We start from the raw sequence: 56,389 nt of genomic DNA on the forward strand, positions 1-56,389 counted from the left end.
CCGGGCACCCCCGTCGGGGCGAAGCTGCCCGGTGAGCAGATCGTCGGGCTGGCCAACTGGGCGGCGGAGGTGGGACTCGGTGACGACATCGAGACCGAGCCGCCCGCCGCCGAGGAACCGGTGAGCCGCCCCCGCTACGCCCCGCCCGCGCCCGACCCGGCGCGCCCGATCGTGATGCAGAAGGCGGTCGCCCCCAGCCAGCTCGCGTACTACCTGGAGCGGGGCTACGACCGGGTCTCCGGCTTCGTGCACCGGGCCGGCGAGCTGGCCCACCTGAACACCCCGGCGCAGCTGCACGACGCGCTCGGCCTGGGCTACCCGGATTCCCCCTTCGCCCGGGACGCCGGCGAGATCTACGTGCTGCGCTGGCCCGCGCACCGGCCGAGCCTCTACCGGATCCCGTACGGCGGGCAGAACGAGGCCGCCATGCGGGCCATGGAGGGCTGGGTCATCGAGCGCCCGCCGTTCCGGGGCAACGGGTTCGCGCCGGGCGAGAGCAGCGACGTGGTGGCCGAATTCAAGGTGGACAGCGCCCGGCTGCCGCACGGCGCGCAGCTGTGGCGGATCGGCGCGGACGGCACCGAACGGGTGGTCGCCATCCTCGACACGGACGCGCTGCGGTGGCGACAGGTCGGTGAGCAGTGATGCGCGACGGCTACGTGGCCCGCTGGAAGGGCCGGGAATACCTGGCGAGCCCGGACGGCGACGACGTCCGGCTCTACCAGCCGGAGCCGGGCGAGGGCTTCGAGGAGATCCGCCCCGGCCGCTACGTCCGGGTGCTGCCGGCCACCGAGCTCGACGACCTGGCGTACGTGCGGACCACCTGCACCTGGCAGGGACAGCCGTTCATCGTCCTCGGCGAGCACGACGGCTGGCTGCGGGTGGAGTACACGGGCGGACGCTGGCCGGTGGCCCGGGCGATGGGGCTGGAGGTCTTCGACTTCGGCGTCTACCAGGGCTGGGCGCCCGCCGCGGAGGTCGCCGACCTGCGCGAGCAGCGGGTCTGACTCAGGACTTCGCCCAGCGCAGGACCTCGCCCAGCACCAGGTCGCCGGCCTCCACGTGCGGGAAGTGCCCGATGTCGTCCAGGAGCCGCCACTCGTAGGGCGCTACCACGTACCGGCCGGAGCCCTGGGCGGTACGCGGCAGGGAGGCCTCGTCGAGCGCGCCGTGCAGCTGGAGGGTCGGCGTGATCAGCGGCTTCTGCATCAGCCGGACGAAGCGGTAGCCGTGCAGGCGGAGCACCGAGCGGAACGCCCAGCGGTAGCCCTCCAGGGCGCAGAACGCCGCCTGCGGGATGCGCATGGCCTCCCGGCACCGCTGGGCGTACGCCTCGAAGCCCGGCCCGTCGACCCAGCGTGGCCCGCCCCAGCGGCGCAGCATCTCCTCGACGGCCGCCGCGTCGTCGCGGGTCAGCACGTGCTCGTAGCGGGGCAGCTGGAACTTCAGGGTGGGCGTGGCGGCGGCGAACTGCCCGCGCGGATCGGCGAAGATCGCGGCCCGCAACCGCAGCGGGTGGGGGGCGCCGAGCACCACCAGCCGGCGGACTAGCGACGGGTGGAACGAGGCCACCGTCCACGCGATCATGCCGCCGACGCCGGTGCCGACCACGGTGGCGGAGCGCTCGCCGAGGGCCCGGATCAGACCGGCGACGTCGGCCGCGAGGGTGTAGCCGTCGTACCCCCGGGGCGGCTTGTCGCTGGCGCCGTAGCCGCGCAGGTCGACCGCGACGGCCCGGAAGCCGGCGTCGGCGACGGCCGGCAGCATCTCGTGCCAGGCCCACCAGTGCTCGGGGAAACCGTGCAGGAAGAGCACCATCGGGCCGGTGCCGGCCTCCACGACGTGGAAGCGACTGCCGTTGGCGCCGACGAACCGGTGCGTCCACGGCCCCTCGGTGAGGACGCAGGACTCGTCGACGGGCCCGCCGCGCTGCTCGGTCATGGGGACAGCCTAGGACCCCGCCGCCGGTCCGTTCCGGCGCCGACCCACGGGGTGGCCGGGACCGCTCGCCGGCCCGCCCCGCCCGGCGTCCGCAAGCGGAAAGGGCGATGCCCGGGCAGGTGACCTGCCCGGGCATCGCGTGGTGCTGGTGGTACGGGATCAGCGATCAGGAGATGCGGATCTTGGTGTTGAGGCCGTCCTTCTCCAGGACCTTGATCTTGGTGCCGGTGGCCGGGAGCTTGACGCCGTGGTTCGGCAGCTCCGGGAACCAGTACTGCTTGGTGTCGTCGAACAGCGGCTGCGCGGCCTGGCCACGGATGTACTGCGGCTGGCTGTTGAGGTGCAGCGTGAACGAGTCGGCCTTCTTCAGGCTGAACGGCGCGTCGTAGACCTGGACGCGGGACCGCCAGGGCTGGCCGGTCAGGTTGTAGATCGGCCGCGGGTGCGCGTCGATGATCAGGTTGCGACCCTCACCCGGGTGCGCGAACGTGTCGTTGTCCGCCCAGCGGGTGTTCCAGTAGGAGATCAGCAGACCCTCCTGGTACGCGTAGTGGTCCACGTAGTCCGGGCGGGTGTTCTGGTAGCCGAAGAAGTACGGGCCGGTCTTCAGGTACTTGTCGTACGAGATGTACTGCCGGGTGCCTGCGATGTAGTAGTTGTCGTAGGCCTTGGTGTAGCTCTCCTCGGCGGTCTCGAAGCCACCGGCGAGCGTCCAGCCCGCGGCACCGGTCTCGGCGCCGTCGGAGAGGACGGTCTGGCCGTCGGCCGTCACGGTGATCGCGTCACCGTAGAAGCCACCCTCGGAGACGCCGCCGTCGGTCTGGTAGCGCAGCCGGAACTGCGCGACCTTGCCCGCCGCCACGTCCATGGGGATGACGACGTCGACCCACTCGCCGTTGCTGCTGCCGTCGAGCGCGTAGCGACCGGCGGAGATCTCCTTGAGCGGCTGGCCGTTGGCCGTGCCGGGCAGGGTCACCCAGGTCTGGCCGCCGTCCAGCGACGCCTCGAAGAACAGGTAGTCGTAGTCGGCCTCGATGTTGTAGCGGCCCTTCATCGACAGCGACGCCGACGACTTCCCGGTGAAGTCCAGGGTCCGGGTCATCGTGCTGTTGAGGTCGTCCCGGTTGCCCGAGAAGAACTGCTTGGAGCCCTCGAACGGGGCGCCGTGCTCGAACGTGTACTCCCGCTGCGGGAGCACCACGACGACGCCCTGCGCCTCGTCGCTGTTGTACTCCTGCGGGCCGAGGGTCATGGTCCGCTTCTGCCCCGCGACGACCACCTCGTAGTCGAGCCAGCCGAGCTGGAGCTTGTTCCAGGCGCCGAGGTCGCCGCCCCGGTCACCGATGCCGGCGTCGTTCTTGGCGCCGAGCCGGCTCTGGGCCATCAGGGTCCAGTGCTCGTTGTTGTTGTCCCCACCACTGGTGACGTTGTAGTCGTCCGGCAGACCGAGGTCGTGCGCGTACTCGTGGTAGAAGACGCTCCGGCCACCGTTCTCGGGCTGGATGGTGTAGTCGCCGATCCAGAAGCCGGTGTTGCCGATCTGGGTGCCGCCGGCCGGGAAGTTGACCGGGCCGGTCGAGCCCTGGTCGGACGCGAAGGCGTACCAGCGGTGGCTCCAGATGGCGTCCTCGCCCTGGTACGGGTCACCGTCCGCCTCGTCGCCGCCCGAGTGGACGATCTGGAAGTGGTCGATGTAGCCGTCCGGCTCGTTGAAGTTGCCGTCCGAGTCGTGGTCGTACCGGTCCCACTGGTCCATCGCCTTGAGGTCGGCGGTGATCTGGGCGTCGGTGCGGCCGGCGGCCTTCTGGTCGGCGACCCACTGGTTGGCGGCGTCGCGGACCAGCGCCCAGGTGTTGGTGCAGACGTTGGAGGCGCACGGGTAGCCGCCGGAGCGGCCGTAGCGGGCCTCGTTGTACTTCACCTTCACCCAGTCGGTGACGGTGCCGTCCACGCTGTAGCGGCCCGAGGACTGTGCCTCGAAGTACTGCTTCACCGACTCGTCACCGGGGTTGGTGCCGAAGTAGAGCTTGCGGTAGTAGTCGGCGTTGTAGTCCGCCTGCCACACCGTGGAGTTGTCCACCGCCCGGTTGGGCTGGGGGATCTCGTTGTGCAGCGGCCCGTCGAACCGGGTCGGACCCGCGGTGTCCGGGTCGGTGTCCTGGTCCGGGTAGCTCGGGTGCCGCTCGTTGCCGAACTCGGCGAGGATGACGAAGATCCGGTCCGTCTTCTCCCGGGAGAGCTCGACGTACTGGTCCTCCGTCTGGGTGGCGGCGTTGGCCCGGGTCGAGCGGGCGTTGGCCCCCTCGGCCTGGGTCTTGCCGACCTTGACGACCGTGCTGCCGTTGACCTTCTGCGGCTTGATCCGGCCGGAGAGGACGTCGCTCAGACCCTCCTGGCGCAGGGCGCGACGCTTGTCCTCCAGCGGGTTCGGCAGGTCGTGGTCGACATGGGCTGGCTCGGCGACCGACGGAGCGGCCGTCGGCAACTTCGGCTGCGGCGCGGCGGTGGCGGACGAACCGAACGCCAGTCCTGTCGCCGTCAGCGAAAGCCCGAGCAGACCCACTGCGACTTTGCGCACGTGGTACCTCCGGTTTGAGGGAACCGGCCCAACGGGGGTACGGGCCGGTGCTACCGATCCCACTAGTGGGACCAATGGTGAACATAGACACTCGTGTGACCGGTGGGAAGATGTGTGCGTCGATTTGTTGCAAAGTTTTGTTGGGAATGCTTTTCACCGTCACATCCCGGCCGTTCACCAACACGGTGAGCAGGGCGAACGGCCCCACCTGGGGACAAAGAGACGGTTTTCGATAAGCGTGATCGCGTAACGGAAATGCGGGGCGGCGGCGGGCCCGTCGGCCGTCCCACGGGTGGTCCGTCGGGCCTTTACGACCGTCGGCGACGTGTACAGGCGGCGGGGCCCGCCCGGGGAGCACGGGTGCTCTCCGGACGGGCCCCGCCCGTTCTTCCGCTCGGCCTACCCTCGGTCAGTTCCTCGCGGGGGTGACGTACACCGTGGCGTACGAGTTGTCCCGGGCGGTGCGCTTGATGGTGATGGTCACGCCGTAGGACACCCCCTGGTCACCGGGGTTCCCGGTGCCCAGCACGATGGCGCCGCCACCCAGGGTGACCCCGTAGTAGGACGTCGCCGGCGTACCGTCCGGGTTGGTGACCCGGGTCGTGTACGGCGCGTTGCCCTTCGACGGGATGACCACGGAGGCGTCGTTGTCCCGCGCGTACGGCGAGCCGTCACGCATCTCGATGCCCGGGTACCAGGTCTTCGCGTCGGTGAAGCCCTTCACCGGCGCCTGCGGACCGAAGCTCGTGCAGTACTCGCTGTACGGCTCGTCCGCCGCCTCCAGGCACTCCTTGAACGGGTACGTGGGCTTCAGCGAGAAGGCCGCGTTCGCGGACTGCGGGCGGCTGGGCAGGTTGTCCAGCACCGACGGGTCCTTCACGGCCGCCTCGCCCGTGCGGCGGTACGGGTCGAAGTGCGAGTCGACGATCAGCAGACCGCCCTTGGCGCCGTAGCTGGGCAGCGCGGTCATCTGCGCCGTGGTGTGGTTGACGTCGCCCCGCTCCGTGTCCCGGTACCAGACCAGCATGCCCGGGGCGTTGTAGGAGACCCGGTCGACCTTCCACGCGTCGCGCGAGTAGATCGTGTCGTAGGTGTACTTGAGGCCCTTGTCGAAGCCGGCGAAGTTGCGCCACTCGGCCAGGTAGTAGTGCGCCTGGGTCGAGGTGCCGGTGTCGATGTGCCAGCCCTGGCCGGTGGTGTCGACGAAGCTGCCGCCCGTCGCCGTCCAGCCGTTGGCCCCGCCCTCGACGTCGTCGCTCCACGTGGTGGCGCCGCCGCCGGTCACCGAGAAGTCGTCGGCGAACCAGCCGCGCTCCGCGAACGCCTCGTCCGTGGCGTAGCGGAGCCGGACCTGCACGGTCTGCCCGGCGTACGCCGACAGGTCGACGTAGTCGTGCCGCCAGCCGTGCGTGTCACCGGTCAGGCCGTACTTCTTGTTGCCGAAGTCCACCATCCGACCGTTCGGGTCGGCGTAGCCGTCGTTCGTGGTGACGAGGTTGCCGGCCGCGTCGTAGACCTTCTGCTCGGTCCAGGTGGCGCCGCCGTCGGTGGAGAGCTCGACGAAACCGAAGTCCCAGTCGGCCTCGATGACGAAGTTGTTCCACATCCAGAACTTCGCGTCGGCCGCCGCCGGCACGGCCACCTGGCGGCTGATCTTGACGTCCGCCCAGTCCTGGTCGGCGCCCGAGTACCACATGTTCGCGCCGCTGTGCGGCGTCGCCAGCGTGATCACCTTGTCCGGCAGGTCGACCTTGATGCCGTCCTCGGTGCCGCGCGGGGTCCGCGAGGTCTGGCCGAGCTGGACGGCACGCGGGTTCGAGCCGGGCGCGAGAGTCAGCGGGTCGGCCCAGCCGAGCACCCACTTGTCCCACAGGCCCATGTGCGTCGGCAGCGCCTGGAAGATCTCGCCCGAGTGCGAGCCCGAGGCCATCAGGTCCCAGAAGTCGACGTCGGAGTCGGCGTTGCCGGAGGTGTCGTAGAGGTCCGGCAGGCCCAGGTCGTGGCCGAACTCGTGGGCGAAGACGCCGACGCCGGCGTCCTCCGGCTGCACGATGTAGTTCGAGACCTGGAGGTTGGTGCCGGGGATGGTGTAGCCGCCGGTCACCGTCGACGAGTGCGCCCAGACGGCGTACGTACCCTCGGCACCGCCGCCGCGGGACTTGCCCTGCCCGGCGTGCACCAGCACCAGGTGGTCGATCACGCCGTCCGGCTCGAAGAGGTTGCCGTCACCGTCGCGGTCGCCCTGGTCCTCGATGTCGTAGTCGGCCCACGGGAAGTTCGGGTCCGCCTGCGCGAGGGCGCCGATCGCGTCGGTGGCGAGCCGGCCCGCGCCCTGCGGGTTGTCCGGGTGGCCGTTCATCGACTGCTGGCGGCCGGGGACCCAGTTGCCGTTCTCGTCCTGGAAGCAGCGCGAGGCCGCGTACCAGCCCTCGGAGTGCGGCACGGTGATCCACGGGCTGGCCTGCCCGTCGACCGTGTACGCGCCCTTGGACATCTCCAGGTACATGTTGTGCATCGTGCGGCCGGTCAGGTCGATGCCCTGCCTGCCGTCGGGGCCCTTCAGGTCCTTGCGGACCCGCTCGGTGATGCCCTTCTTGGAATAGAGCATCTTGTCGTAGTGGGTGGGCGAGAAGTCCGGCACCCACATCGAGTTGTTGTCCTCGTGGGGCAGGTTCGCCGGGTTCGGGATCTTGTTGTGCTTCGGCCCGTTCTGCACGGTGCCGGGGACGCAGGTCCGGTCCTCGAAGACCGTCCTGGGGACCATGACGCCGGTGAAGTCGTCGTTGGCCTGGTCGTTGAACTCCACCAGCAGGGTCAGCAGCTTGGCGGTCTGGGTGCTCGGGGCCTTCTTGATCTGGCGCGGGCTCTTGCCCGTCATGATCGACTTGGCCTCGTGCCTCGCGAGCTGCCCGGCGGCGACCGGGTTGCCGCGGGCGTACTTGCGGTCGTAGGCGCGCGCCTCTTCGACCGCCGGGGCGTAGACGCCGCCCTTGCCCTTGACCTCGCGGCCGCTGCTGTCCGGCTGGACGGCGGGCTCGGCGTAGTTGATGTAGTGCTCGTCCGCCCCGATCGTGGCTCGGGCGGGGCCGGGCTCCGCCGCCGCCGCGCCACCGGTCACGGTCAGTGACGAGGCGGCGAGGGCGATGGCGGGCAGCGCGACGAGCAGGCGTCGACGCGACCCGGATTGCGGATTTCTGTTCATGCCGCTCCGTTTCTCGGGCATGGGGAGGAGGGAGCCGGTCGGTCTCCATCGATGCGACATCCATCGAACCGACCCGACGAGCGTGAACCTAGAACAGAAAACAGGGGAACGACAGGGGTCGACCTCTCCCTGTGACCGTTCAGCTTCACTCGGCTCACCCGACCGACCGATGTGACAGCGCGCATCCGGCCGGTCGCACACCCGTAAGAAACGACGATGGGTGACGGTCCGCGAGGGACCGCCACCCATCGGGGCGTACGCCTGCGTCAGTCCTCGTCGGACTTGCCGCCGCCCATGCCGGACGAGATCAGGTCCATCACGGACGAGTCCTGGAGCGTGGTGACGTCGCCGAGCGAACGGTTCTCCGCCACGTCGCGCAGCAGCCGGCGCATGATCTTGCCGGAGCGGGTCTTCGGCAGCTCCGGCACCAGCATGATCTGCCGGGGCTTGGCGATCGGGCCGAGCGTCTTCGCCACGTGGTTGCGCAGCTCGGCGATGAGCTTCTCGCCGGCCTCGCCCGCCGTGTCCGTGGTGCCGCGCGGGATGGCGAACGCGACGATGGCCTGCCCGGTGGTCGGGTCGGTCGCGCCGACCACCGCCGCCTCGGCCACCGACGGGTGGGAGACCAGCGCCGACTCCACCTCCGTGGTGGAGATGTTGTGCCCGGACACCAGCATCACGTCGTCGACGCGGCCCAGCAGCCAGATGTGCCCGTCGTCGTCCTTCTTCGCCCCGTCCCCGGCGAAGTACATGCCCTCGAAGCGCGACCAGTACGTCTCGATGAACCGGTCGTCGTCGCCCCAGATGGTGCGCAGCATCGACGGCCACGGCTCGCGCAGCACCAGGTAGCCACCGCCGCCGTTCGGCACCGACTGGCCCTGGTCGTCGACCACGTCGGCGACGATCCCGGGCAGCGGCGTCATCGCGGAGCCGGGCTTGGTCGCCGTCACGCCCGGCAGCGGCGAGATCATGATCGCCCCGGTCTCGGTCTGCCACCAGGTGTCCACGATTGGCAGCTCACCCCCGCCGACGTGCTGCCGGTACCACATCCACGCCTCGGGGTTGATCGGCTCACCCACGCTGCCCAGCAGGCGCAGCGAGGACAGGTCGTAACCGGCCGGGATGTCCTCGCCCCACTTCATCATCGTGCGGATGAGCGTCGGGGCGGTGTAGAGGATGCTGACCTTGTACTTGTCGACGATCTCCCAGAACCGGCCCTTGTGCGGGGTGTCCGGGGTGCCCTCGTACATGACCTGGGTGGCGCCGTTGGAGAGCGGGCCGTAGACGATGTAGGAGTGCCCCGTCACCCAGCCGATGTCGGCGGTGCACCAGTAGACGTCGGTCTCCGGCTTCAGGTCGAAGACCGCGTGCTGCGTGTACGACGTCTGGGTCAGGTAGCCGCCGGTGGTGTGCAGGATGCCCTTCGGGCGGGCCGTGGTGCCGCTGGTGTAGAGGATGAACAGCGGGTGCTCGGCGTCGAACGGCTGCGCGGCGTGCTCCGCCGGGGCGGTCTCCACCGTCTCGTGCCACCAGCGGTCCCTGCCCGACCAGGCCACCTCCTCGCCGGTGCGGCGCACCACCAGCACGTGCTCGACCGACGGGCAGTTCGCCACCGCCTCGTCCACCGTCGGCTTCAGCGCCGACGGCTTGCCCCGGCGGTAGCCGCCGTCGGCGGTGATCACCACCTTCGCGCTGGCGTCCTGGATTCGGTTGGTCAGCGCGTCGGCCGAGAAGCCGCCGAAGACCACGCTGTGCGTGGCGCCGATCCGGGCGCAGGCCAGCATCGCGACCGCCGCCTCCGGCACCATCGGCAGGTAGATCGCCACCCGGTCGCCGGCGGTGACGCCCAGCTCGGTGAGCGCGTTCGCCGCCTGACAGGTCAGCCGGTGCAGGTCCGCGTACGTGATGGTCCGGGTGTCGCCCGGCTCGCCCTCCCAGTGGATGGCGACCTTGTCGCCCAGCCCGGCCTCGACGTGCCGGTCCAGGCAGTTGTACGCCACGTTGAGCTGCCCGCCGACGAACCACTTCGCGAACGGCGGCTTCGACCAGTCGAGCACCTGGTCCCACTGCCGCGCCCAGGTCAGCCGCCCGGCCTGCCGCTCCCAGAACGCCAACCGGTCGGCGTCCGCGTCCGCGTACGCGTCGGCGGTGACGTTGGCGTTCGCGGCGAGTTCGGCTGGCGGGGGGAACTGGCGCGTCTCGTTCAGCAGATTGGCCAATGCCTCGCTCATGCCGTACTCCCTCGTCGCTCGGGTGACCTGCGTCTCTCTAGGGCACGAGGTTAGTCGGGGCGGCCGGCACGGGCGACCGCCGGTCCGGCCGACACGCGCCGAGCGGCCCCCACCGCGCGCCGGACGGCGACGCGGGCCGCCGCCTCGGCGCCATTTGTCCGGGCAGGCTCGCCGGCCGGACGCTCGCGGGGGTGGCACCTGTCGCTTCCGGGCGGCTCGTCGGCGGGGCGCGCCGGGCAGTCGATAGCGTGACGGGGTGACCGCTGACCCGCTCGCCCCGCTGCTCGCGCTCGCCGACGTCGCCCCCGCCGTGGAGCGGGCCCGCGAGCGGTTCGACCAGGCCCTGGGGCACCGCGCGCTGCGCCGGCACGGCGGCCAGGTCGCGGCCGAGGTCAGCCTCCGGTCCGCGGTGGCCAGCGCCGCCCTGGAGGGGTACGCCCGCGAGCGCGAGGCGGTCCGCGCCGGGACGGTGACCGAGCCGGTGGTGCAGGGCGCGCTGCGGGTCGCCGGGGCGCTGCCCGGGCTGTCCGAGCTCTGGCCGAAGGCACCCCGGCAGGCGCTGGCCAGGCTGCACGTGCTCGCCGCCCGCGACGTCGTCGGTGAGGCCGAGCTGGGCCGTCCGGTGGCCGACCCGGTCGTCGCCGCCCGGCTGGACGGGCTGGCCGGGCTCGTCGCCGGCGGCACGAAGGTCTCGCCGCTGGTGCTGGCCGCCGTCGTGCACGGCGAGCTGCTGAACCTGCGCCCCTTCGCCGGGCCGTCCGGGGTGGTGGCCCGGGGCGCCGCCCGGCTGGTGCTGCTGTCCAGCGGGCTGGACCCGCGCGGCCTGCTCGCCGTTGACGTCGGCCACCACGAGCGCGAACCGGAGTACGTCGGCTCGGCCGGCGCCTTCGCCACCGGCACCCCGGACGGGCTGCGCTCCTGGCTGCGCCACTACATGGCGGCGGTGGAGGTCGGCGCGGACCAGCTCACCACCATCGGCGACGAGGTCCTCGCGGCGTCCTGAGCTGGCCGGCACCGGCCCCTCCACGGGTTGCGCGCGGTCGCCGGGCCGAGCGGGTGCCGGCCGCGTGGCTCAGGCGGGTGCGGTGCGGGTGCGGCTCGCGGGCGGGTGGGCTCAGGCGGGTGCGGGAGCGGTGCGGGTGCGGCGGTGCCGGCCGTACCAGGCGATGCCGATGGCCACGCCGACGCCCACGCCCAGCGCCGCGGCGGCGACCGGGACGGCCGGGCGCTCGCGCAGCCGCCGCCCCAGCGGGATCGGATGCCGGAACTCGAGTACCGGCCAGGAGTTCTCGACCGCGAGCCGGCGCAGCTGCCGGTCCGGGTTTACCACCGAGGGATGGCCGACGCACTCCAGCAGCGGCCGATCGCTGTACGAGTCGGAGTAGGCGTACGAGTCGGCCAGGTCGTAGCCGCGCTCGGCGGCCAGCTCGCCGACGGCGTCGACCTTGCTCGATCCGGCCGCGTAGAACTCGACCTCGCCGCTGTAGCGGCCGTCGACCACACCCATCCGGGTGGCGATCACGTCGGTGATCCCGAGCAGCACGCCGATCGGGCGGACCATCTCCTCGCCGGAGGCGGAGACCAGGACGACGTCCCGGCCGGCGGCCTGGTGCTGCTCGATCAGGGCGGCGGCCTCGGCGTACACGTAAGGGTTGATCAGCTCGTGCAGCGTCTCCGCGACGATCTGGCGGACCTGTTCCACCTGCCAGCCCTTGCAGAGCGCGGCGAGGTAGTCCCTGGTCCTGGCCATGGTCTGCGCGTCGGTGCCGCCCAGCCGGAACATCAGCTGGGCGTACGCCGACTTGACCACGTCACGCCGGGTGATCAGGCCGTCCCGGTAGAACGGCCGACCGAACGCCAGGGCGCTCGACTTGGCGATGACGGTCTTGTCCAGATCGAAGAAAGCGGCACTTCGGCCCACGGCGCGAAAGTCTAGCCGGATGGTCTATGGTCGGCGGGTGCCCGGGGCCCGGCGACCCCTCGGACCTGCGGGCCGACCCTCCGCCACCCTCGCTCATCGTGATGATGGTCACACTCTGCGAACATTATTTCGCACGGAGTGGAGGAGACACCACTCGACGTATACAGGTCCGCTCAGGCAGACTTGCTGATGCGACGAGTGTTCACATCTCGTACGACAGGCAGACCCTCGGCGGTTGCACCCCCCGTGACCGCTGAGTGGGTTCGGCTCGACCCCCCCGGAGCCGAACCTTCGACGACCCCCGTCTCCCCCCGACGGGGGTCGTCCCTTTCCGGCGGGAGCGCTTCTACGCAGGTCACAGGCCGTCTCCACCACCGCTGAGTCCACTTGTCCGAGGGCCAGGTTAGGGCCGGAGGCGACGAAGCCGCCGGCGGTGCCGTGGGTTGGGCAGTGGAGCCATCCGGGACGTGCTCATAACGATTGAGTGTCGTTGACGTCGATTCGTCGCCTGCTGCCGTGACGGCCGGCCGAGCGGGCTCGCCCGGTTGCCTCTCGGCGTGCCGGCACGGGCGTCACGGCCAGGTTCTGGCTTCGGCGTCGAAGACCTCCGGCCGGCTCTCCACCGGCAGCACGCAGACCAGATGTCCACCGGGTACGCGCAGCACCTGGCACTCCTGCCACCGCGTGACCCGCGTGGCACCGAGGGCGACCAGGCGAGCCGTCTCGGCCTCGACGTCGTCGGTCTCGAAGTCGAGGTGGAATCGGGGCTCGTCGTCGACCTCCTGCACGGCGGTGACCAGCCCGGGCAGGGCGTCGTGCAGGCCGATGAACTGCGGATACGACGGGTCGGGCTCGGCTGGGACGCCCAGGGCCCCCGACCAGAAGGCCGCCGCCCGGGCCGCCTCCGCACGAGGGGTGTCGATCAGGATGGCGTACACACGACTGCGATGCATGCAGCGCAGGCTATCGATTTGTACGGCCCGTCGGGTGCCCGCGCCGCCCCGGCGGTAGGCGGAGTGTTTCGGGAGCTGGAAGGCGCTGTGACCCGTCAGGGGCCATAGCAGATCGACTCGCCCGGCGGGCGTTGTCCACAGGGCGCGCGGTTGTCCACAGGCTGTGGGGACGGGGCGGCGTTCGGGGTGGCGTCGGAGCAGGGTCTCGGGTCAGCAACCCCGAGCCCGACCGCTGGAGGCCGCGATGCCACCCCGTACCTCCGTCCCGCCGCACCGGCCCCGGCCGCTGCTCGTCACCTCGGACGGCGACCTGCTCGACGACCTGCTGCGGCTCGCCGCGGCGGGCGGAGTCGAGGTGGAACTCGCCGCCGACCCCGCCGCGGCCCGCACCCGCTGGCTGCCGGCCCCGCTCGTGCTGGTCGGCGCCGACCAGGCCCAGCCCTGCCTGCGGGCGCGGCTGCCGCAGCGGCCACGGATGGTGCTGGTCGGGCGGTCCGGGGAGCTTGATCCCGGCTGGCAGGTCGCTGAGCTGATCGGCGCGGAGCACGTGGCGACGCTGCCCGCCGCCGAGCCCTGGCTGGTCGACCGGTTCGCCGAGTGCGGGCCGGAGGGCGTCGAGCGTGGCGGCGCCCGGATTGTCGCGGTCCTGGGCGGGCGGGGCGGCGCCGGGGCGAGCATCCTGGCGGGCGGGCTCGCCGTCACGGGCGCCCGGGCCCGGCTGCGCACCCTGCTCGTCGACGCCGACCCGCTCGGCGGCGGGCTCGATCTGGTGCTCGGCTGGGAGCAGTTGGAAGGGCTGCGCTGGCCGGCGTTGACCGGCGCCGACGGCCGGGTGGACGCGCCGGCGCTGGTACGGGCCCTGCCGAGCCGGGGCGACCTGGTGGTGCTCTCCTGGGACCGGGGCGACCTGCTCGCCCTTCCCGCCCAGGCGATGGCGGCGACCGTCGACGCCGCCCGGCGGGGTCGGGACCTCGTGGTGGTCGATCTGCCCCGGCAGTTGGACGACGCGGCCGTGACCGCGCTGCAGGCGGCGGACCAGGTCTACGTGGTGGTCCCGGCCGAGCTGCGGGCCACCGCCGCGGCGGCCCGGGTGGTGGCCGCCGCCGCCCCACACTGCACCGCGATGTCGGTGATCGTGCGCGGTCCGGCACCGGGCCGCCTGGGAGCGGCGGAGGTGGCCCGGGCGCTCGGGCTGCCGCTGGCCGGCACGCTGCGCCCGGAACCGGCGCTGGCTCGCGGGTTGGAGCGGGGCGAGGCGCCGGCCGCGCACGGCCGAGGCCCGCTGGCGGCGCTCTGCCAGCGGATCGTCGCCGAACTGACCGGCGCGCCGGCGGCGGGTGCGGCATGACCGGGCCGTCCGAGGGCGACACCCTCGCCGCGCGGGTGCGACAGCGCATGGCCGCTGCGGCGACGCCGGTCACCGCCGCCGCGATCGTTTCTGCCGTACGGGCGGAGCCCACCGCCGCCGTCCTCGGCGACACCGCCGTGCTGCGGATGGCCGACCAGGTGCACGACGATCTGGTGGGAGCCGGTCCGCTCGCCCCGTTGCTGGCCGATCCGGAGGTCACCGACGTGCTGGTCAACGGCGTCCGGGTCTGGGTCGACCGGGGGCGGGGCCTGCACCAGGTCGCGGTGCCGATCGGCACGGTGGACGACGTACGCCGGCTCGCGCAGCGGCTCGCCGCCAGCGCCGGTCGGCGGCTCGACGACGGCTCCCCGTACGCGGACGCCCGGCTTCCCGACGGCACCCGCCTGCACGCCGTGCTGCCGCCGGTGGCGACCGACGGGCCCTACCTGTCCCTGCGGACCTTCCGGCAGCGGCCCTTCACCCTCGACGAGTTGGTGAGCCGGGGGACGGTGCCCCGACCGGTGGCGCCGGTGCTCTCCGCCGTGGTGGCGGCCCGGCTGGCGTACCTGGTGACCGGTGGCACCGGCTCCGGCAAGACGACGCTGCTGAACACGCTGCTCGGGCTGGTCCCCGCCACCGAACGGATCGTGCTGGTGGAGGACGCGGCCGAGCTGCATCCCCGGCACCCGCACGTCGTCGGGTTGCAGGCGAGGACGGCCAACGTGGAGGGCTCCGGCGCGGTCGGTCTGACCGACCTCGTCCGGCAGGCCCTGCGGATGCGGCCCGACCGACTGGTGGTCGGCGAGTGCCGGGGCGGGGAGGTGGTCGACCTGCTCGCCGCCCTGAACACCGGCCACGACGGCGGAGCCGGCACCCTGCACGCCAACGCCCCGTCGGACGTGCCGGCGCGGCTGGAGGCCCTCGGGATGCTCGGCGGGCTGCCCCGTCCCGCGCTCCACGCCCAGGTGGCCGCCGCACTCCAGGTACTGCTCCAGGTGCGCCGGAACACCGAGGGGCGCGTACTGGAATCGGTCTGCCTGCTCCTGCCGGAGGGCCCGGACAGGCTGGTCACGGCAGTTCCCGCCTGGGTACGCGGGCGAGGGCCGGACCGCGCCGCCCGGGCGCTCGCCGATCTGCTGCGGGAGCGGGCCGTACCGGTTCCGCCGGTCCTGACCGAGCCGTGGCCCGGATCGGCGGGTCCGAGGTGACCGCCCCGTACGCGCTGGTGGCGCTGCTCTCGGTCCTGGTGGCGGCGGTGCTGGTGGCCGGGGTGGTGCGTGGTGGCCGGATCCGGCGGGGGGTGCTGGCCGCCGGCGTCGGCGGGAGCGCGCGTGCCGGCGGGGAGGACCCGCTCGTCGCATGGGTCACCGAGCTGCGCCAGACACCCGGTCGGGACGTGGACGGTGCGGCGGCGCGCGGCGGCGAGGGGGTTCCTCGCCCGCAGACCGTCGGTCGTCGCGACCCGCGCGACGAGTCCCGGGTTCGCCGCCGGCCGCCGCCGGCAGGCCCGGACGTCCCGGCCAGCGGCACCCCCGGAAGTGGGCGCGAGCTGGAGGCCCCGGCCACCGACCTTGACCTGCGCCTTGACGACCATCCGACCGCCGAGACGTTCGGCGGGGATCGGTGGGCGTCGCGGGACGTGGCCGACCGGTCGCCCTGGCCCTGGACGGCCGGAGACGACCGTGACGCTGGGCGAGGCGGGGACGGCGATCCTCGGCTGACGCGACCCATGGGCCCGACCCGACCCGAGCGCCACCTCGCCTACCGGGACGCGCCGCGCGGTGGCGGAGACCCCGGTCGGGCCCGGCCACCCGGTCGGCGGGACGCCCGGCGACCCGGCGGCACGCCCGCGCCGGCGGCTACCCCGCCGCGCCGGCCCGGCGCGGTGACCGATCCGCCCGGCGAGGGCCGGCGACCAGGGTGGCTCCGGCCGGACGCGCTGGCGGCGTCCCCCAGGCGCACCCTGCTGCTCGCCGCGTCGGCCGGCGCCGGAGCCGGGCTGCTGCTGGCCGGTCCGGTCGCGGCGGTGGCCGTCGGCGCCTACGGCACGCTGGCCGCTCGCGCGCTGCTCCGACGCAAGGACGGCCGGAACGCCGTCCGGGCCCGGCGGCACCGGCTGGACCAGCTCTGCGGGCTGGCCGCGGACCTCCGGGCCGGCCTGCCGGTACCGGTCGCCGCCGAGCGGCTCACCCCGGGCCCGGCGGGGACCGATCGCGGATCCCCGGGCGGCGACGCGGCGGCCCGCGACGAGCGGGGCGGGGCACGACGCCTGGATCGACTGGCCTGCGCGGCCGTACGCCTCGCCGACCAGACGGGCGCGCCGCTGGCGGAGCTGCTGGAGCGGATCGAGGCGGACGCCCGCTCGGCCGATCGTGGACTGGCTGCGGCGGAGGCCCAGGCGGCCGGGGCACGGGCCACCGCTCTGCTGCTCGCCGCCCTGCCGCTCGGCGGCATCGGGCTCGGCTACGGCATCGGCGTCGATCCGGTGGCGGTGCTGCTGCACACCCCCGTCGGTGGTACGTGCGCGGTCGTCGCCATCGCGCTCCAGGTCGCGGGACTGTTCTGGGCCGAGCGGCTCGGCGCGTCGCCGGGACGGGTGAGCTGATGCCCCGGATGGCGCTGGCAGCGGGCTTCGTGGCGGCGGCGATCCTGCTCGTCACGATGCTGGCGGCAGGCCGGCGGCCCCTGCGCCGGCTGCGCGCGCTGCGCCGGGCGCCGGTCGGTGTGCACCCGGCCGCCTCGCTCCGCCGACCGGTCGGTCCCGACGACGACCCGACCGATGACGTCCCGCCTCGGCGGCGGCCGGACGCCATCCGCGTCGCCGCCGGTCTGGCCGGCGTGGCCGTGGCCGTCATCGTCAGCGGCTGGCCCGGGGCGGTGGCGGCCCTGCCGACGACGCTGCTGCTCGACCGGCTGCTTCGTCGGATCGAGCCCCCGGCCGTGCGGAACCGGCGGCTGCGCGAGGCGGCCGATCTTCCGCTCGCCGCCGACCTGCTGGCGGCGGCCATGCGGGCGGGAGCGCCCGTGGACAGGTCGATCATGGCCGTGGCCGGGGCGCTCGACGGGCCGCTCGCCGACCGGCTCGCCCGGGTCGGCCGGTTGCTGCGGCTCGGCGGTGGCCCCGAGGAGGCGTGGGCTCCGCTCGCGGCGGTACCGGGGGCCGAGCGGCTGACCGCCGCCGTGCTTCGCAGCGCGAGCAGCGGAGCCGCACTGGCCGGCGCGCTGACCCGACTCGCCGACGACCTCCGCGCCGACCGCTCCACGGCCGCGGAGGCGGCCGCCCGCCGCGCCGGCGTGCTCATCGTCCTACCGCTGGGGCTCTGCTTCCTGCCGGCCTTCATTCTCGCCGGCCTGGTGCCGGTGATCGTCGCCGTCCTCGGTGACGTGCTCTGACCATGTCGAGAAAGGACAGGAACGTGCGCAAACTGCTCGCCCGCCTGCGCGGGGACGCCGGAATGAACACCGCCGAGTACGCCGTCGGCACCCTCGCCGCGGTCGCCTTCGCCGGGATCCTGCTGAAGGTGCTGACCTCCGGCAACGTGCAGTCCGCGTTGACCGCCGTCATCGACCGGGCGCTCAAGTGACCGGGCGCCGGCCGGCCGGCCGTGACCGGGGTTCCTTCACCGCCGAACTGGCGGCCGGCCTGCCGGCGCTCCTGCTGCTCCTGCTCGCCGGGCTGTCGGCGGTCAACGCCGTCGGTACGAGGGCGGGTTGCCTGCACGCGGCCCGGGAGGCGGCACTGGCTGCCTCCCGGGGCGCCGACGGGGCGGCCGCTGCCAGCGGGGCGGCACCGCCGGGAGCGGAGGTGACCGTCACCGTCGACGGTCAGCGGGTCGTCGCCACCGTCCGGGCGCCCGTACGCGCGCTCGGCTCCCGGCTGCCCCGGATCTCCGTGACGGCGACGGCGGTCGCGGCGGTGGAACCCGGTGTCGTGGGGACGGACGCCGTGGGGCCCGGTGCCGCGGAGCCCGCGCCCCCGGGCGTCGAGCCGGCGGAGGAAGGACCGTGACGGGGCGGATTGCACGCCGCGACCGGCAGAACCCTGACCGGCAGGGCGACGGGACCGGCTGGCCCGGCTGGCCCGCGACCCCCGCCGGGGTGGAAGTCCGTGAGAGCGCGGCGGGAGTGCGGGGAAGCACGACGGTGGTGCGTGAGGGCTCGGTGGCAGCGCGATGGCAGCGCAGGGGGAGCGCGGCGGGGGTCCCGGGAAGTGCGGCAGGGCGGATGGGGGAGCGTGGTGGGGCGACCGTCTGTCTGCTCGCCGTGGGGCTGGCTTTCGTCATGGTCGGGTTGTTCGGTGCCGCCGTCGGCGCGGCCCGGACAGCCCGGCAGCAGGCCCGGGTGGCGGCGGACTTCGGCGCGCTGGCCGGTGCCGGCGAGGCCCTCCTGGGCGAGCCGGCGGCCTGCGGCCGGGCTGCCGAGATCACCGCCGCCAACGGTGGCCGGCTGCTCGCCTGTCGACTCGACGGCCTCGACGTCCTGGTGACCGCAGAGGTGGCCGTCACCCCGCTGCCCGGCCTGGCGCGGGTCGCGGCGGCCAGTGCCCGCGCAGGCCCGGTCCGTGGCTGAGCGGCGGGCGGCACCGTGCCGGCCCCGGTCCGTGGCTGAGCGGCGGGCCCGGTCCGTGGCTGAGCCGCAGGCGGCACGTGCCGGGGGAACTGCGGGAGACGTGACGCACTCGCGCCGGACGCGACCGGGCCGGGGCGACGGAAGTCGGCACCCCGACCCGGGTGGATCAGCGTCCCTGGAGGGCGTCGAGGGCGACGGCCATCGCGATCACGAGGCGGCGGTCGACCTGCGGGTTGTGGATCTGGACGACGTACCGGTCGCGCAGGCCCCACTGCTTGATGACGGAGAAGACCGGCTGACCGCCGGCGACGAAGTCGAAGTGGTAGGGCAGCCAGGACAGCGAGTCGACGAACCGGCGCAGCAGCGCCACCGGCATGCTGCGCTCCTGGCCGGTGACCTGCGGCAGGCCGGGCTGCTCGACGTGCCAGGTGGACCGCAGCAGGGACTGGGCGAAGTCCTTGCGGAACAGGCCGATCGGGTTGCCGGCGTGGTCGGTCACGTCGTACGTGGCGCCGATGTCGAGGCGCTGGCGGGCCTTGAACCCGAGCAGGGGCTGCTGCTTCGAGTCGTCGGTGTAGATCGTCACCTGCTCCTTGAAGGCGAGCCGCTTCTGCTGGGCGAACGCCAGCAGGCCACCTTCGGAGCCGTCCGGTGCCACGGCGTGGACCTCGTACTGGTTCACCATCATCCGGAGCCGTTGCCGGATGTGGAACTGCTGCTGGGCCTGCAGGTTCTCGAGTTGCATGGGTTCTCCTTCGAGGGGTCGCCGGAGTGTCGCACAGCTTCACCCGTGCCGCCGCCGACAGGTCACGCGTCCCTTCCCGCAGGCTACGCGGCCCGTCCTGCCAGCACGCGGCGGTTCCCGCCGGCCCCCGCTACCCCGCCCGGACCCTGCCTCGCTGCCCGACCCGTACCGTGCCGGCCCGGCGGTGCCGTCCGACGGGCAACCCCGCCACGACCCCGCGCCCCGCCGTGGACGGCTTCTTCCCGGATTGGCAACTACCGCCAACCCCGGGACCCTGTCGCGACCCGACCCCCTGCCGCGACGGCGACCCCGCTACGACCGCAGCCCCGCCACGACCCGAACACCGCCGCGGCCGTGCTGTGCGGAGCGGGTTCACCGGCCTCCGTCGACCGTGGCCTTGAGCGCCCACGCGTTCAGAACCTGGTGGATGCTGCGCAGCCGCTCGTTGATCTGCTCCAGGCGCTCGGCCTGCGCCAGGCTGGCGAGCGCGGTGGCCAGGGCGATCTGCTGGTCAGGAGTGAGTTTCTCCTGGTCGATCGTGTAGAGCAGGTCGACGGTCTCGGCGATGGTGTCGGCCACGACTCCTCCTTCGACGGGAAGCACGGCAAGGGTCCGCGAGCAGCGATGGAAGCGCTCCCACGTATTCGTTTGCCCCGAGCGAAGGGTTTCTATGCCTGCCTTCCACCACCCGGGACGGGGGCGGCCTCCGAGCCGGTCTCCACCACCGGGGGCGGGGCGCCGTCCGGACCTCCGGGACCGCCGGGGGCGGCGTCGTCGGGAGCGACGCGTTCCCCCGGGACCGTAGGGCCGCCCGGAAGCACGGCGTCCCGAACCGCACGGCGCCCCGGAACCGCGACATCGCCGCCGGTCGAAACTTCGGATGAGCGGCCGGACGGAACGCCGGGCGAGCTGAGGGACGGAACCTCGGGCGAGTCGCCGGACGGGCGGGGTGCCGGTACACCGTCGGGCAGGTTCGCGAGCACCACGTCCAGCACCTTGACGGCGTCCGGCTTGGAGAGCGGGTTGTTGCCGTTGCCGCACTTCGGGGACTGCACGCAGGACGGGCAGCCCGCCTCGCAGCCGCACTCCGCGATCGCGTCGCGGGTGGCCCGCAGCCAGGCTGCCGCCGTCCCGTACGCGCGCTCGGCGAAGCCCGCCCCGCCCGGGTGCCCGTCGTAGACGAAGACCGTCGGGGCCTCGGTGTCCGGGTGCGCCGCCGTCGACAGTCCGCCGATGTCCCAGCGGTCGCAGGTCGCGGTGAGCGGCAGCAGGCCGATCGCGGCGTGCTCGGCGGCGTGCAGCGCGCCCGGCACGTCGGCGGGCTCCACGCCGGCGGCCGTCAGGGACTGCGGCGACAGGGTGAACCAGACCGCGACGGTACGCAGTTCCCGGGCCGGCAGGTCCAGGGGGCGGGTGTCGATGACCTCGCCGGTGGCGATCCGTCGCCGCTGGTACGACACCACCTGGCTGGTCACGTCGACCTCGCCGAGGAAGAGCCCGACGGGGCCGGCGTCCACGTACGAGCGCACGCTCACCACCGACAGCGAGGTGACGTCGCGGGCGTGGGTGGACCAGTCCGGCTCCTCGGGATGCACCAGCGCGCACCCGTCGGCCAGGTCGAGCGAGTCGACCACGTGGGAGACGCCCTGGTGCAGGTAGACCGCGCCGGGGTGGAGCAGGAAGTGCGACGAGCCGCCGTCGACGGTGCCGAGCAGCCGCCCGGTCGCCGCCTCGACCACGCAGACCGGCGCGCCGCCCTCGCCGCGCAGGTCCACCTCCGGCCGCTCCCGGTGCCGCCAGTACCAGCCGGTCGGCCGCTGCCGCAGCGCCCCCGCCGCCACCAGTTGGTCCACCGCCTCCTTCGCCCCGTCGCCGAAGAGTGCCAGGTCGTCGGGGGTCAGCGGCGCCTCGACCGCAGCGCAGGCGAGCTGCGGTGCCAGCACGTACGGGTTGGCCGGGTCGAGCACGGTGGCCTCCACCGGCCGCCCGAACACCGCCTCGGGATGGTGCACGAGATAGGTGTCGAGCGGGTCGTCCCGGGCGACCAGCACGGCGAGCGCCTCCTGCCCGGAGCGCCCCGCCCGGCCGGCCTGCTGCCACAGGGAGGCGCGGGTGCCCGGGTAGCCGCAGATCAGCACCGCGTCGAGGCCGACCAGGTCGACGCCCAGCTCCAGCGCGTTGGTCGAGGCCAGCCCGAGCAGGTCGCCGTGCAGCAGCGCCCGTTCCAGTTCGCGGCGCTCCTCGCGCAGGTAGCCGGCCCGGTAGGCGGCGACCCGGTCGCCGAGCCCGGGCACCGCCTCGTCGAGGGACCGGCGGGCGTTCGCCGCGACCACCTCGGCGCCGCGCCGGGAGCGCACGAAGGCCAGCGTGCGTACCCCCTCGGCGACCGTGTCGGCGAGCAGGTCGGCCGTCTCCCGCAGCGCCGACCGGCGGACCTGGGTGAGGTCCGCCTGCTGGTCGGCGGCGGAGTCCCGGGGCAACAGCGGCGGCTCCCAGAGCGCGAACGTCACCCCGCCGCGGGGCGAGGTGTCCTCGGTGACGGCGGTCACGGGCACCCCGGTGAGCCGGCCCGCCGCCGTCGCCGGGTCGCCGGACGTGGCCGAGGCCAGTACGAAGACGGGTGTGCTGCGGAACCGGGCGCACTGCCGCCGCAGCCGGCGCAGCACGTGCGCGACGTGCGAGCCGAAGACCCCCCGGTAGGTGTGGCACTCGTCGATCACCACGTACGTGAGCCGGCGCAGGAAACCGGACCACTGGGCGTGCCCGGGCAGGATGCCGTGGTGCAGCATGTCCGGGTTGGTCAGCACGAACCGGGAGTGCTTGCGGATCCACTCCCGTTCGGCGCGCGGGGTGTCGCCGTCGTAGCAGGCGGGGCGCACCCCCTCCAGCTCCAGCGCGGCGACGGCGCGCAACTGGTCGGCGGCGAGCGCCTTCGTCGGCGCCAGGTAGAGCACGGTGGCCCGGGGGTCGGCGAGCAGGGTGGCCAGCGCGGGAAGCTGGTAGGCCAGGGACTTGCCGGACGCGGTGCCCGTGGCCACCACGACGTGCCGGCCGTCGTACGCCAGGGTGGCCGCCTCCGCCTGGTGCCGCCAGGGCGCGACCACGCCGCGCCGGGCGAACGCCGCGCGCAGTTCCTCCGGCGCCCAGTCCGGCCACGGGGCGGGCTCGCCGGCCCGTGCCGGCACCCGCTCGACGTGGGTGACCGGGTCGGCGCCGGCGCGGGCGCGCAGCCGACCCAGCAGGTCGGCGGGCGCCGGGTGCGCCGGGCCGGAGTGGTCGGGCGACGGCTTCAGGTCGTGGCGCGGCGCTGGCTGCGCCGAGCTGGAGCCGTCGGTGGTCACGTCCTGCACTCTCGCACTGGTGTTCGGAGATGGAAAGCGGGGGGCCGGGGTAAGGGGAGGCTCCGCCGGTGAGCAGAGCCGGTCTCCGGCGGGGATGGTTAGATGCCCAGGAGAGTTTACGGCTCTTGCGAGGGAGGACCGATGGAGCTGTCGCTGGCGACCCGCACCGTGGGCGAGCACACGGTGCTCGAGGTCGGCGGTGAGGTGGACGTCTACACCGCGCCCCGGCTACGGGAGCGGCTCCTCGAGCTGATCGACGGTGGAGCCCGCCACGTGGTGGTCGACCTGGGTCGGGTGGACTTCCTCGACTCCACCGGGCTGGGCGTGCTGGTCGGCGCGCTCAAGCGGCTGCGCGCGGCCGGTGGCTCGTTCGCCCTGGTCTGCGACAAGGAGCCGCTGCTCAAGATCTTCCGGATCACGGCCCTCGACCAGGTCTTCCCGCTGCATCCCACGGTCGACGCGGCGGTCGGCACCGACCCGGCCGGCACCGGCGTCTGATGGCCACGGTCAAGCTCTCCTTCTCGCCGGCCCCGGTGCACGTGCGCACCGCGCGCCTGGTCGGCGTGGCGGTCGCCCGGCGGGCCGGGGTCCGCGAGGAGCTGCTGGACGAGGTACGGCTGGCCATCGGCGAGGCGTGCACCCGCGCGGTCGCCCTGCACCGCCAGTACGGCGTGTCCGAGCCCGTGCTCGTCGAGATGTCCGACACGGGCGCGTACGCGGTGCGCGTCGTCGACCGTGCGCCGATCGAGGCCGGTCTCGGCCTGGCGGCGCTCAACGCCGACCAGCTCGCCAACGAGTCGCTCAACGAGGACGACCTGACCACCGGCGTGGGCTTCGCGCTGCTTGCCGGTTTCGTCGAGGACCTCCAGGTGCGCCCGGTCGACGAGGGCGTCGGCACCGAGGTGCGGATGGTCTGGCCCGTCGGCCGGTGAGCTGATCTTCCACCGCCCTCGCCGAGGGCGTCGTACGCCGTGAGAGGCCGTGTCCCGCCGGGGCGCGGCCTCCTTGGCATGGATGGGCTCCTATATCAGATTTTTCCTCATAACACAGCGACGAAGATCATCACGGCGCGGTGCCCCCTCGGTGTGACCTCCAACACTGTGGAGGGCTAGAGTACGCGAGTTGTCAGCAAGTGATCCATCCCGCGGCCAGCGGGAACGGTTGTTCATCGCTGGTCCGACCGGGGTGGAGTGGCGCGCGCTTGCGACTCCGCATCCAGGCGCCGGGTCGGTGCGTCTCCACCGGCCGGCGCGAGCGTTCGGTACAGGAGGACACAGATGTCCGACACCTTGGCCGCCGACGGCGGCGGGATCTCCCTCACCGGAAACAACGTCACGTACGTCGTCATCGCCGCGGTCATCGCGCTGGTGGCGCTCGCCTTCGCCGGCGCGCTGACGAAGGCCGTACTGGCCGCCGGCAAGGGCACCAACAAAATGCAGGAGATCTCCGGCGCGGTCCAGGAGGGCGCCTCGGCCTACCTGCTCCGGCAGTTCCGGACCCTGGCGATCTTCGTGGTCATCGCCGTGGTGCTGCTCTTCCTGCTGCCGGTGCACGGCACCGACGGCAGCGAAGTGGCGGTGAAGATCGGCCGGTCCGTCTTCTTCGTCGTGGGCGCGCTGTTCAGCGCGTTCATCGGCGGCGCCGGCATGTGGCTGGCCACCCGGGCCAACCTGCGGGTCGCCGCCGCCGCCCGGGAGCGCGAAGGCGGCCGGGAGGCCGCGATGAAGATCGCCTTCCGCACCGGTGGCGTGGTCGGCTTCCTCACCGTCGGCCTCGGCCTCTTCGGCGCCGCGCTGGTCGTGCTGTTCTACCGCAGCGACGCGCCGACCGTGCTGGAGGGCTTCGGCTTCGGCGCCGCGCTGCTCGCCATGTTCATGCGGGTCGGCGGCGGCATCTTCACCAAGGCCGCCGACGTCGGCGCCGACCTGGTCGGCAAGGTCGAGCAGGGCATCCCCGAGGACGACCCGCGCAACGCCGCCACCATCGCCGACAACGTGGGCGACAACGTGGGTGACTGCGCCGGCATGGCCGCCGACCTCTTCGAGTCGTACGCGGTCACCCTGGTCGCCGCGCTGATCCTCGGCCGCGCCGCCTTCGGCGAGCAGGGCCTGGTCTTCCCGCTGATCGTCTCCACCATCGGCGTGCTCATCGCGATCGTCGGCGTCTTCGTCACCCGGCTGCGCGCCTCCGACCGCAACGCCCTGACCGCTATCAACCGGGCCTTCTACATCTCGGCGGTGCTCTCCGCGGTGCTGGTGGCGATCGCCACGTACGCGTACCTGCCGGCCACCTTCGCCGAGCTGGACGGCGGGCTGACCGACGTCAGCGAGAACCCGCGGGTGGTCGCCATCGGCGCGGTCGTCATCGGCATCGTGCTGGCGGCGGCGATCCAGGCGCTGACCGGCTACTTCACCGAGACCAACCGGCGCCCGGTGCAGGACATCGGCAAGAGCTCCCAGACCGGCGCGGCCACCGTCATCCTGGCTGGCATCAGCATCGGCCTGGAGTCGGCGGTCTACTCGGCGCTGCTCATCGGTGCCGGCGTGTTCGGTGCGTTCCTGCTCGGCGGCAGCTCCATCACGCTGTCCCTGTTCGCGGTGGCGATGGCCGGCATCGGCCTGCTCACCACGGTCGGCGTGATCGTCGCCATGGACACCTTCGGCCCGATCTCCGACAACGCCCAGGGCATCGCCGAGATGTCCGGCGACATCGACGAGCACGGCGCCCGGACGCTCACCGAGCTCGACGCGGTCGGCAACACCACCAAGGCGATCACCAAGGGCATCGCGATCGCCACGGCGGTGCTCGCCGCGACGGCGCTGTTCGGCTCGTACACCGACACGCTGCGCACCGCGTACTCGGACGCCGGCGTGGGCGACGTCGGCACCGAGATCCTCAACTCGCTGAACGTGGCGAACCCGCGCAACCTGGTCGGCCTGATCATCGGCGCGGCGGTGGTGTTCCTCTTCTCCGGCCTGGCCATCAACGCGGTCTCCCGCTCGGCGGGCGCGGTCGTGATGGAGGTACGCCGGCAGTTCCGCGAGCTGCCCGGCATCATGGACGGCACCCAGCGCCCCGAGTACGGCAAGGTCGTCGACATCTGCACCCGGGACGCGCAGCGCGAGCTGATGACCCCCGGTCTGCTCGCCATCCTCGCGCCGATCGCGGTGGGCTTCGGCCTCGGGCCGGGCGCGCTGGCGGCGTACCTGGCCGGTGCGATCGGCGCCGGCACGCTGATGGCGGTCTTCCTGTCCAACTCCGGCGGCGCCTGGGACAACGCCAAGAAGCTCGTCGAGGACGGCGCGTACGGCGGCAAGGGCTCCGAGTCGCACTCCGCCACGGTCATCGGCGACACCGTCGGCGACCCGTTCAAGGACACCGCCGGCCCGGCGATCAACCCGCTGATCAAGGTGATGAACCTGGTCTCGCTGCTGATCGCGCCGGCCGTGGTGGCCTGGAGCGTGGGCGACGAGCGGAACACCGCCCTGCGGGTGGGGATCGCCGTGGTGGCGACGCTGATCATCGCCGCGGCGGTGGTGTTCAGCAAGCGCAAGGGCGTGGCCATGTCCGACGCCGACTCCGGCACGGGCGCGGGCAGCCCGGACCAGCGGCCCGAGACGGTCAACGCCTGATCCGTCCGGCATCGGAGGTCCCCGGTCGGCCCGCGCGGCCGGCCGGGGACCGCCCGTGCCACCCGGCAAACCTGTCCGGTGCCCGGACTCGACAGAGGCCGTACGCTGCAACGCATGCGCACGTGCCGGGCGGCAGCCGCCGGAAAGCTCACGGTGGTCCTGGCCACGCTCGTTCTCGTGCTCGCCGGATGCGGCGGCGGCCCCGACTCCCGGTCGTGGGCGGCGTCGGTCTGCACCGCGCTCACCCCGTGGCGGGCCGAGATCAGCAAGCTGACCAGCAGCACCGACCAGCAGATGACCGCCCAGACCACCCCGGCGCAGGCGAAGGAGAACCTGGTGCGGCTCTTCGGCGGCGCGGAGCAGGCCAGCGAGACCGCCCGACGCAAGGTCGAGGAGGCCGGCGTACCGGACGCCGAGCGCGGCGAGGAGGTCTCGGCGGGCTTCCAGGCCTCGCTGGCGAAGGTACGCGACGCGTACGGCAGGGCCCGCGACACCATCGACGGGCTGGGCACCGGCCAGCCCACCGTCTTCTACGACGGCGTCCGGGCCGCCGTGGACACCCTGAACAAGGAGTACGACGCCAGCGCGCTCGACACCAGCCAGCTCAACTCCGAGGAGTTGAAACGCGCCTTCGACGAGGTGCCGGAGTGTCGCTGAGCGGGACCGGTGACCCGTCCGGCGGCGAAGCGCTGCCGGTGCTCTTCCCGGCGCCGGCGGACCGGGTCGCGCCGGTCGCCCGCCGACCCGTACCGCCCCCGCCGGCCGACGCCGACGAGTCCGCCCGGCAGCTGACCTTCTTCGGCGCGGAGGCGGCGGACCCGTCCATCGCCGATCTCGCCGGGCTGCTGGCCGGCCCGGGCGAGGCGGTCCGGATGGGCGGCACGGCCCGGCTCTCGATCGTGGTCGACGCGGCCTGGCGGGTGCACGTCCTCGTCGCCGAGCTGGCGCTGCGCGGGGTGGCGGCCACCTGGGAGGCGACCACCGACGGGCGGCACGCGGTGCGCACCTCGTACGCCCGCACGCTGAAGCCGCTCGCGGCGGCCTGGCTGCGCGGTACGGGCAAGCGACCGCCCGCCGGCTTCCACCTCAACGGGCGGCGGCTGCGGCTCTGGCTCGCCGCGGCGGGGGCCGCCGAGCCGTCCGGCTTCCTGCTCCGGCTCGGCGCCGCCGACGAGGAGTGCTGGGGACCGGTCGGCGGGGCGCTCGACGCGGTCGGCCTGGCCGGGGCGCTGCTCGGGCCCGGCGAGGGCGGGCCGGCGTACCGGATCACCGGCCGGCGGCGGCTCGCCCGCCTGGCCGAGCTGGTGGGCGACCCGCCGCCCGCCGCCCCCGCGACCGACTGGCCGGCCCGCTCCTGACCGCCCCTCGGCGCCCGCCTCGTCGCGCCGGTCGGGCCTGTCCGATGAGGGACAACAAGTGCGCAATTTCGCGGAAAACAGCCGGGTGGCGCCTCGACCGAGGGTCCGCCATCGTCACAGTGTCCCGCCCGGCGGCACACGCACGGTGTACGGTGGCGCCGTCCGGCACGCCCCGCCGCCGGCGGAGAAAGAGGCCGCCCCGCCGGGACGGTTTGCCGCCCGCGAAACCCGAAACGCGGACGGCGCGTTACGTTGGACATCCGGACCGCCGGGGGTCGGCGGGCCGAAAGTGGCCCCGAACCGGGCGCCGGTGGCTGCGAGCAGGAGTGAGGTCGGGGAGAGACGTGCCGAGCAACGCTGGAACCACCCGTCTGGTCATCGTCGAGTCACCGGCGAAGGCCAAGACGATCTCGGGCTATCTCGGCCCGGGGTACGTCGTGGAGGCCAGCTTCGGCCACGTCCGGGACCTCCCGCGCAACGCCGCCGACGTGCCGGCCAAGTACAAGGGCGAGTCGTGGGCCCGGCTCGGGGTGGACGTCGACAACGGCTTCCACGCCCTCTACGTGGTCTCCGCCGACCGCAAGCAGCAGATCAGCAAGCTGGTGAAGCTGGCCAAGGAGGTCGACGAGATCTTCCTGGCGACGGATGAGGACCGCGAGGGCGAGGCGATCGCCTGGCACCTGGTGGAGACGCTCAAGCCCAAGGTGCCGGTCAAGCGGATGGTCTTCCACGAGATCACCAAGCCGGCCATCCAGGCCGCGGTGGCCAACCCCCGCGAGATCGACCGGGACCTGGTCGACGCCCAGGAGGCCCGACGCATCCTCGACCGCCTCTACGGCTACGAGGTCTCGCCCGTGCTGTGGAAGAAGGTCATGCCGAAGCTCTCGGCGGGCCGGGTGCAGTCCGTGGCGACGCGGATCGTGGTGGAGCGCGAGCGGCAGCGGATGGCCTTCCGCACTGCGGAGTACTGGGACATTTTGGCCACGCTCGCCGTGGCCGACGCCGGCGAGGGGCCCCGCAACTTCAACGCCACCCTGGTCGCGCTGAACGGCGACCGGATCGCCACCGGCAAGGACTTCGAGCCGACCACCGGCCGGGTCAAGGCCGGAGCCGGTGTCGTCCACCTCGACGCCGGCGGCGCCCGGGGCCTCGCGGCCCGCCTGGAGGGCCGGCCGTTCACCGTCACCCGGGTCGAGGAGAAGCCCTACCGCCGCCGCCCGTACGCGCCGTTCATCACCTCCACCCTCCAGCAGGAGGCGGCCCGCAAGCTGCGGTTCTCGTCGCAGCAGACGATGCGCACCGCGCAGCGCCTCTACGAGAACGGCTACATCACCTACATGCGTACCGACTCGGTGAACCTGTCGGAGACCGCCATCACGGCGGCCCGCCGGCAGATCGTCGAGCTGTACGGCGAGCGCAGCGTGCCGCCGGAGCCGCGCCGCTACACCGGCAAGGTGAAGAACGCGCAGGAGGCGCACGAGGCGATCCGCCCGGCGGGGGACAACTTCCGCACCCCGGGCGACGTGGCCAAGGAGCTCTCCGCCGAGGAGTTCAAGCTCTACGAGCTGATCTGGCGGCGCACCATCGCCTCGCAGATGACCGACGCCGTCGGCTCCAGCGTCTCGGTGCGCATCCGCGCCGTCTCCTCCGCCCAGGAGGAGGCCGACTTCGGCGCCACCGGCAAGACCATCACCGACCCGGGCTTCCTGCGGGCGTACGTCGAGTCCAGCGACGACGAGAACGCCGAGGCCGAGGACGCCGAGCGTCGCCTGCCCAACCTGGTCAAGGGCCAGCCGCTCACCGCCGACGAGCTGGCCGCGCAGGGCCACCACACCCAGCCGCCGTCGCGCTACACCGAGGCGTCGCTGGTCAAGGCCCTGGAGGAGCTGGGCATCGGCCGCCCGTCGACGTACGCGTCGATCATGCAGACGATCCAGGACCGCGGTTACGTGACCAAGCGCGGCCAGGCGATGATCCCGACCTTCCTGGCCTTCGCCGTGATCGGCCTGCTGGAGCGGCACTACCCGCGCCTGATCGACTACGACTTCACCGCCAGCATGGAGAACGAGCTGGACGAGATCGCCGGCGGCGACCACGCCGCCGTCGACTTCCTCACGGCGTTCTACTTCGGCGGCGCCAACGGCGCCGGCGACCGGGACATCGCCCGCTCGGGCGGGCTGAAGAAGCTGGTCACCGAGAACCTCAACGAGATCGACGCGCGCAGCGTCAACTCCATCCCGCTGTTCACCGACGACGAGGGCCGCGAGGTCGTCGTGCGGGTGGGCCGCTACGGGCCGTACCTCCAGCGGGCGGTGCCGGGCGAGCAGCAGGCGCCCGCCGCCGAGGGTGAGGAGGGTGGCGGCCAGGGCGACCGGGCCCCGATCCCCGAGGGGCTGGCGCCTGACGAGCTGACCCCGGAGAAGGTGCACGAGCTGTTCCTCGGCGGCGGGGGCGAGCGCAAGCTCGGCGACGACCCGGCCACCGGTGAGCCGATCCTGCTCAAGTCGGGCCGCTTCGGCCCGTACGTGGCCAGTGGCGAGCGCAAGTCGTCGCTGCTGCGCTCGCAGTCGCCCGATTCGCTGACCTTCGACGAGGCGCTGAAGCTGCTCAGCCTGCCCCGGCTGATCGGGGTGGCCCCGGACGGCGCCGAGGTCCTGGCGAACAACGGCCGCTACGGCCCGTACGTCAAGCAGGGCGACGAGTTCCGCTCGCTGGACTCCGAAGAGAAGATGTTCACCGTCACGCTGGACGAGGCGCTGGCCCTGCTGGCCGCCCCGAAGGCCCGTCAGCGCCGGGCCGCCGCGCCGCCGCTGCGGGAGATGGGCGTCGACCCGCTGACGGAGAAGCCGCTGGTGATCAAGGACGGCCGGTTCGGCCCGTACGTCACCGACGGCGAGACGAACGCGTCGCTGCGGCGCGGCCAGACCCCGGAGGCGCTGAGCATGGAGGAGGCCTCCGAGATGCTCGCCGAGAAGCGGGCGAAGGGGCCGGCGCCGAAGAAGAAGGCCGCGGCGAAGAAGGCGCCCGCCAAGAAGGCCACGGCGGCGAAGAAGACGGCCGCGGCGACCAAGTCGACGGCGGCGAAGAAGACCACGACGGCCAAGGCCACCACCGCCAGGAAGACCCCGGCAAAGAAGGCGGCCCCTAGAAAGGCCACCACCAGCCCCGACTGACCACCCGGCTCGCTCGCCGGCTGGCGTCGCGAGAGATCTTGGTACGAGCGCGCCCCTCGGAGGACGTGTTCGTACCAAGATCCGGCGCAGGTGGGCGGATCCGGGTCAGGACCAGCCCGTCCAACCGGCGGCGCGCAGGGCTGCTCGGACCTGGGCGAGGACCGTCCGCGGGTCGTTGCGTACCGCCCAGGCGGGGAAGCGGAGCACCCGGTCGCCCTCGACCCAGAGGTCGTTCTGCCGGCGCATGTCCGTCCACGCGGTGGCGGGGTCGAGGTGCTGCCCGCCGTCGATCTCCACGTGCACCCGCCACTGTCCGAACCACACGTCGAGATAGCGGCGACGCCCGTCGGCATCGCGTCGGACGACCTGCCGGGAGGGCTCGGGCAGCCCCGCTCGTCGGACCAGGTCGAGGAAGTCCAGCTCGGCCAGGGAATGCGCGCCTCCGGCGGCGTCCGCGGCGGTCTGTCGGATCAGGTTTCGGCGCCGGATCCGGGGCATGGCGTCCAGAACCAGGTGCAGGTCGTCGCCGCCGACGAGGCGTTGCTGGAAACCGGCGGCGATGATCGCCCGAGCCTGCTCGTCGGTCGCCGCCCACTGCGCCGCGTCGACCAGCGACCGGGCAGGCATGGTGCGGGGAGGCTGCCCGACGTGCAGCACGTCCTCCTCGCCGAGCAGGGTGGTCCGGTGCAGGCGTACGCCGGGCGGCAGGGCGCGGCTCTGGTGCGCGGCCGGCAGGAGCACGTCCACGATCCGGCTGTCGTGACCGCGTAGACCCCAGGCATGGGCCGCCGTGAGCCCGCCGAGCATCGCGGCCGGCCCGGCGGCGAGCACGGCGATCCATCGATGCTGGGCGGGACCGACCGGACCGTTGTGCGCGACGAAGACGGCACGGTGCACCTGGCGCCAACGACGGGTGGCGACCCGGTGCCGGATCGCCTTCGACGACAGATGGCGCCGGGCCTGGTCGAGGCTGATCACGTCTTCCTGATGGAACAGCAACCAGGTCAGCTCGTCGGCGTCGTCACCGGGCAACGCCCGCCGCAGCCCTGCCAGAGAATTTGGAGACTTCGCCACACCCGCACTCTGCCCACCCGGTGCCGCCCGTGTCCGCCCCTGTGGACGGCGGACAGATCTTGGTACGACCGCGCCCCTCGGAGGGCGTGTTCGTACCAAGATCGCACCGGCGGCCGCTCTCGCGAGCGGCGAGCGAGCGGGGCGGGGGTCAGGGTCAGGGTCAGGGTCAGCCGAGGGTTCGGGTCAGGTGGGGGTTGGTGAAGAGGTGGTGCGGGTCCAGGCGGGCGCGTAGCGCCTGGAAGTCCGCCCAGCGGGGGTAGGCCGTCGCGAGCGACTCCGCGTCGCGCCAGTGCAGCTTGCCCCAGTGGGGCCGGCCGCCGAGGCTCGCGGCGACCTGCTCGAAGGCCTGGAAGTACGGCTCGTACGGCATGCCGACGTACTGGTGGACGGCCACGTACGCCGACTCGCGCCCGTAGCCGTGGGAGAGCCAGATGTCGTCGGCGGCGGTGAAGCGCACCTCGACCGGGAAGAGCACCTTGAACGGCAGCCCGTCGACGATCCGCCGCAGCGCGTCGAGCGCCTCGGGCAGGGCGTCGCGCGGCAGGGCGTACTCCATTTCCATGAAGCGGACCCGGCGTGGGGTGCAGAAGACCTGGTCGGAGCGGCCGGTGTAGCGGCGCTCGGTGAGCGCGCGGGCGGAGACAGCGCTGATGCCGGGGGCGAGCGCCGGCACGGCGCGGCCGAGCCGGCAGGCCCCGGCGAAGACGGTGTTGGACAGGAACTCGTCGTCCAGCCAGCCGCGCCACTTGGGCAGTGGCCGGTCGTCGTCGGCCACCCGGTCGTTGGCCTTGACCTGCACGCGGGCGGTGTACGGGAACCAGTAGAACTCGACGTGGTCGTGCCTGTCGATCAGCGCGGGCAGCTCGTCGAGTACGGCCGCCAGCGGCGCCGGCCGCTCGTGGGCGCGCAGCACGAAGGCGTCCACGCAGCGCAGGGTCACCTCGACGAGCACCCCGAGCGCGCCCAGCGACACCCGGGCGGCGGCGAAGACGTCGGGGTGCTCGTCGGCGGAGCAGCGCAGCACCTCGCCGGTGCCGGTGACGAGGGTGAGCGCCTCGACGAACGTCGACAGGCAGCCGTACGCGGCGCCGGTGCCGTGGGTGCCGGTGGAGATCGCGCCGGCGATCGTCTGCGCGTCGATGTCGCCCAGGTTGGGTAGTGCCAGGCCGTGTGCGGTGAGCAGTTCGTTGAGTGCGCGCAGGGTGATCCCGGCCGGTACGGTGACCAGTCGGCGGTCGGCGTCGACGCGTACCCCGGTGTCCAGGTGGGTCAGTTCCATGCGTCGTCCGTCGGTGATCGCGACGCCGGTGAAGGAGTGGCCGCTGCCCACCGCCCGGATCCGGTCCCCGGCCGTCGCGGCGGCGCGGACGGCCTCGGTGACGTCGGCGAGGGAGGCGGGGCGCAGGATGGTGGTGGCGGTGGCGCGTTGGTTGCCGGCCCAGTTGGACCAGCCTGCCAGGGTGGGCGGTGCGGTACCGGCCATGCGCACTCCTCCACATGAATGTGAACTGACTTCATATCAGCAACGTTGTCGCAGGTAAATACCGCAATCGAGGTTTGCTCGTTGTACCGGTAGTCACGAACCCGTGACGTGCAGATATGTTCATCCGTCGAAGGGGGGTGGCGAGTGTCCACACCAGCCGCCACAGCCGGGCCGCTGCGCCGCGTACCGGTGCAGGGTCGAAGTGTCGCACGGGTCCAGCGGATGCTGGACGCCTGTGCAGAACTCGTCGACGAGGTGGGGTACGAGGGTCTGACCACGACCCTGCTCGCCGAGCGTGCCGAGGTGGCGATCGGGTCGGTCTACCAGTTCTTCCCGGACAAGCGGGCGATCGTGCAGGCGCTGACCCTGCGCACGATGGAGTCCTACCTCCAGCGGCTCGACGAGCGGTTCGCCTCCGACGACCTGACCCACTGGTGGGACGGGGTCGACGCGGGCATCGACGAGTACATCACGATGCACCGCACCGTTCCGGGCTTCCGTACCCTGCACTTCGGCGACGTGGTCGACCTCCACCTGCTCGACGAGCAGCGGGACAACAACGGCGTGATCGCGGACCAGCTGGCCCGCGTACTCGCCGAGCGCTTCGGGCTCGACGTCCCCGACCTCCGGTTCCACCTGGAGATCGCCGTGGAGGCGGCCGACGCGCTGATCAAGTTGGCGTTCCGCCGGCTGCCCGAGGGCGACGACCGCGTCCTGGTCGAGGCGAAGGCGCTGATCCGGGAGTACCTGCACCGCCAGGTCGACGCCCCGGCCGACGCCAACCAGTCCGGCTGACCGGGGCCGCGCCGGCACCCGGACCCGGGCGGCGGCAGGGACGCGGGCGGCCCCGGGTGCGCCGGGCGACCCGACCGGGCGAGGCCGGCCCGGGGTGCGCCGGGCGCGGGGATCAGAGGAAGGCGTGGCCCTCGCCCCGGTAGGTGGGCACGGTGGCCACGACCGCATCCCCCTCGACCAGGTGCAACTCGTTGACGTGCTCGCACAGCTCGCCGGCCTTCGCGTGCCGGAACCAGACCCGGTCGCCGACCCGCAGCGCGCCGGCCGCCGCGCCGGCCAGCGGGGTCTGCACCTCGCCGGCCCCCTCGGTGCCGATCAGCTTGAGGCCCGCCGGCAGCCACGGCCGGGGCAGCCGGCTGTCCTCGGCCGGGCCGGAGGCGATCCAGCCACCGCCGAGCACGGTGGCCAGGCCGGGCCCCGGGCGGCGGACCACCGCGCAGGCGAAGGCCGCCGCCGGGGTGGGGCGCCAGGCGCGGTACGCGTCGAACAGCGTCGGCCCGTACAGGCCCGATCCCGCGGTGACCTCGGTGACCGCGGGGTCGGCGCTGGTCGCGGCCACGCTGCCGGTGCCGCCGCCGTTGACGAACTCCAGGTCGGCGTGTTCGCGTACGGCGGCCACCGCCGCGCCCCGGCGGGCCAGCAACTCGCGGTACGACCCGCGCTGGGCCAGCCGGATCGCGGAGCCGAGGACCGCCCGCCCGGGTGGCGCGTCGCCGAGGCCGGCGATCTGCGCCTCGTACGCCATCAGTCCGACCAGCCGGAAGCCGGCGCGGGCGGCGACGGTGGCGGCGAGCGTGCCGGCGGCCCGGGCGCTGTGCACCGGCGAACGGCGGACCCCGACGTGCACCCGCCCGCCCAGCGGTCGCCAGGAGGCGTCCAGGTCGAGGCAGACCCGCAGCGCGGGGCGGCGCCCGGGCGGGCACACGGCGTCGACGAGGTCGAGCTGGTCGGTGCCGTCGATCATCAGCGTGACGGCCTCGGCGAGCGCCGGGTCGGCGGCGAGCGCGGCGAGCGCCCCCCGGTCGGCCGTGGGGTACGCCACCAGCGCGTCGTCGGTCACGCCGGCGCGGACCAGCCAGAGCGCCTCGGGCAGGGTGAAGGCCATCACGCCCCGCCAGCCGGGACGCCCCAGCGCCCGGCCGATCAGGTCCCGGGCACGGACCGACTTGCTGGCGATCCGGACCGGCTTGCCGGCGGCCCGTTCCGCCAGCGCGGCGGCGTTGCCGTCGAAGGCCGCGAGGTCCACGACGGCGTACGGCGGGTCGAGGTGCGCGGTCGCCCGGTCGAGGCGGTCACGAAGTTTGTCGCTTTCGATGGCCACGTGTGCACGCTAACTGTCTGGGAGGCAATGCGAAATACCCTCGCGTCTGTCCGGGCTGCGGGCGGTGGTCGCGGCGGCCTAGGCTCGGCGAACAGGAGAATGTCGCGGCGGGGTGGGTCCCCGCCGGGTCTAGAGTGTTCCACCGGGACTGCCCAGCGATGGGCCGGCACGTGGAGGTACGGCCATCGAAAGCCAGTTCAACGGCGAGTCGCCCGGCGTGTCGTCGTCCTCGACCAAGCCCGGCGGCGCCGAGAAGCCCGGCCCGGACCACTCCGGCTACGCCGCCATCCGCTCGGTGCTGCGGATCACCCCGTTCCGCCGGCTCTGGATCGTGCTCGGCGCGGCCTCCTTCGGCGACTGGTTCGGCCTGCTCGCCACCAGCGTCTTCGCCGCCTCCCAGGTCGAGGGCAGCACCGCCCAGGGCGCCGCGTTCGGCGGCGTGATCGCCATCCGGCTGCTGCCGGCGCTGGTGCTCGGCCCGGTCGCCGGCGTGTTCGCCGACCGGTTCGACAGGCGCTGGACCATGGTCATCTGCGACGTGCTGCGCTTCCTGCTCTTCGCCTCGATCCCGCTGGTCGCGCTGCTCGGGGCGAGCGGGCCGGTCGTGGTCGGCTGGGCGGCGATCGCCACCTTCCTGATCGAGTCGATCACGCTGATGTGGATCCCGGCCAAGGAGGCCGCGGTCCCCAACCTGATCCCGCGCGCCCGGCTGGAGGCCGCCAACCAGCTCACGCTGATCACCACGTACGGCCTCACCCCCATCCTCGCCGCGCTGATCCTCGCCGCGCTCGACGGCATCGTGCGGGGGGCCACCGGGGGCTCGACGCCGGACTGGGCCGCGCCGGCCGACCTGGCGCTCTGGTTCAACGCGTTCTCCCGCCTGGCCACCGCGCTGGTGGTGGCGTACGGCATCAAGGAGATCAGCCAGGGGCAGTCCGCCGAGACGGACCGCACCGAGCAGAGCATGATGCGCCAGTTCAAGGAGGGCTGGCGCTACATCGGGCAGACCCCGCTGGTCCGCGGCCTGGTGCTCGGCATCTTCGGCGCGTTCGCCGGCGGCGGCATCGTGATCGGCACCGCCAAGTTCTTCGCCACCTCGCTCGGCGCCGGTGACGCCGCCTTCTACCTGCTCTTCGGCGCGATCTTCGTCGGCCTCGCGCTCGGCATCGGGCTCGGGCCGATGATCGTCAAGGAGATGTCCCGGCGGCGCTGGTTCGGCATGAGCATCGTGCTGGCCAGCGCGTCGGTGATGGCCCTGGCCTTCGCCATCCACCTCTCCATGGCGATGGTCGGCGCGGTCCTGGTCGGCGCGGGCGCCGGAATGGCGTTCCTCTCCGGCACCACCCTGCTCGGCGGCGAGATCGCCGACGAGGTGCGCGGCCGGGTCTTCGCGGTGGTGCAGATCGGCACCCGGCTGGTGCTGATCCTCGCGATCGGCCTCAGCAGCCTGCTCGCCGGCGTCGGCGGCTCGCGCCGGCTGGAGCTGGCCGACCTGGGCGTGTCGATCTCGTCCACCCGACTGCTGCTGCTCGCCGCCGGCGCCGCCGGCATCTTCGCCGGGATCAGCGCGTTCGGGCAGATGGACGACAAGAAGGGCGTTCCCGTCCTGGCCGACCTCTGGGGCTCGATCCGGGGTCGCCCGCTGATGCCGGCCGAGCCGTTCGTCTCCGCCGGCCTCTTCGTGGTCTTCGAGGGCGGCGAGGGCGCCGGCAAGTCCACCCAGCTCGCCGCGCTCGCCGAGCGGCTGCGCGGGCAGGGGCGCGACGTGGTGGTGACCCGCGAGCCGGGGGCCACCGCCGTCGGCGAGCGGATCCGGTCGCTGCTGCTCGGCGCGCCCGGCTCCGACGTGCCGTCGCCGCGCGCCGAGGCACTGCTCTACGCCGCCGACCGGGCGCACCACGTGGCCACCGTCGTCCGGCCGGCGCTCGTCCGGGGCGCGGTCGTGATCAGCGACCGGTACGTCGACTCGTCCCTGGCGTACCAGGGGGCGGGGCGGACGCTCCCCGTCGACGAGGTCTCCTGGCTCTCGTCGTGGGCCACCGGTGGGCTCAAGCCCGACCTGGTGGTGCTGCTGGACGTCGAACCGCACACCGGCCTGGCCCGGGTGGCGGCGCGCGCCGAGGCGGCCGACCACCTGGAGGCCGAGTCTGTCGCATTCCACGAGCGGGTCCGCTACGCCTTCCTCGACCTCGCCGCCGCCGACCCGAAGCGCTACCTGGTGCTCGACGCGTCCCGCCCGGTCGAGGAGATCACCGGGCAGGTGACCCGGCGGGTCGAGGAGATGTTCGGCAGCCCCGGCGGCATCGTGCACCCGCGCCCCGCGCAGGGACCGGACACCTCGGTGCAGCCGGAGTTATCCGAATCGGAGCTGGTACCGATGGAGCACCGGACCTGATGCCGGACGTCTTCGCCGACCTGGTCGGGCAGGACGAGGCGGTCGACACGCTGCGCCGGGCCGCCGCCGCGGCGTCCGCAGTGCTGCGCGCCGCCGCCGCGCCCGCGACCGACGCCGCCGGGGACGGGTTCGACGCGCTCGCCGACGAGTCCGACGGCGGTCAGCCGCCCGCCGTCGACACCGGGGCGGGGATGACGCACGCCTGGATCTTCACCGGGCCGCCCGGGTCGGGCCGGTCGGTGGCGGCGCGGGCCTTCGCCGCCGCCCTCCAGTGCGCGTACGGCACCGGCTGCGGCGGGTGCCCCGGCTGCCACACCACGATGACCGGCACCCACGCCGACGTCCGGATGGTGGTGCCGGACGGGCTCTCCATCGGCGTCAACGAGATGCGGGCGCTGGTGCTGCGCGCCGCCAGCACCCCGTCGGGCGGGCGCTGGCAGGTGGTGGTCATCGAGGACGCGGACCGGCTCACCGAGGCCGCCGGCAACGCGCTGCTCAAGGCCATCGAGGAGCCGCCGCCGCGGACGGTCTTCCTGCTCTGCGCGCCGTCGACCCACCCGGACGACATCTCGGTGACCATCCGGTCGCGCTGCCGGGTCGTACCGCTGGTGCAGCCCGCGCCGGAGGCGGTGGCCGAGGTGCTGGCCCGCCGCGACGGTGTCGCGCCCGACGTGGCGCGGTGGGCCGCGGCGGCGGCGCAGGGGCACGTGGGACGGGCCCGCCGGCTGGCCCGCGACCCGGAGGCGCGCACGCGCCGGGAGGCGGTGCTCGCGGTGCCGCGCCGGCTGACCGGCGTGGGTGCCGCGTTCGACGCGGCGTCGGCGCTGATCGAGGCGGCCGAGGCGGAGGCCGAGGCGTCCGTCGCGGAGACCGCCGCGGCCGAGCGGGCGGCGCTGGAGACCGCGCTCGGCGCCGGTGGCACCGGGCGGGGGGCGGCCGGCGCGATGCGGGGCGCCGCCGGGCAGCTGAAGGACCTGGAGAAGCGGCAGAAGTCCCGGGCCACCCGGGCCCAGCGGGACGCGCTGGACCGGGCGCTGGTCGACCTGGCCGGCTTCTACCGCGACGCGCTCACCATGGCGCTGCGCGCCCCCGTCGCGCCGGTGCACACCGACACCGCCGCGCTGGCCGGGGCGGGCGCGCAGAAGTGGGACGCCGAGGGGGCGCTGCGCCGCCTGGAAGCGGTGCTGGAGTGCCGGGCGGCGATCGAGGCGAACGTCAAGCCCCGGATCGCGGTCGAGGCGATGATGCTCTCGCTCTGGAAGGGCTGAGCCAGCCGACGAATCCGCCCGAGCCGGGGCTGCGGCGACCGATCCGCCCCTGAGTCTCGGCGGCCGGACCGGTTGTCCACAGGCATCGACAGGCGCAATTGCTGTGCGGTACGGTCCGGTGTGCCGCCGTGACGGTGGCGGCACGCACAGTGATTTTCCTGTTCCGGGAGGGGTCCGCCGATGCCGCGGGGGGAGATCGACGAGGCCTGGATCGAGGAGGCGGTGCGGCGCTACCGCCGGATCGAGTCCCTCCAGACCGAGTTCGACCAGGCGGTGTCGACCGTCGAGGTCACCGTGCGCTCGCCCGACGGGCTGGTCGAGGTGGTGGTCACCGCCGGCGGGCGGATCACCGACGTGCGCTTCCTGGGCCCGCTGCACACCCGCAACCCCCGCGACGTCGCCGGCTCGGTGCAGGCGGCGGTCACCGCGGCGGCGGACGCCGCCCAGTGGGCCCGGGAGAAGCTGCACAACGAGACCTTCGCCGCCTACCGGCCGCTGGCGGGAGCCTGAGATGGAGAGCCTGCGCGCCCTCGCCGCCCGGCTCGACGAGGCGAGCGAGACCATGACCGCCGTGTCCCGCACGGTCACCGCCGGCGACCCGGCACAGGCCGCGTTCGGCGTCGACGCCCCCGGCCGGCCCGGGGAGATCGGGCGGGCCCTGCACCGGCAGTGGACCGCCGCCACCGGCGACCGGGCCCGGGAGGCGCACGTCGCCGCCCAGCGGCTGGCCGCCGCCGCGGCGGCGGTGCGGGCCGCCGCCGACCACTACGCGGACGTCGACCGCGCCGCGCGCCACCGGCTGACCGGGGAGGCGTGATGGACGCGCTGGACCGGCTCGCCGAGCCCGGCCTCGACCTGCTCCGCCGGGTCGACACGCTGCTCGCCGCAGGAGCCCCCGAGGGGCACCGCGTGTGGCCGCTGCTGCGCCGCATGCAGGTGCTCCCCGGCGAGGCCGTCCGCAACTTCCTCGACCTGCATCCGGCGCCGCTGGCCGCCGCCGGCCACACCGCGCGCCGCCTGATGCGGGGCTACGACGACGCCTGCGCCGCGCTGACCGACCCGGTGCTCTGGTCCGGTCCGGCCGCGTCGTCCTACGGGCAGGCCCGGGCGGCCCTGCTGCGCCACCTCGACGAGGGGCCGGAGAGCCTGGTCGGCCGGCTGGAGTCGACGGCCGGCTACGCCGACGCGCTCGCCGACTGGGTGGAGGGCAGCCGGCTCGCACTGGCCCGGGCGCTCGCCGACGTCCTCCGGTGTGCCGAGGCGGTGACCGTGGTCGCCGCGACGTCGACGCCGGGCGGCGCACCGGGGCACCGGGCAGCCGCGGGTCCGGGCGGGAGCGAGGCCGCCGAGATCGCCGCGCGGGTGCTGGCGGTGCTCTGCGTCGCGTACGACGGGGCCGAGACCCTGCTGCGCCAGTGGGCGCCGAGCCTCGCCGAGTCCCGCTGGCGGGCGCCGGTGGTCGACCGCCCCCGCTACGAGACCCCCACCCGCGTCGGCTGGTGACGCACGCCGGGTGCACGCGCGGTAGCCGGGTGTCGACTGCCGGCCCGGCCGCCCCGGCCCGCGCGTCGTAGGGTGTGAGGCATGGGCATGCTCTGCGCGGTCAGCTTCCAGCGGTACGGGCGCCTCTACTACCTGGACCCGGGCGAGCTGCGTCCCCAGGTCGGCGACAAGGTGCTGGTGCCGACCGACGACGGGCCCGAGGTGGCCGAGTGCGTCTGGGCGGCGCAGTGGGTCACTGAGGAGACCGAGGGCTTCCCCCGGCTGGCCGGCCTGGCCGGCGAGGAGGACCTGCGTCGCGACGAGACGGTACGCCGCCGCAAGGCCGAGGCCAAGGTCGCGGCGAAGCGGCTGATCCGGGAGCACGCCCTGCCGATGAAGGTGGTGGCGATCGACCACGTGCTGGGCGCCGCCGAGGGCGGTGGCGAGCGGAGCACCATCTACTTCACGGCCCCGCACCGGGTGGACTTCCGCGCGCTCGTCCGGGACCTCGGCGCCACCCTGCACTGCCGGGTCGAGCTGCGGCAGCTCTCCGCCCGCGACTCGGCACGGGTGCAGGGCGGCATCGGCTCCTGCGGCCGGGACCTCTGCTGCGCCACCTTCCTCACCGACTTCGAGCCGGTCACCATCCGGATGGCGAAGGACCAGGACCTGCCGCTCAACCCGCTGCGCATCTCGGGAGCGTGCGGCCGGCTGATGTGCTGCCTCAAGTACGAGCACCCGCTCTACCAGCGGTTCCAGGAGTCCGCCCCGGCGATCGGCGCTCGCGTCACCACGCCGGAAGGGGAGGGCCGCGTGGTCGGCCACAGCGTCCCGAGAGACGCGGTGACCGTCCGCCTGGACGCCGACGGCTCGCGGTCCATGTGCTCGCGCGCCGACGTCTGCGGCTCCCGCCAGGCCCACGACCAGCGCTACAACTCCTGACCCACCCGCCTCTGCGCGCGGCCTCTCTCCGCGCGGCCTCTCTCCGCGCGGCCTCTCTCCGCGCGGCCTCTCTCCGCGCGGCCTCTCTCCGCGCGGCCTCTCTCCGCGCGGCCTCTCTCCGCGTTGATCATGAGGTTAGCGGCGAAGTTGATCGCGATCAGTGCCGCCAACCTCATGATCGACGGGCCGAGCCGGCCGAGCCGGGCCGGGCTGGGCCGAGCCGGGCTGGGCTGGGGTTTAGGTGAGGGTCGTGGGGGGTTCGGCCAGGCGGGGGCGCAGCGGCCGCTTCGGAGCCAGCCAGGAGGACTCGGGGGACTGGTCGGGGTTGACCTGCCAGTCGCGGGACACCCGGTCGACGGCGATCGGGTAGATCGTCAGCGTCCCGTCGGGGTCGATGCGCAACCGCAGGAACGCCTTGGCGTCCTCGATGCCCTGCCCGGCGAAGAGCTCGTTGAGGTTCACCCCGAACGCGCCCGCCACCAGCAGGTACGCGGCCACCAACTGGCTCGCCACCAGCCCGGCCACCGGGCCGTAGAGCACCGCCGCGGCGACGGCCGGTAGCGGCCACGGCCAGTCGTAGAAGGGCAGGCCCAGCCAGGCCCAGGTGCCGGCGGCGGCCAGCCCGATCTGGGCCAGGCCGTGGCCCACGCCGAGGACCCAGTGCCGGGCGTGCCGCTTGCCGCCGGAGCTGGGTGGCTTCGCGAAGAACGCCGCCGCGAGCATCGTGACGATCAGCATCGCCATCAGCGGCACGCTGAACAGCCGCTGGTCCGTCCCACTCGGGTTGGTCGCGACGCCGGCCATCGCCAGCATCAGCAGCGTCTGCAGGGTGCCGAGCAGGGTGGTGAAGCCCGGGTTGCGCAGCGGCAGGCGGGGGAAGATCCCCCACGCGTACCGCCGGGAGCGGGCCTGCTCCGGGTAGCGGCCGGCCAGCTCGTACGGGTGGGAGGTGCTGGCCCGCCGGGCGAGGGTGTCGCGCGGCGGCACCTCGATGCGCTCCGGGAGCTGGTGCGTCGGGTAGAGGTACGCGCCGCCGCCCCCGCAGGTGATCAGCTGCCGGTCCGGGCCGGCGTAGCGGGCGTAGTGGTGCAGGTCGCCGGAGATCAGCAGCCGCACCTGGGCCCCGGTGGGCGCGACGATCGTACGGATGAAGTAGTCGATCGAGTCGTACGCCGTGGGATGGTCGACGGCCTTGACCCACGTCGGCGCCGGCACGGCCACGATCACGCGGCTCTGCGGCCCCAGCCGCTCGGCGACCCGGTCGAAGTAGGTGAGCTGCGGGTCGTCCAGGTACGAGCCGGACTGGTCGTCGAGGCCGAGCAGCCACCAGTCGGCGGGCAGCTCCACGGCGAAGTACGAGCGGGACTGCCCGGTCTCCCAGCCGCCGAAGTGCCGGTCCCGGGACCGGACGAAGAGCCGCAGGAACGCGGTCAGGCCGTCGTACCAGTCGTGGTTGCCCGGGACCGCGAAGAGCGTGGGCCGCTCGGGCGGGGTGACCGGCAGCGCGGCCTGGTAGGGCCCCTTGCACCGGTCCTCGTACGCCTCGAAGGCCGCCGACGGGTAGACCTGGTCGCCGCCCATCACCAGGGTCTGCGCGCGGGGCAGCCGGTGCCCGTCCACCTCCAGCTCGGGCTGGGCGATCAGGTACGCCACCGAGTAGGTGGCGTTGAATCCGTCGCCCAGGTCGGCCACGTAGTCCAGCCAGAGCCCGCCGTCCGGCCCGACCTGCCGCGCGATGCCCGCGTCGAGGGAGTTCTGCAGCTCGCGCTTGTCCAGGTACGCCCCGAAGAGCATCGCCAGCAGCGTACGGATGCCGGTGCTGATCAGCAGGAACGGCGCGAGCCACGGCACCGGCTTGCGCGGGGTGAAGCCCAGCTCCCGGGGATCGGTGCCGCGTGGCCGGCGCGCCGCCCGCCCGCCGGCCGACTCGCTCGTGTGGGCACTCTCCACCGCGCCGTCCTGCGGATCCACGTCGGGGGCGCGATCGTCGTTCACCCGCCGCAGCGTAGTCCCGGCCGGCGGCGGTCGCTGTCCGGCGGACGACGGTTCGGGGGGCGGATGTCCGGATGGGGAACCCGCTCGGCCCGTCGGCGGGTCGTGCCGTACACTTGCTGATCGTTGCCGCCTTAGCTCAGTCGGCTAGAGCGACGCACTCGTAATGCGTAGGTCGACGGTTCGATTCCGTCAGGCGGCTCCACGGAAAGGCCCAGGTCAACGGCTTGATCGCCGATCATGACCTGGGCCTTTCGCTTGCTGTCGCTGGGCCGAGCAGCCAAGCGAGCAGCCAAGCCTCATTCACCCGACCACAGCGCCCCCTCCATCCGGGAGGCGGCTTCCCGTGCGATCTCCGGAGCTACGTGAGCGTAGATGTTGAGGGTCACGCTGATCTGTGAGTGACCGAGGACCTCCATGACTACGCGAGCAGGCACGCCCTGAGCGAGGAGAACGCTGGCAGCCGTGTGGCGTAGGTCGTGCAGCCGGACCTGCCGGAGACCAGCCTGCCGGATGATTTCCCGGAACGAGCGGTAGTCGTTGCGTGGGTGGATGGGGGTACCGACGCTCGTTGCGAACACCAAGCCGGGTCATCCCACCGCAAGCTGAGAACCTCACCTTGCCGAAGCCCAAGCGCGATCCCAATGATCCAATGCGAGTCGAACCGGGAGTTACAGTGCGCGTCATGGCACGTGACGGAGTGCACGAGACGCACGGCTTGACGGATGACATGTACGGACATGTCGTCGAGACTGACGGCGCTGTCGTGCGATTCATGCTCGGCGGCGGCGAAGAGCCCGAGACGGTCAACAACGTCGACGCGCACATCCACCTTGCTGACGGCAGCCACCGGTACGCCACCTTCTTCACTCTCGACGCAGTGAAGGAGATCCTGAACAGACACGCCAACACCGGAGAAACCGATGGTGGTCGCTACTTCTGGTGCTCGGATCAGGTGATCGTTCCCGAGCCCGGTGTTGATGCCATGGTGGCGGCAGTCGACGAGATGATTCGTTCTGGCGACATCGAGGTTATGTGCAGCCTGATCGAGGAGGATGCCGAGGAGGACCGCACCGCCTAGTCGTGCCCGGTGCAATGGTCAACATGGGTCAACGTCGGGCATGCCGATAGTCCCAGCATGTACGCCCCGCGCTCGTTTCCAGCCTGCACGCGTATCCAGCGCGTGGATCAACCCGCTTCCCAAGCTGACAGTCGGTGGCTACTGGTCGTTGTCCTCGTCGTCCCGCATCAGGCGGTCGAGGTCCTCAGGACGCATCCGCTTGAGCTGGACTTCCAGTTTGCGGCTGTACTGGCGATCGTTGGGATTCATCCCATTGCGAGATCGAGAGCTGCGGCCATACTCCTTGAGGAAGCCGCCCAGCTCTCGACGTATGCGTTCCCGACGGCCCGACATGGAGGCCACTCTAGGATCCGATGGGCGACTCGCGCCTTCCCATAACCGCTGTCGACAGTAACCAGCCAAGATGAGGACAGCCGGCGACGGCCAAGCACAGACAGCCGCCCGAGGTCGCAGACGCGGACGGACCATGCCGGACGAAGCGCCCAGAACTTGTAAGCGAGACGTCCAGGTCAGGCGCTGGGAGCGACTCCCACTATCTGAGCTGCGCTTGTCGCGAGGTGCCTACGCCTCCCTCTTGCCCGGAGGTTCGATGACGATTGCTCGACCCGACCAGGCGGCGACCGAGTCCGCCGTCGCACGGTTGCTGTCGGACTCCTTGCTGATGATCCGCTTCCTTGCCGCGCAAGGCCAGCCGACGTCGAGTGATGAGTTCCCCGGGTGGCGGCAGCAGGTTCATGCGCTCGCGGACCTTTGCCACAATCTCCCGGCGTTGCTCGACCCGTCATGGCGGGATCGAGTCCACGACGGTGTCGCCTACACGTGGAAGATGGCGTCGCCAGGGAAGCGGGACTGGATCCGCCGATGCTGGGATGCGCGGGCTACGACTACCGGTGGCTCCTGGACGCGTCAGTGGACGAGCAGCCAATCGAGCAGCCAAGCCAGCGGACACAGGCGGACAAGCGCGGATCGGAACACACAAGCGACAAGGGCGAGCATCCCCAGCAGCAGGAGCCAGCAACGGACTCGTAACGCGTAGGTCGACGGTTCGATTCCGTCAGGCGGCTCGGTACAGACGCCGCCACGGCCAGGCTCGCCGCTGTATGCCGCAGGGTCGTGAGGAGGGCCGCGCCGGCCGCACTCGGCCTGCTGGCGGCGCAAGCGCCGGCATCGGCCGGCGCGCCGGCCGATTGCAGACTGCGTCAGTTCCCGGAACCGATTCCTCCGGCGGGGATCTTCGACAGAGATGGGCTTCAGGCAGAGGAGCGGTCCACCCGCTTTCGTGCGCTACGGTGCTCGCTGTGATCCGGCAAACCATGGCGGCCTCTGTAGATAAGCCGAGCGAGGTCGAGGCGGCTGAGGTTTGGCTGAACGCCAACCGGGACGCTCTGCCCTACGCCGAAGAGGAAGGCGGCTGCGGCTGCTGCGTCCGGATGTGGAAGTTGGAGGGGCCTGCCGAGGTTTTAGCGACGATCCCCTACGAGGTCTCGGCTTCCTCCGACTGGGACACCGCCTAGCCGCTCCGTGCGGCCGGGCCGGGCCATTCAGGGGCCGTAAACAGGCGCCACCAGGGCCCAACGAGGCCGTCCAGGACCGAATCGAGCAGCGGCTACCCGGCAGGACGATCCGATCTTGGGCGATTCCCAAGCTGCGAGTTCCTGACGCCAGTCCTGATCGTAGCGAGGCCGGGGCACACTGGGCGGATGTCGCACCGGGATCTCGCTGGTGACATGGATGCTTGGTCGAGTGCCCGTGTCCGCCGGTGGATGAGCACCTTGACCGAGGACAACGCACCCCGATCGGTCAATTGGTGGCTCAGGAGGCGATCGATTGCGCAGCACCACGTCTACGACCGGACCTTGACCGGAGACACGCGCCGGGAATGGGCCGAGGTGGCGTTGTCGTTGACCGACCGCGCCGAGCAGTTCGCCGGTTACGACCGCTGGAGCGCAGCTGCCGACGGATTCAATCTGCGTAGCCTCCTGATCCAGGAACTCGGGTCGGTCCCGGGTGACGAGAAGTGGGAGCTGGCCCGCTGGTCCGAAGCGTCCTGGCGGCCGTGACGCTGAAGCCCGCCGAGGGGGGCGAGTTGGCTGACCGCTGGCAGACGCTGCCGGTCGAGCAGATTCTGCTTCTTCGTCGCCACAAGAACTTCCTTGCCCCGCTCGCGCCGCTTGTTGATCAGTTGCCCGCCGGGCCGGATGCTGAGCATGTCCGCACATGGTTGTTGGTACTGCCGCACTTGCCGTGACGCGCCAGCAGGTGACTCCCGCTTGACCCCAGTGCGACGCCACCGAGCGCCATCACGAGAACATCGGCCCGCATCTGCCGACGAGGCGAGCGGGGAAGGAGCCGGCCTCGGACGCTCCTACGGATCAGATGGGCAGGAGCCGGTCGGTCGTGCGGCCGCCGCTCGTCGGCAGGACCGCCTTGTCCGGGCTCGACCTACGACGCGTCCGCCTCGCGGGAGCCGCGCAGCGCGCCGACGGCCACCAGCCCCGCGCCGGCGAACGCGACTGCGGTCTCCACGGCCTGCGACACCTGAGGGAAGCCTTCCGGCGGCATGCTCACCGCCACCCCCATGGTCAGGAAGGCGCCGCCGGGAGGGTTGGCCAGCTCCCACCATCCTGACGACACCGCAACGAGATCCGAGGAGGCGCGCGCCGCTGCGAGTGACAGCAGGAGGAACCCCGCCGGGAGCAGCCAATGCCGATCGGCCCGCCGTCCCGACAGCGCGAGTGCCCCCACGGCCACGAGGACGGCGAGTAGCGCCGGCCACACCGTCGGGAGCAGGTGACGGCTGAACTCCCGCGCGGAGCACAGCCCGAACCAGGCCAGGGGCAACAGCGCGAGGACTGCCGTCGCCGCTCCCCGTCGCCTGTCGCGTGTTGGTAGCGCCGACGCGCCGGCCGCGAGACAGAGCACGCCGAGCGTCAGACCCAGTGCGGCGAGCCTTCCCCGGTCGATCGTCTGCTGGCCGTGCGCGAGCAGGGCCGTCCTCGTCAGTCCCTGGCCGGGCGACAGCCAGCCTGGTCCATCGACCTGCTCCTGGTGCCAGCGCAGTCGCATCACCGCCACCACGGCAAGCAGCCCGATTCCGGCGGCGACGGTCCACCTCACCCGGCGCGCGCCACGGCTCACCAGCACGTAGCCGAGCAGCGCGAGCAGCGTCACCAGGCCGAACAGCAGCGCTGCGGCCGGCACGGCCAGCAGCGCCGCCGCAACCGAGAGCAGGCCGGCCGCGAGGGACGCCACGAGCAGGCCGAACGAAGCACGCACGGCCAGGATCGTGGCAGATGAACTCCCGACCCGCTGTCCCGCCTCGGGCACGGGTGGCCGGTCGGTCGTCCGGAACGTCGGCGGCCGGGTGTCGTACGGTCGACGCATGCCCGCACCCGATGACGTCCTGGCCGCTCTCCGCGACTTCGTGGCCCGCGTCGGCGCGCTCGATCCGGCCGCCGCGCCGCAGGGCGAGCTGGTCGTCGGCCTGCGGGGCGTGGAGTCGCGGCTGGCGCTGAGCGCCCCGGTCGCCCGCGCCCTGGTGGAGGCGTTGCGGGCGTACCACGACCCGCGCGACCGGGGTCGCTGCGACCACTGCGGCGGCGGGCGACTCGACGACAACTTCCTGTGCGGAGACTGCGGCCGACCCAGCGGGCTGTTCGGCCAGTTGGTCTCCGAGCGGGCCGCCCGGCACACGGAGCAGGGCGCGGTTCCGGCGGCGCCCGCCGCGGGCGGCCGGCACGCCCGCGCCGACGGTCGCTGACCCCGGCGGGCCCGACCCGACCGCGCGGTGCCCCGACCACGGCCGGGAGGCACGGCGTACGCCGGCGACCCACGACTTTTGTCGGTCCTCGTCGCTACCCTCCCGGCGTGACTGATCTGGTGGATGGCGTGCGGGTGCCGAGCGTCGAGGAGGAGGCCCGGTTCTGGGCCCTCGTCGAGGCGGCCTGGGAACGGCTCGGCGACGAGCCCGCCGCGCTCCGGCGGGCGCTGCCGACGCGGGACCCGGCAGCCGGCGACGAGGGCCTCTACGCCATCGACGCGTGGCTCGACCGGTTCCTCGACAACCTGCGGCAGCTCGCCGAGGGACTGTCCAGCCGGGAGCTGACCGACCTGGACCGGGTGCTCGAGCGCAAACTGCACGACATCGACCGGGCCGACGTGCACGAGGTGACCGACGGCTCCGACGACGGTTTCCTCTACTCCCGGGGCCACATCGTCGCGCTCGGGCGGGATTTCTACGAGGCGGTGCACGCCGATCCGACCGTCGCTCTGCCCGACACCGCGTGCGAGGCCATGTGCTACTTCTTCGCCAGGCTGCACAGGGAGCGCTTCGGTGCCTGGCCGGAGACCGGCTCGGGCATCTTCCGCGAGTCCTGCACCAACCCGGCCGGCTGGAGCGCCTGACATCCGTGCCCGTCACGGCGGGGGCAACCAGGAGTTCCGCACGACGGCCCGCACACTGACCGTACGCAGTCGTCAACCCTCCGGAGGCAGCCTCATGCAGTACGCACCCGTCGTCGTCGCCCTGCCGATCGCCGACCGCCCCACCTCGTACCGCTTCTACTCGGAGGGGCTCGGCCTGGAGGCCGTCGGCGAGTTGGCCGAGGACGGCATCCCCGAGCCCCTGCAGTACGCCGTCAACGACGGCCTCCGCGTCATGCTGGTGCCCACCGGCGGCTTCGGCTGGGTCATCGGCGACCACGAGGTGGCCCCGCGCGGGCAGAGCGAGTGCCTCGTCAGCCTCCCGGCCGCGACGCCGGCCGAGGTCGACGAACTCGTCGGGCGGGCCCGGGCCGCCGGCGCGCAGGTCGTCGTCGAGCCGGCTGCACAGCCGCGGGGCTACACGGGCACCTTCGCCGACCCGGACGGTCACCTCTGGACGGTGCAGGCCGACGGGCGCTGACGCCACCGACCGGACCGGGACGAGCGGACGGCCCGGTTCGCGGGGAACCGGGCCGTCCGCCGACAGGGGCAGGCGTGCGGGGAGATCAGAGGGTGCGGTGCGGGTAGCCGGCGGTGCCGGGCTCCGGAACGACCTCGACCTCGGTCACCACGTACTCCGTGTCGGTCGTCGTGGTGGCCGGCCGGTCGTCGGCGTCGGAGCGGCGCTTCGCGGCCGCGGCGGCTCCGGCGGCAGCGGCGGCCCCGGCCACGGCGGCGCCCGCCGCCACGGCCTTGCCGGACACGCCGGCGTTGCCGCTGTCGCCGCGGGTGGCGGCGGCGTGCTCGACGCCCGGGGTGCCGACACCGAGGCCGCTGTCGACGGTGCCGCGCCAGGCGCCGGTCTCGACGCCGCGCTCCTCGATGTACGTCTTGAACTTCCGCAGGTCGGATTCGGCCTGCCGCTCGATGATGTTGAGCTTGTCGCCGGCCTTCTCGAGCAGGCCCTCGGGCTCGTACTCGAGGTGCAGGCTGACCATGGTGCGGTCGGCGTCGACGGGCTGGAAGTAGACCGCGCCGGCGTTGGTCACACCCTCGGTGGCCGCCCAGGCCACCTTCCGGTCGGGCACCTGCTCCAGCACCCGGGCGTCCCACTCACGCTGGACGCCACCGATCTCGGCGACCCAGTGCATCCGCCTGTCGTCGAGCTGGCGCACCTCACGGACGCCCCCCATGAAGCGGGGGAACTCCTCGAACTGCGTCCACTGGTTGTACGCGGTGCTGACCGGAACCTGTACTTCGATGGACTTCTCGACCTTCGTGGTCATGGGCAATCCTCCTCGTCAGGTCGAACCTTCTCGTTCGGCAGGTTGAGCCGTCTTCGTCGTCGACGAAACTCCTACCCCGACCGAGGGCACTCAACCGCCGGACCTGCCGACACACCACATCGGAGGGCCGCCGATCGCCCGTCGGGACCGGTCAGCCGGCCTGGTCGGGGAGCCCGCGCAGGCGGCGTACCGGGGAGAAGGCGACCCACAGCACCCCGGCGAGCGCGCCCGCCGTCGCGATCCACAACGCCGGCCGTACGCCGAGGGCGGTGCCGAGCGCGCCGCCGAGCAGCGCGCCGATCGGCCGGATGCCGTAGTTGATGGTGCGCCGGGCCCCGGCGATCCGCGCCAGCAGCGCCTCCGGGGTCAGCGCGGTCTGCACCGAGCCGACCGTGATGTCGAGCAGCATCACCCCGACGGCGGAGAGGAACTCGGCGGCGAAGAGCATCCCGACCACCAGCGGTGTCGGCCCGCCGGCGAGGGGGATGAGCACCAGGGGGGCGGGGAAGAGGACGAACCCGGCCAGCAGCGTCGGGCCGACGCCGAAGCGGCGGACCAGTCGGCCGGTGAGCGCCGCCCCGATCAGGCCGCCGACCGCGCCCGCGCCCAGCACGGCGCCCAGCAGGCCGGGCGCGAGGCCCAGCTCCTGCGTCGCGTAGAGCACGAAGAGCGCGATGAACATGAAGTTGAACAGGTTGATCGTGGTGGTGCCGAGCACGGTAGCGCGCATCATCGGCGTCCGCGCGATGAACCGCAGCCCGGCGCCGAGGGCCAGTCCGCCGCCGCGCGCGGGCGCCGGCTCCGTCGGCCGGATGCGCACCAGGAAGTACGCGGACACGACGTACGACAGCGCGTCGGCGACCAGGGCGATCGGCGCGGTGAGCACCTGCACCAGGACGCCGCCGATGCTCGGCCCGGCCACCAGGGACATCGCCCGGCTGCCGTTGATGAGGGTGTTCGCCTCGACGTAGTCGGCGCGCCCGACGACGGAGACGAAGAGCGGCCCCCGGGCGACCTCGAAGATCACGGCGAGCGTGCCGACCGCGAAGGCCGCCAGGTAGAGCTGCGGCATCGTCAGCAGGTCCAGCACGTACGCCGCCGGCACGGCGGTGAGCAGCAGCGCCCGCCCGAGGTCCGTCAGGATCATGAGTCGGCGCTTGTGCGGGTACCGGTCGACCCAGGCGCCGGCGAGCAGCGAGAAGAGCAGGTTCGGGGCGAGCGCGGCGGCGGTCAGGTAGCCCATCTCGGCGGGGGTCGCCTCGAAGACCAGCACGGCCAGCAGCGGCAGGGCCAGGGTGGAGATCTCGTCGCCGAAGTACGAGACGGTCTGCGCCGACCAGTATCGACGGAACACGCGTTCGCGCAGCAACCGGGGCAGCGGGCCGCGCCGGGTGGGACCGCCGGGCGGGGCGGCAACCGGGACGCCGGTCGCCTGACCACTCACCGGTCGCCCCGCTGCTCACCGATGTCGCGGGCAACCGGTCCGCTGACCGGGGGATCTCCGGCGGAACGGGGGGCTGTGCTGGCGGAGTTTCCGGCCGGCGGCGGGTCGGCGAGGACGGCCAGGTGCATGATGCTGACCTTCCGGCTGCCGGCCGGCCGCCGCGTCGGGTCGGTGATCCGGTCGTCGTACTCGGCGAGCAGGGCGTCGATCCGGGTGGCCAGCTCGGCCATCTCGTCGGCGGTGACGTGCACCGGCCGGTCGCTGAACCCGGTGACCGCCCGCCAGGCTGTCGACTCCTCGGCGCGTCGGGCCAGGAACGCCTCGGCCTTGCGGACGTAGAGGGCGAGCTGGACGGCGCTCAGTTCGTCGACGGCCGCGCGGGTCTGCGGGTCGTCCGAGACGTCGTCCCAGGAGGTGTTGAGGGCCGTGGCCCGCCAGGGCCGCTCGCGGGCGTCGGCGCCGGGTGCCCGCTCGGCGAGCCCGTACTTGGCGAGCTGCCGGAGGTGGAACGAGCAGTTCGGGACACTCTCGCCGAGCCGCTCGGCGGCCTGGGTCGCGGTCATCGGGCCCTGCTGGCGCAGCAGCCCGATCAGCGCCATCCGCAGCGGATGCGCGTACCCGCGCAGGGCCTTGGGGTCGGAGAGTTTCACCTCGGGCAACGACATACCCTAAAGCTATCTTTATAAAGAACCCTTTAGCAACACCCAGCCGTCACCACGCATGATCAACACCCACCCGCCGATGGCAGCCCCAGCACCACATCAGTCGGAGGTGATCAGGACGCCATGGACGTCAAAAGCGCCCCTTGACGTCCATGGCGTCCTGATCACCAAGGGCTTACTGGGGAGGGCGCCCTGGCGGGTGGCGCGGTGGGGCCGACGGCATGCCACAGCTCGAGGAGTCCCGATCACCAGAGGGCTCAACTGGGAGAGGGCGCACTGTCGGCCGCTGATCCAGGTGCCGATGTCGGCTCCACCGCCGCTCGGACGGCAGGCGGGACATCTACACGGAGGATGGGGGCGCCGTGGGCTCCCGGCGTGTCACATCTGCGGCGGGTGGCGCGCGGTGTGTCACCCGCGCGGGCGGCCAGGGGACGCGGCCCGGGAGACATGGTCCAGCGCCGGGAGGGCTCAGGAGCTGCCGGCTAAGCGTCAGGTGTGCACGAGCCAGGGCTCAGGAGCTGCCGGCGAGGCGGCAGGTGCGGACAGGGGGAGGGCTCAGGAGCTGGCGGCGAGGCGGCAGGCGTGGGCGGAGGAGGCTCAGGAGCTGCCGGCGAGGCGGCAAGTGTGGGCGGGGGAGAGATCAGGGGCCGGCGGCGAGGTGTCAGGTGTAGATGGTGGTGGCGTAGTTCGGGCCGTAGTGGCGTTCCAGGTCGGCCAGGCTCTCGGCCGGGTTCTCGACCTCCTTGATCAGCCGGGCCCGGGACGGCAGCGCGTCCGGCTGCCAGCTCTCCGGCTGCCACAGCTCGGAGCGCAGGAACGCCTTGGCGCAGTGGTAGAAGATCTGCTCGATCTCCACCACCACGGCGAGGATCGGGCGGTGCCCCTTGACCACCATGTCGTCGAACCACGGCGCGTCGCGGACCAGTCGGGCCCGGCCGTTGATCCGCAGCGTGTCCGTACGCCCGGGGATCAGGAAGATCAATCCGACGTGCGGGTTGTCCAGGATGTTGCGGTAGCCGTCGGCGCGCCGGTTGCCCGGCCGCTCCGGGATGGCGATGGTCCGTTCGTCCAGCACCAGTGCGAAGCCGGGCGGGTCGCCCTTCGGCGAGACGTCGCAGCTGCCGTCCGCGCCGGCCGTTGCCACCAGGCAGAACGGCGACGCGGCCAGCCAGTCCCGGTCCCGGGCGTGCAGGACGGGACGCTCCTTGGTCACCGCGCGCGGCATCGGCGCCCCCAGCAGCTCGCGCAGTTCCTCGTGCGAGGTGATGTCCACCGTCACGTGATCCTCCCCCGTGCGTTGACTCCGGTGGCGGGGTGTCCGCCACGAGTCAGCCTAGAGCGCGACCAGCGCGAGGTTTGTCCCTCCAGGGCGGGGGTACCGCCTCACCCGACCCGCCCGGGAGAGCCCGGCCCGACCCGGCCGGAAAGACCGACTCGACCCGCCCGGAGAGACCGAGCAGTGGAGGCCCGATGGAGAGCCGGCTCAAGGTGCTGGGTCATCCCGTCCATCCGATGCTGGTCATGTTCCCGGTCGGCCTGCTGGTCACCGCGGTCCTGTTCGACCTGGTGGACACCGTCGGCGGGCCGGACTTCCTCGGCGAGGTCGCGTACTGGAACATCACCGTCGGCCTGATCGGCGGCCTGCTGGCCGCGGCGGCCGGGACGTTCGACCTGCTGGCCATCCCGTCGGCCACCCGCGCGAAGCGGGTGGCGCTGACGCACGCCGCCGCCAACGTGGCGGTGATCCTGCTCTTCGCCGCGATCTGGGTGGTCCGGCTCAACGCCGAATCCCGGGCCGCCGGGGGCGCGCTGATCGCCATCGAGGTGGTCGCGCTGGCCATCCTCGGTGTGAGCGCCTGGCTGGGCGGGGAACTGGTCGACCGGCTCGGCGTCGGCGTGGACCGGGAGGCCGGGCTGGACGCGCCCAGCTCACTGCGATCTCCGGCGGCCACCCACCGGATCGGAGAGGTGCAGTGAGCGAGCGCAGCGAGCGGGTCGTCAGCGGAGGGCCGGCATGAGCGAGCAGAGCGGCGGGACCGGTCGGGGTTGGCGCGGCCGGCAGCAGGGCTGGGATCCGATGGGCGAACTCCAGTCCCTGCGTTCGGAGCTGCGTCGGCTGGTCGGGGGCCGGGCCGGGCCGCCGGACGTCGAGATGGCCGAGACCGCCGACGGCTGGGAGGTCGTGGTGCGGCTGCCCGGGGTGGCGCCGGAGGAGGTGGCCGTCGAACTGGACGACCGCGAGCTCTGCGTCCGGGCCCGCTCCGAGGCCGAGGTCAACGCCGACCACGGCATCCCCGGCGGCTTCGAGACCCGGGGCTTCGAGTACCGGGTCGACCTGCCGTCCCGGGTGGACCCCGACAGCATCGACGCGGTCATGGACCACGGTCTGCTCCGGGTGCGGCTGCCCCGGGCCGCCCGGCCCGCGCCGCGCACCATCACCGTCGGCCGCACCGGCCCCCGACCCGCCGGCCCCGACGGGGGTACGCCGAACGTCCTCGACCCGGCTGCGGACCGGGAGATGCACCACCCGGACATCGCCGTCGGCGAGACCGACCGGCCGTAACGAGCCGCGTGGGCACCCCGAACCTGCTCGGCCCGGCCACCGGCCGCGTGCCCGACGTCGAGCGGATCGCCGTGCTGCGTGCCAACGCGCTCGGGGACTTCATCTTCGTCCTGCCGGCGCTGGACGCGCTGCGGGCCGCGTACCCGGAAGCGGAGATCGTGCTGCTCGGCGCGCCGTGGCACGCGAAGTTCTGGCGCGACCGGCCCGGGCCGGTGGACCGCGTGCTGGTGGTGCCGCCCGCGCCGGGGATCCGGGGTCCCGATCCGGGCGAGGCGGAGTCGACGCTTGACGACTTCCTGGCCGCGGCCCGCAGGGAACGCTTCGACCTGGCGTTGCAGCTGCACGGCGGCGGGGCCAACTCCAACCCGTTCGTCGGTGCCCTCGGGGCGCGGGTCACCGCCGGGCTGCGCGCCGAGGACGCGCCGCCGCTGGACCGCTGGATCCGGTACGTCTACTACCAGCAGGAGGTGATCCGCTACCTGGAGGCGGCCGGCCTGGTCGGCGCGGGCGCCACCACGATCGTCCCGGCGTTGGCCGTGACCGACGCCGACCGGGCCGAGGCGGCCGAGGTGCTCGGCCCGGCGGAGCGGCCGAGAGTGGCGCTGCACCCCGGCGCCACCGACACCCGCCGCCGGTGGCCCGCCGAACGCTTCGCCGAGGTGGCCCGCGAGCTGGTCGGCGACGGGTACGAGGTGCTGGTCACGGGCACGCCCGCCGAGCAGGACGTGGTGGACCGGGTGGTTGCGGCGGCCGGGGTGCCGGTCCGGCCGCAGGTGGGCACGCTCAGCCTCGGCGGCCTGGCCGGCTGCTACGCCGGCTGCGAGCTGGTGGTCTCCAACGACACCGGGCCACTGCACCTGGCCGCCGCCGTGGGCACCGCAACCGTCGGCATCTACTGGGTCGGCAACCTGATCACGGTCGCGAACCTGCTGCGCGGCCGGCACCGGCCGATCAGCTCGTGGACGGTGCTCTGCCCGGTCTGCGGCGTGGACTGCACCCCGGGCATCTACCCGCACCGCCCCGGCGACGGCGAGTGCCCGCACCGGGACTCCTTCGTCACCGACGTGCCGGTGGTCGAGGTCCTGGAGGCGGCCCGCGAGCTGCTCCGCCCGCAGCCCGGAGCGCCCTGAGCGGCCCGTCGGAGACGGGCCGCCCGGCTGGTACGACCGGTGACCGGCCGTGCCGCA

General features: G+C 73.1%; 52 protein-coding genes, 1 tRNA gene and 1 pseudogene (1 of these 54 running past the window's edge). 34 read left to right on the forward strand and 20 right to left on the reverse strand.

Translation table 11 applies throughout. The features are described 5' to 3' along the window. Together AB0B83_RS03100 and AB0B83_RS03105 are read left to right on the forward strand one after the other, a co-directional pair. On the forward strand, nt 1-645 hold the final stretch of the coding sequence (locus AB0B83_RS03100) for an SseB family protein (protein WP_357576730.1). The gene continues 2,847 nt to the left of window position 1, outside the view; 645 of the gene's 3,492 nt are visible here — the last part of the coding sequence; its start codon lies beyond the left edge, outside the window; its stop codon occupies nt 643-645. After that, nucleotides 642-1,007, forward strand: coding sequence for a hypothetical protein (locus AB0B83_RS03105; protein ID WP_357576731.1), 366 nt, complete (start codon nt 642-644; stop codon nt 1,005-1,007). The genes AB0B83_RS03100 and AB0B83_RS03105 overlap by 4 nt, the downstream gene beginning before the upstream one ends. Before the next feature lies 1 nt (nt 1,008). Here AB0B83_RS03105 and AB0B83_RS03110 read toward each other — a convergent pair whose 3' ends face one another. From AB0B83_RS03110 to acs, 4 genes are all read right to left on the reverse strand, one after another. After that, the gene (locus AB0B83_RS03110) at nt 1,009-1,941 is read right to left on the reverse strand and encodes an alpha/beta hydrolase (protein ID WP_357576732.1); all 933 of its coding nucleotides are present in this window, start codon (nt 1,939-1,941) and stop codon (nt 1,009-1,011) included. Between the two features lie 166 nt (nt 1,942-2,107). Beyond that, nucleotides 2,108-4,504 carry an immune inhibitor A domain-containing protein gene (locus AB0B83_RS03115; RefSeq protein ID WP_357576819.1) on the reverse strand — a complete coding sequence of 799 codons (2,397 nt, stop codon included), beginning with the start codon at nt 4,502-4,504 and terminating at the stop codon, nt 2,108-2,110. Between the two features lie 424 nt (nt 4,505-4,928). After that, the gene (locus AB0B83_RS03120; RefSeq protein WP_357576733.1) at nt 4,929-7,721 is read right to left on the reverse strand and encodes an immune inhibitor A domain-containing protein; all 2,793 of its coding nucleotides are present in this window, start codon (nt 7,719-7,721) and stop codon (nt 4,929-4,931) included. A gap of 266 nt (nt 7,722-7,987) precedes the next feature. Beyond that, nucleotides 7,988-9,952, reverse strand: coding sequence for an acetate--CoA ligase (gene acs / locus AB0B83_RS03125; protein ID WP_357576734.1), 1,965 nt, complete (start codon nt 9,950-9,952; stop codon nt 7,988-7,990). Nucleotides 9,953-10,208: 256 nt separating this feature from the next. On the opposite strand from acs, the gene AB0B83_RS03130 reads away from it, so the two are divergent. Further along, nucleotides 10,209-10,955 (forward strand): oxidoreductase, encoded by a 747-nt coding sequence (locus AB0B83_RS03130; protein WP_357576735.1) that lies wholly within the window; start codon nt 10,209-10,211, stop codon nt 10,953-10,955. Nucleotides 10,956-11,066: 111 nt separating this feature from the next. Here the strand turns inward: AB0B83_RS03130 and AB0B83_RS03135 are convergent, their stop codons facing one another. Next, the gene (locus AB0B83_RS03135) at nt 11,067-11,873 is read right to left on the reverse strand and encodes an HAD-IB family hydrolase (protein WP_151454927.1); all 807 of its coding nucleotides are present in this window, start codon (nt 11,871-11,873) and stop codon (nt 11,067-11,069) included. 572 nt (nt 11,874-12,445) lie between these two features. Next, nucleotides 12,446-12,826 carry a VOC family protein gene (locus tag AB0B83_RS03140; RefSeq protein ID WP_357576736.1) on the reverse strand — a complete coding sequence of 127 codons (381 nt, stop codon included), beginning with the start codon at nt 12,824-12,826 and terminating at the stop codon, nt 12,446-12,448. Between the two features lie 244 nt (nt 12,827-13,070). Here AB0B83_RS03140 and ssd point away from each other — a divergent pair, with 244 nt between their 5' ends. The 7 genes from ssd to AB0B83_RS03175 all read left to right on the forward strand — a co-directional run bounded on the left by ssd (nt 13,071) and on the right by AB0B83_RS03175 (nt 18,743). Then, nucleotides 13,071-14,174 (forward strand): septum site-determining protein Ssd, encoded by a 1,104-nt coding sequence (gene ssd / locus AB0B83_RS03145; protein WP_311410459.1) that lies wholly within the window; start codon nt 13,071-13,073, stop codon nt 14,172-14,174. Further along, a complete protein-coding gene (locus tag AB0B83_RS03150; protein WP_151453419.1) occupies nt 14,171-15,382 on the forward strand; it encodes a TadA family conjugal transfer-associated ATPase in 1,212 nt (403 codons plus the stop codon). Before ssd ends, AB0B83_RS03150 begins: the two co-directional genes overlap by 4 nt. After that, nucleotides 15,379-16,779, forward strand: coding sequence for a hypothetical protein (locus tag AB0B83_RS03155; RefSeq protein ID WP_357576737.1), 1,401 nt, complete (start codon nt 15,379-15,381; stop codon nt 16,777-16,779). Before AB0B83_RS03150 ends, AB0B83_RS03155 begins: the two co-directional genes overlap by 4 nt. Nucleotides 16,780-16,835: 56 nt before the next feature. After that, on the forward strand, nt 16,836-17,567 hold the full coding sequence (locus AB0B83_RS03160; protein ID WP_357576820.1) for a type II secretion system F family protein: 732 nt from the start codon (nt 16,836-16,838) through the stop codon (nt 17,565-17,567). Between the two features lie 2 nt (nt 17,568-17,569). Further along, nucleotides 17,570-17,758, forward strand: a complete 189-nt coding sequence (locus AB0B83_RS03165) for a DUF4244 domain-containing protein (RefSeq protein WP_357576738.1) — start codon at nt 17,570-17,572, stop codon at nt 17,756-17,758. Beyond that, nucleotides 17,755-18,183 (forward strand): TadE family type IV pilus minor pilin, encoded by a 429-nt coding sequence (locus tag AB0B83_RS03170; protein WP_357576739.1) that lies wholly within the window; start codon nt 17,755-17,757, stop codon nt 18,181-18,183. The genes AB0B83_RS03165 and AB0B83_RS03170 overlap by 4 nt, the downstream gene beginning before the upstream one ends. A 215-nt stretch (nt 18,184-18,398) precedes the next feature. Continuing rightward, nucleotides 18,399-18,743 (forward strand): Rv3654c family TadE-like protein, encoded by a 345-nt coding sequence (locus AB0B83_RS03175; protein ID WP_357576740.1) that lies wholly within the window; start codon nt 18,399-18,401, stop codon nt 18,741-18,743. Between the two features lie 166 nt (nt 18,744-18,909). Here the strand turns inward: AB0B83_RS03175 and AB0B83_RS03180 are convergent, their stop codons facing one another. The 3 genes from AB0B83_RS03180 to AB0B83_RS03190 form a co-directional block, all read right to left on the reverse strand. Next, entirely contained in the window at nt 18,910-19,488 is a 579-nt protein-coding gene (locus AB0B83_RS03180; RefSeq protein ID WP_357576741.1) for a hypothetical protein, read from the reverse strand. Nucleotides 19,489-19,860: 372 nt separating this feature from the next. Continuing rightward, entirely contained in the window at nt 19,861-20,067 is a 207-nt protein-coding gene (locus AB0B83_RS03185; protein WP_357576742.1) for a hypothetical protein, read from the reverse strand. An 89-nt stretch (nt 20,068-20,156) separates the two neighbouring features. Then, nucleotides 20,157-22,781, reverse strand: a complete 2,625-nt coding sequence (locus tag AB0B83_RS03190) for a DEAD/DEAH box helicase (RefSeq protein ID WP_357576821.1) — start codon at nt 22,779-22,781, stop codon at nt 20,157-20,159. 189 nt (nt 22,782-22,970) lie between these two features. On the opposite strand from AB0B83_RS03190, the gene AB0B83_RS03195 reads away from it, so the two are divergent. The 6 genes from AB0B83_RS03195 (at nt 22,971) to topA (ending at nt 30,992) form a co-directional block, all read left to right on the forward strand. Then, complete coding sequence (locus AB0B83_RS03195) at nt 22,971-23,327, forward strand: STAS domain-containing protein (protein WP_151453426.1); 357 nt, start codon at nt 22,971-22,973, stop codon at nt 23,325-23,327. Beyond that, on the forward strand, nt 23,327-23,761 hold the full coding sequence (locus AB0B83_RS03200) for an ATP-binding protein (RefSeq protein WP_357576743.1): 435 nt from the start codon (nt 23,327-23,329) through the stop codon (nt 23,759-23,761). The genes AB0B83_RS03195 and AB0B83_RS03200 overlap by 1 nt, the downstream gene beginning before the upstream one ends. 345 nt (nt 23,762-24,106) lie before the next feature. After that, nucleotides 24,107-26,461 (forward strand): sodium-translocating pyrophosphatase, encoded by a 2,355-nt coding sequence (locus AB0B83_RS03205; protein ID WP_357576744.1) that lies wholly within the window; start codon nt 24,107-24,109, stop codon nt 26,459-26,461. Nucleotides 26,462-26,575: 114 nt separating this feature from the next. Then, on the forward strand, nt 26,576-27,118 hold the full coding sequence (locus AB0B83_RS03210; RefSeq protein WP_357576745.1) for a hypothetical protein: 543 nt from the start codon (nt 26,576-26,578) through the stop codon (nt 27,116-27,118). 131 nt (nt 27,119-27,249) lie between these two features. Continuing rightward, entirely contained in the window at nt 27,250-27,819 is a 570-nt protein-coding gene (locus tag AB0B83_RS03215) for a hypothetical protein (RefSeq protein WP_357576822.1), read from the forward strand. A 344-nt stretch (nt 27,820-28,163) separates the two neighbouring features. Further along, on the forward strand, nt 28,164-30,992 hold the full coding sequence (topA, locus tag AB0B83_RS03220; RefSeq protein WP_357576746.1) for a type I DNA topoisomerase: 2,829 nt from the start codon (nt 28,164-28,166) through the stop codon (nt 30,990-30,992). Nucleotides 30,993-31,097: 105 nt separating this feature from the next. Here the strand turns inward: topA and AB0B83_RS03225 are convergent, their stop codons facing one another. Beyond that, nucleotides 31,098-32,066 (reverse strand): DUF559 domain-containing protein, encoded by a 969-nt coding sequence (locus AB0B83_RS03225; protein ID WP_357576747.1) that lies wholly within the window; start codon nt 32,064-32,066, stop codon nt 31,098-31,100. Nucleotides 32,067-32,232: 166 nt separating this feature from the next. After that, nucleotides 32,233-33,549 (reverse strand): D-arabinono-1,4-lactone oxidase, encoded by a 1,317-nt coding sequence (locus AB0B83_RS03230; RefSeq protein WP_357576748.1) that lies wholly within the window; start codon nt 33,547-33,549, stop codon nt 32,233-32,235. Nucleotides 33,550-33,771: 222 nt separating this feature from the next. On the opposite strand from AB0B83_RS03230, the gene AB0B83_RS03235 reads away from it, so the two are divergent. Beyond that, nucleotides 33,772-34,344, forward strand: a complete 573-nt coding sequence (locus tag AB0B83_RS03235; protein WP_311410471.1) for a TetR family transcriptional regulator — start codon at nt 33,772-33,774, stop codon at nt 34,342-34,344. A gap of 112 nt (nt 34,345-34,456) precedes the next feature. On the opposite strand, the gene AB0B83_RS03240 is transcribed toward AB0B83_RS03235, so the two are convergent. Then, the gene (locus AB0B83_RS03240; RefSeq protein ID WP_357576749.1) at nt 34,457-35,665 is read right to left on the reverse strand and encodes an amino acid deaminase/aldolase; all 1,209 of its coding nucleotides are present in this window, start codon (nt 35,663-35,665) and stop codon (nt 34,457-34,459) included. Nucleotides 35,666-35,960: 295 nt separating this feature from the next. Here AB0B83_RS03240 and tmk point away from each other — a divergent pair, with 295 nt between their 5' ends. From tmk to ricT, 6 genes are all read left to right on the forward strand, one after another. Further along, entirely contained in the window at nt 35,961-38,060 is a 2,100-nt protein-coding gene (tmk, locus tag AB0B83_RS03245) for a dTMP kinase (RefSeq protein ID WP_357576823.1), read from the forward strand. Next, nucleotides 38,060-39,328, forward strand: coding sequence for a DNA polymerase III subunit delta' (locus AB0B83_RS03250; RefSeq protein WP_357576750.1), 1,269 nt, complete (start codon nt 38,060-38,062; stop codon nt 39,326-39,328). The genes tmk and AB0B83_RS03250 overlap by 1 nt, the downstream gene beginning before the upstream one ends. Nucleotides 39,329-39,508: 180 nt before the next feature. Next, entirely contained in the window at nt 39,509-39,838 is a 330-nt protein-coding gene (locus tag AB0B83_RS03255; RefSeq protein ID WP_121397041.1) for a YbaB/EbfC family nucleoid-associated protein, read from the forward strand. A 1-nt stretch (nt 39,839) separates the two neighbouring features. Further along, nucleotides 39,840-40,145, forward strand: coding sequence for a hypothetical protein (locus AB0B83_RS03260; protein WP_132232038.1), 306 nt, complete (start codon nt 39,840-39,842; stop codon nt 40,143-40,145). Further along, complete coding sequence (locus AB0B83_RS03265; protein WP_357576751.1) at nt 40,145-40,831, forward strand: hypothetical protein; 687 nt, start codon at nt 40,145-40,147, stop codon at nt 40,829-40,831. Before AB0B83_RS03260 ends, AB0B83_RS03265 begins: the two co-directional genes overlap by 1 nt. An 81-nt stretch (nt 40,832-40,912) precedes the next feature. Continuing rightward, complete coding sequence (gene ricT / locus AB0B83_RS03270) at nt 40,913-41,752, forward strand: regulatory iron-sulfur-containing complex subunit RicT (RefSeq protein ID WP_357576752.1); 840 nt, start codon at nt 40,913-40,915, stop codon at nt 41,750-41,752. Nucleotides 41,753-41,989: 237 nt separating this feature from the next. Here ricT and AB0B83_RS03275 read toward each other — a convergent pair whose 3' ends face one another. Next, complete coding sequence (locus AB0B83_RS03275) at nt 41,990-43,702, reverse strand: metallophosphoesterase (RefSeq protein WP_357576824.1); 1,713 nt, start codon at nt 43,700-43,702, stop codon at nt 41,990-41,992. Between the two features lie 170 nt (nt 43,703-43,872). Between AB0B83_RS03275 and AB0B83_RS03280 the strand changes: the two genes are divergently transcribed. Further along, nucleotides 43,873-43,949, forward strand: a tRNA-Thr gene (locus AB0B83_RS03280). A gap of 94 nt (nt 43,950-44,043) precedes the next feature. Here the strand turns inward: AB0B83_RS03280 and AB0B83_RS03285 are convergent. Then, nucleotides 44,044-44,325 carry a tyrosine-type recombinase/integrase gene (locus AB0B83_RS03285; RefSeq protein WP_357576825.1) on the reverse strand — a complete coding sequence of 94 codons (282 nt, stop codon included), beginning with the start codon at nt 44,323-44,325 and terminating at the stop codon, nt 44,044-44,046. A 104-nt stretch (nt 44,326-44,429) separates the two neighbouring features. Between AB0B83_RS03285 and AB0B83_RS03290 the strand changes: the two genes are divergently transcribed. Next, entirely contained in the window at nt 44,430-44,825 is a 396-nt protein-coding gene (locus AB0B83_RS03290) for a hypothetical protein (RefSeq protein WP_357576753.1), read from the forward strand. Nucleotides 44,826-44,963: 138 nt separating this feature from the next. Here the strand turns inward: AB0B83_RS03290 and AB0B83_RS03295 are convergent, their stop codons facing one another. Beyond that, a complete protein-coding gene (locus AB0B83_RS03295) occupies nt 44,964-45,158 on the reverse strand; it encodes a hypothetical protein (protein WP_357576754.1) in 195 nt (64 codons plus the stop codon). A gap of 965 nt (nt 45,159-46,123) precedes the next feature. Between AB0B83_RS03295 and AB0B83_RS03300 the strand changes: the two genes are divergently transcribed. The 3 genes from AB0B83_RS03300 (at nt 46,124) to AB0B83_RS03310 (ending at nt 47,073) form a co-directional block, all read left to right on the forward strand. Beyond that, the gene (locus AB0B83_RS03300) at nt 46,124-46,339 is read left to right on the forward strand and encodes a hypothetical protein (protein WP_357576755.1); all 216 of its coding nucleotides are present in this window, start codon (nt 46,124-46,126) and stop codon (nt 46,337-46,339) included. 258 nt (nt 46,340-46,597) lie between these two features. Then, entirely contained in the window at nt 46,598-46,885 is a 288-nt protein-coding gene (locus AB0B83_RS03305) for a hypothetical protein (RefSeq protein ID WP_357576756.1), read from the forward strand. After that, nucleotides 46,882-47,073, forward strand: a complete 192-nt coding sequence (locus AB0B83_RS03310; RefSeq protein ID WP_357576757.1) for a hypothetical protein — start codon at nt 46,882-46,884, stop codon at nt 47,071-47,073. Before AB0B83_RS03305 ends, AB0B83_RS03310 begins: the two co-directional genes overlap by 4 nt. Nucleotides 47,074-47,267: 194 nt before the next feature. On the opposite strand, the gene AB0B83_RS03315 is transcribed toward AB0B83_RS03310, so the two are convergent. Next, nucleotides 47,268-48,101: an aminopeptidase gene (locus AB0B83_RS03315; protein ID WP_357576758.1), complete on the reverse strand. Its 834-nt coding sequence runs from the start codon at nt 48,099-48,101 to the stop codon at nt 47,268-47,270. A 106-nt stretch (nt 48,102-48,207) separates the two neighbouring features. On the opposite strand from AB0B83_RS03315, the gene AB0B83_RS03320 reads away from it, so the two are divergent. The 3 genes from AB0B83_RS03320 to AB0B83_RS03330 all read left to right on the forward strand — a co-directional run bounded on the left by AB0B83_RS03320 (nt 48,208) and on the right by AB0B83_RS03330 (nt 49,728). Next, nucleotides 48,208-48,585, forward strand: a complete 378-nt coding sequence (locus tag AB0B83_RS03320; protein ID WP_357576759.1) for a hypothetical protein — start codon at nt 48,208-48,210, stop codon at nt 48,583-48,585. 107 nt (nt 48,586-48,692) lie between these two features. Then, nucleotides 48,693-49,229: a DUF4240 domain-containing protein gene (locus tag AB0B83_RS03325; RefSeq protein ID WP_357576760.1), complete on the forward strand. Its 537-nt coding sequence runs from the start codon at nt 48,693-48,695 to the stop codon at nt 49,227-49,229. Between the two features lie 94 nt (nt 49,230-49,323). Next, nucleotides 49,324-49,728, forward strand: a complete 405-nt coding sequence (locus AB0B83_RS03330; RefSeq protein WP_357576761.1) for a VOC family protein — start codon at nt 49,324-49,326, stop codon at nt 49,726-49,728. 355 nt (nt 49,729-50,083) lie between these two features. Here the strand turns inward: AB0B83_RS03330 and AB0B83_RS03335 are convergent. From AB0B83_RS03335 to AB0B83_RS03350, 4 genes and pseudogenes are all read right to left on the reverse strand, one after another. Then, nucleotides 50,084-50,533: pseudogene (locus AB0B83_RS03335) on the reverse strand (SRPBCC family protein); the annotation flags it as partial. A gap of 151 nt (nt 50,534-50,684) precedes the next feature. Then, nucleotides 50,685-51,911 carry an MFS transporter gene (locus tag AB0B83_RS03340; protein ID WP_357576826.1) on the reverse strand — a complete coding sequence of 409 codons (1,227 nt, stop codon included), beginning with the start codon at nt 51,909-51,911 and terminating at the stop codon, nt 50,685-50,687. A 62-nt stretch (nt 51,912-51,973) separates the two neighbouring features. Further along, nucleotides 51,974-52,642 carry a helix-turn-helix domain-containing protein gene (locus AB0B83_RS03345; RefSeq protein ID WP_357576762.1) on the reverse strand — a complete coding sequence of 223 codons (669 nt, stop codon included), beginning with the start codon at nt 52,640-52,642 and terminating at the stop codon, nt 51,974-51,976. A gap of 658 nt (nt 52,643-53,300) precedes the next feature. Beyond that, entirely contained in the window at nt 53,301-53,918 is a 618-nt protein-coding gene (locus AB0B83_RS03350; protein WP_132232018.1) for a pyridoxamine 5'-phosphate oxidase family protein, read from the reverse strand. Nucleotides 53,919-54,109: 191 nt separating this feature from the next. Between AB0B83_RS03350 and AB0B83_RS03355 the strand changes: the two genes are divergently transcribed. From AB0B83_RS03355 to AB0B83_RS03365, 3 genes are read left to right on the forward strand one after another with little or no spacing between them, the layout of a single operon-like run. Continuing rightward, nucleotides 54,110-54,616 (forward strand): DUF2231 domain-containing protein, encoded by a 507-nt coding sequence (locus AB0B83_RS03355; protein WP_151456572.1) that lies wholly within the window; start codon nt 54,110-54,112, stop codon nt 54,614-54,616. Nucleotides 54,617-54,653: 37 nt separating this feature from the next. After that, complete coding sequence (locus tag AB0B83_RS03360) at nt 54,654-55,202, forward strand: Hsp20/alpha crystallin family protein (RefSeq protein ID WP_357576763.1); 549 nt, start codon at nt 54,654-54,656, stop codon at nt 55,200-55,202. Nucleotides 55,203-55,210: 8 nt separating this feature from the next. Beyond that, entirely contained in the window at nt 55,211-56,332 is a 1,122-nt protein-coding gene (locus AB0B83_RS03365; protein WP_357576764.1) for a glycosyltransferase family 9 protein, read from the forward strand. The last annotated feature ends 57 nt before the right edge of the window (nt 56,333-56,389 follow it).

It is taken from the genome of Micromonospora sp. NPDC049060 (assembly GCF_040649055.1).
Classification (GTDB): Bacteria; Actinomycetota; Actinomycetes; order Mycobacteriales; family Micromonosporaceae; genus Micromonospora; species Micromonospora reichwaldensis.

Coding starts and splice junctions, on each gene's coding strand:
- AB0B83_RS03110 (WP_357576732.1), bottom strand. CDS start 1,941: ATGACCGAGCAGCGCGGCGGGCCCGTCGACGAGTCCTGCGTCCTCACC.
- AB0B83_RS03120 (WP_357576733.1), bottom strand. CDS start 7,721: ATGAACAGAAATCCGCAATCCGGGTCGCGTCGACGCCTGCTCGTCGCG.
- acs (WP_357576734.1), bottom strand. CDS start 9,952: ATGAGCGAGGCATTGGCCAATCTGCTGAACGAGACGCGCCAGTTCCCC.
- AB0B83_RS03140 (WP_357576736.1), bottom strand. CDS start 12,826: ATGCATCGCAGTCGTGTGTACGCCATCCTGATCGACACCCCTCGTGCG.
- ssd (WP_311410459.1), top strand. CDS start 13,071: ATGCCACCCCGTACCTCCGTCCCGCCGCACCGGCCCCGGCCGCTGCTC.
- AB0B83_RS03150 (WP_151453419.1), top strand. CDS start 14,171: ATGACCGGGCCGTCCGAGGGCGACACCCTCGCCGCGCGGGTGCGACAG.
- AB0B83_RS03160 (WP_357576820.1), top strand. CDS start 16,836: ATGCTGGCGGCAGGCCGGCGGCCCCTGCGCCGGCTGCGCGCGCTGCGC.
- AB0B83_RS03165 (WP_357576738.1), top strand. CDS start 17,570: ATGTCGAGAAAGGACAGGAACGTGCGCAAACTGCTCGCCCGCCTGCGC.
- AB0B83_RS03175 (WP_357576740.1), top strand. CDS start 18,399: ATGGGGGAGCGTGGTGGGGCGACCGTCTGTCTGCTCGCCGTGGGGCTG.
- AB0B83_RS03180 (WP_357576741.1), bottom strand. CDS start 19,488: ATGCAACTCGAGAACCTGCAGGCCCAGCAGCAGTTCCACATCCGGCAA.
- AB0B83_RS03195 (WP_151453426.1), top strand. CDS start 22,971: ATGGAGCTGTCGCTGGCGACCCGCACCGTGGGCGAGCACACGGTGCTC.
- AB0B83_RS03200 (WP_357576743.1), top strand. CDS start 23,327: ATGGCCACGGTCAAGCTCTCCTTCTCGCCGGCCCCGGTGCACGTGCGC.
- AB0B83_RS03205 (WP_357576744.1), top strand. CDS start 24,107: ATGTCCGACACCTTGGCCGCCGACGGCGGCGGGATCTCCCTCACCGGA.
- AB0B83_RS03210 (WP_357576745.1), top strand. CDS start 26,576: ATGCGCACGTGCCGGGCGGCAGCCGCCGGAAAGCTCACGGTGGTCCTG.
- AB0B83_RS03230 (WP_357576748.1), bottom strand. CDS start 33,549: ATGGCCGGTACCGCACCGCCCACCCTGGCAGGCTGGTCCAACTGGGCC.
- AB0B83_RS03235 (WP_311410471.1), top strand. CDS start 33,772: ATGCTGGACGCCTGTGCAGAACTCGTCGACGAGGTGGGGTACGAGGGT.
- AB0B83_RS03250 (WP_357576750.1), top strand. CDS start 38,060: ATGCCGGACGTCTTCGCCGACCTGGTCGGGCAGGACGAGGCGGTCGAC.
- AB0B83_RS03255 (WP_121397041.1), top strand. CDS start 39,509: ATGCCGCGGGGGGAGATCGACGAGGCCTGGATCGAGGAGGCGGTGCGG.
- AB0B83_RS03260 (WP_132232038.1), top strand. CDS start 39,840: ATGGAGAGCCTGCGCGCCCTCGCCGCCCGGCTCGACGAGGCGAGCGAG.
- AB0B83_RS03265 (WP_357576751.1), top strand. CDS start 40,145: ATGGACGCGCTGGACCGGCTCGCCGAGCCCGGCCTCGACCTGCTCCGC.
- ricT (WP_357576752.1), top strand. CDS start 40,913: ATGGGCATGCTCTGCGCGGTCAGCTTCCAGCGGTACGGGCGCCTCTAC.
- AB0B83_RS03290 (WP_357576753.1), top strand. CDS start 44,430: ATGGCACGTGACGGAGTGCACGAGACGCACGGCTTGACGGATGACATG.
- AB0B83_RS03295 (WP_357576754.1), bottom strand. CDS start 45,158: ATGTCGGGCCGTCGGGAACGCATACGTCGAGAGCTGGGCGGCTTCCTC.
- AB0B83_RS03320 (WP_357576759.1), top strand. CDS start 48,208: ATGCCCGCACCCGATGACGTCCTGGCCGCTCTCCGCGACTTCGTGGCC.
- AB0B83_RS03330 (WP_357576761.1), top strand. CDS start 49,324: ATGCAGTACGCACCCGTCGTCGTCGCCCTGCCGATCGCCGACCGCCCC.
- AB0B83_RS03345 (WP_357576762.1), bottom strand. CDS start 52,642: ATGTCGTTGCCCGAGGTGAAACTCTCCGACCCCAAGGCCCTGCGCGGG.
- AB0B83_RS03355 (WP_151456572.1), top strand. CDS start 54,110: ATGGAGAGCCGGCTCAAGGTGCTGGGTCATCCCGTCCATCCGATGCTG.
- AB0B83_RS03360 (WP_357576763.1), top strand. CDS start 54,654: ATGAGCGAGCAGAGCGGCGGGACCGGTCGGGGTTGGCGCGGCCGGCAG.